The sequence below is a fragment of the Achromobacter sp. LC458 genome (genome assembly GCF_001005835.2).
Classification (GTDB): domain Bacteria; phylum Pseudomonadota; class Gammaproteobacteria; order Burkholderiales; family Burkholderiaceae_B; genus Achromobacter; species Achromobacter spanius_B.
This window is the reverse complement of record NZ_LBHW02000007.1, coordinates 169,734-218,180: the sequence shown is the minus strand read 5'-3', so window position 1 is coordinate 218,180 and position 48,447 is coordinate 169,734. Positions and strand designations below refer to the sequence as shown.

Genomic DNA, 48,447 nt, shown 5'->3' with positions numbered 1-48,447 from the left:
TACCGCAGGAAGGAATGTTTGATCCGACAGCCCTGACGGCGCAGTTTTATTTCCATAGCGCTAGTCTGGCGCTGATTGGTTGGATTAGTCTTGCGTTCGGTGGCCGGCACTATTCTGCCGCACTTGATGCGGTTGAAGACCTTCGTCGCCTTGGATTACTAGCGGCAATATGGGCTTACCGGTTGAGCGAGCGGCGGCCTGTCAACCAATTGCGACAGGAGGCCCCGTTTCTGGCTATGCGACCTCCTGCAAGCCTGTCTAGCAGGCTATCCGATCTCGTCGTCATTCAGAGTGAATCATTTTTCGATGTTCGTCGACTTTATCCAGCGGAGGTGCGCCAAGATGTTCTAGCCAACTTTGACCTCCTCAAGGCCGAGGCAGCGCAGTACGGTCGCCTACAGGTCGAGGCATTTGGCGCCAACACGGTGCGAACGGAATTTGGATTTCTAACGGGCGTGCCGGTCCAAAAATTAGGAATTCATCGCTACAACCCCTATCGCAAGCTTGCTATGGAGACGTTTCCGTCCCTTGCCTCTTACCTTAAGAGCATCGGATATCGGACCATTTGCGTACACCCGTATCACCGTAGCTTTTATCGCCGGCACAAAGTGCTGCCCAACTTGGGTTTTGACGAGTTCATAGATATTGATGCCTTCCATGGAGCTCAACGCGAGGGGGCTTATGTTGGGGATCAAGCGCTCGGTGAAATGGTTAGAAATTTACTTGAACGATCAACGGATGCTCCCCTTTTTATTCACGTCATCACGATGGAGAATCACGGTCCTCTCCATTGGGAGAGTGTGGGAGCGGAAGACGTGGAAAATGCCCTATTGTGCAAGTCGCCACCGGACTGCAACGACCTCGTTGCATATGTTAGGCACCTGCGCAATGCAGACGCGATGTTCGGTTCAATGCGCAGATTTTTGCTTGATGGGGAGCGGGCAACCACCCTATGCGTATTCGGCGACCATGTGCCCATCATGCCCAAGGTCTATCAGCAGCTTGGGGAGTCGGACGGGACAACCGACTATGTGATCTGGCGTTCTACGGGCGAAGGTGCCAGCGTTCAGCACGATCAGGGCGTGACAGAACTCGCACTGGCGGTGTTAGGAGTCTTAGATCTGCATGGCGGGAAGTACCAATGAGCCAGTGGAGGAGCCAACGTGCTCCGCAAGTCACAGTCAATACATTTTGGAACAAAGGGCACGATTTAAAATATGTTTTGGCGCATGAGTTACGGAGTCCGTTTCAATTGCCGGTACAATCGCGCCCCAAGCTTTCCAGGCTGGGCGCAGTTAGGATGACGGCGTAAATGCTCGCAAAGATTGCAGCATTTTGTAGATTTGCACACATTAAATGACAAATTTTGAAAAATTAAAGTCCAAACGCCTCATGCTTTGGCTTGTGGGTATGCCAATGCTCGTTGCATCGATCTACTACGGCTTTTTTGCGCTCGATCGTTTCGTCAGCTCAGCTCAAGTAGCGGTTCGTCAAGTGGGTAACAATGAAGCCCCGCAAATGCCCGGCCTGGCTGTCATGCTAAGCGGACTAAATCCCACTTCGCGGGAAGAAACACTTTACTTGCGTGAATATCTGACGTCGCAGGATATGCTCAATGTTCTTGAGGAAAAATTAGCTTGGTCGAAGCACTATGCCGGCCGTTGGCGCGATCCGATATATTTCCTGAGTGAACGCTCAGCCCGCGAAGATATGCTCGATTATTACCGTCGCGTAGTCTCGGCGCACTTTGATGAACAAACGGGCCTGTTGCGCATCAGTGTCGAAGCATTTGACTCGGAATTTGCTGAAGAAATATTAAAAGTGATGCAAGGGCAAAGCGAGAGATTCGTGAACGAGTTGTCTCACCGAATGGCCCGAGAACAAATGGCGTTTGCTCAAAGCGAACTCGCGAAGGCACGTCTCGCGTATGAAGATAAGCGAGAGGCACTCCTAAGCTTTCAAGGTAAAAATAATCTGCTGGATGCCGAAGCTACTGCGAAAGCGCGATCTGCCGTTATCAGCGAATTGGAAGGCAAATTGACAATGGAAAGAGCGACCCTAAAAGGTCTGCTCGCGACCCTTCAAGACGGGACGCCCCAGGTACGTCAACAGCGTGTGCGTATTAAAGCGTTGGAGCAACAATTGGTTTCTGAGAATCACAGGCTTGTTTCTCAGAAAGATGGAGATCAGTTAAATGTGGTGGCTTCGCGTTATCGCAATCTGATGATTGATGCATCTATCGCGGAAGAAACATATAAGCTTGCGGTAGGATCGGTGGAATCGGCTCGAATTGAAGCGAGTAAGAAAATTCGCAGTCTGGTGACAGTGGTTTCTCCCAATATGCCAGACAAGGCCATTTATCCTGAGCGGATCTACAACCTAATTACGCTTTTTATAGGTTTGCTGATTTTTTACGGTATCGCCCGATTCGTCATTGCCACTATCGAAGATCATCGAGACTAGCGGATATAGAACCATGAGCTTTTTGAAGTCTTCATCGGTACTTCGTACCGTCGTCCTTGCTATTCCACTGGTTTTGACTGGATGCGGTAGTTTGTTATCCGGTGCTGGCCCCTCCCGTTACGCGGTCGAGCACAGCACAGAAACTCAAAATTACAAGATTATCGACCTTTCCGCCGACACTATCGCGCCATATATGCGACCTGCGGACGCTGAGGCGCTGAGCACGGTCGCTTTACCCTCCGTGCCGGAGGTTCGTCTCGTGCCCGGAGATGTTTTGCGCGTCATGATCGCCGATAGTGCCTCGGAAGGTTCCCTGTTCGCGCCGTTGGCGGCAGGTGGGACCGTTTTTGACCATGTGCGCGTTGATAGCCGAGGCATGTTGTCTTTACCGTACGTTGGCCGTCAATCGGTCAAAGGAAAGACCTTGCCGGAAGTTGAGGACGTTATTAAGAGCAAACTTAAGGGCATCGTGAGCGATGTGCAAGTGCAGGTTGACGTTACTGGTGACTTGTCCGGTTCAGTGCTGGTTGCTGGCGCAGTCAAATCGCCGGGACGATTTTCAGCGCTTGAAGGGCCTTTGACTCTTTTGGACGCGATCAACAGGGCGGGCGGCACCCAATTGGAGCCCCACCTGAGTAAGGTGGTGGTAAGAACCGGCCAGCAATCTTACGCATATAACTATGAAGATCTGCTATCGGGAAAGAATCAGATTGTCCCGCCGGGCGCAGAAATTGTTGTGGAGCGTGCGCGCAAGCGTTTCGTTGCCATGGGCGCCGTAGGGGATCCCGGGCTGCATGACCTGCCTTCCAGCAATCCGAGCCTTTTGGAAGTCCTTGGCAGCGTGAAGGGCTTGAATGAAATGAAGGCGGATGCGAGCGGAGTTTTCATTTTTCGGTTGATTGACCGCAAGGATCCTGAAACTGGTGAGGTTGAGTCTAAGGCTGAGGTTTTTCGCTTGAATATGAAAGAGCCAGCTGCAATGTTTCTTGCGCGCCAGTTTTTGGTGCAGCCCGAAGATGCCGTGTATGTGACGAACGCAGCAATATACGAGTGGCAGAAGATCATTACTCCTATAGTTCAAGTACTCGTGTTGGGACGTGTGGTCGATGCAATGTAAGAGGGACGCATGAAACTACGTACTCCATGGCAGATCTCACGCTCAGTCATCTTCGCTCTAGTGCTGCGGGAGATGCAGACTCGCTTTGGTGCGCGAAGGATGGGTGCGTTTTGGATGTTGTTCGAACCGATTTCTCATGTGGCAGTGATGGTTCTCATCATTGCCGTGATTCGAGGTAGACACGCAGCCGGATTCGACTACCCGGTATTTTTGTTAGCAGGAATGGTTCCATTTTTTTTGATGAGAAATATCTCCTTAAAAATGATGGATTCCGTGTCTGCAAACAAGTCCTTATTCGCCTATCCAAATATCAAGCCCTTTGACACGTTTGTGGCTCGAGCAATAATAGAATGCGCTCTTTCCTTTTCTTTGTACGTAATTTTGATGGCGGCATTAGGATTTTGGGCGAACTATGATGTAGGTATTGCGAGCCCGCTAAGATGGATTTTCGCATTGGGAACGGGTGTGATTTTTGCCTTTGGGCTTGGATTGATTTTGTGCGTAGTGGCAGAAATAATGCCAAATTCGCGTACGTTCATTCGTATTCTGTTCATGCCCCTTTACTTGCTTGCCGGTATTATTTTTCCCATATGGACAATACCTTCTAAGTACCTTGAGTGGTTGCTATGGAATCCTTATCTTCATATTGTCGATAATTTGCGGTACTCAGTGTTTGACAATTATCCACGAGTGGAAGGCGTCAGCTTTAGATACCCCTTTGAATGTGCGCTTGTGGTCCTGTTTGTCGGTATGGCGCTATATCGTGCGAAACGTCGGGAGCTGCTGGCCATATGATTGAGCTAAAAAACGTCACAAAGTCATATTTGCACCACCGAGGAGGGAGAAAGTTTGTATTTAAGGATCTTTCTTTTGTCATTCCCTCGGGTAAAAGCGTGGCTTTAATCGGTAAAAACGGTGTGGGGAAGTCGACGCTTATGCGGCTCTTGGGAGGCTTAGACGTACCTGACTCAGGGTCTATCCACTGCGATCGGAGCATTTCTTGGCCTGTTGGTCTAGCAGGTGGGTTCCAAGGCAGTCTCACTGGGCGGGAAAACGTCAAATTTGTTTGCCGTGTGCAGGGGGATAGAGGCGAGGATCTCCGCAAGCGAGTCGCTTATGTTGAGGAGTTTGCCGAGATTGGAGAGTATTTTGACCTTCCCGTCAAAACATATTCGTCGGGAATGCGGGGAAGGGTTGCATTTGGCTTGAGCCTAGCATTTGATTTTGGCTATTACTTGGTTGACGAGGCGATGTCAGTTGGTGACGCGCATTTTCGGGAAAAGGCGAGTCTTGAATTCAAGAGTCGCGTAGGGAAGGCCAACTTGATCCTAGTCACACACGGCATGGGGCAGGTCCGAAAGATGTGCGATTGTGTGGTGCTCCTGAAAGCCGGTTCCATACAGTTGTATGACGACGTGGAAGAGGGGATCTCGGAGTATCAAAAAGATTGATCGCTTCTATTCAGTCGAGAATATTCGTGGTGATTGATCATGGCTAAAGTGGCTGAAAATAAATGGGTTTTGGTTTGAAAGTTATTTATAACCACATTAAGGTCAAAGCGAATGAGCTGATCTACGGGCTTGGAGACGTTTTTCCGGGTCGGCGGTCGGATGTTCGACGGACGCTAAACGAGACTTTTGCTCGTCGCGATCGTATTTTCTTTCGAAAAAAGAAAGTTCAAGCGAAAGATTATCCATTCGTGGTGCATGACCCCTATGAAATTTTCGGCCCTGACGTTAAGTTTGGCGATTTTTCTTTAGTAGGGGATAACTGGGTAAACGGAACTGGGAAGCCAGTAGCGCTGCTGTGGGGGTTTAATAATTGGAAGTGGGGGTTCGTTGCTGAGTATTTGAGCGAGTATCGTGTGGGCTTTGCTCCGAGGAAGATGAGCACTATCACATCGTTGCTCTCCACTCGACGATTTCCCCTGCCAGTACAGTGCTTTATTTTTTGGGGTTTTACAGAAACGAAAGGCGTAAGGAATTTTGCTCAGAAAAGGAAAATTCCTATTCTGCGGATGGAAGATGGCTTCCTACGCTCGTCAACGTTGGGAGCATCTCATTCCACACCATACTCCCTGGTACTTGACGCGACCGGGTTGCACTACGACCCATCTGCTCCGTCGGATCTCGAAAATATTCTGAATACGCATCAGTTCTCGGCACTGCAGCTTGCCGAGGCTACGCGCTGCATGGCGCTTATGCGTTCATTGTCATTGTCCAAATATAATCCTCCTGCCGTTACTAAGACGGGGGGGAGAGCGCTTGCTCTGCGTAGGCGGGTTGCCGTCGTGGGCCAAGTGGATAATGATATGGCCATGCGTCTTGGAAATCCCGATCGTTGGACGATGATCGAATTAATCCGTCTAGCGAAGTTCGAGAATCCCGATGCGGACATCGTCTACCGACCGCATCCCGATGTATATCAAGGGTTTCAACGAAGCCGATTTCGTAGCCGGCCGGTAGCTATGATCTGTGAGATACAGTCACCAGACGTGCCAATGGCCGAGTTTCTGGACGGCGTCGACCATGTTTACACGGTTACTTCTCTGGCCGGGTTAGAGGCGCTCTTACGAGGTAAAAGGGTAACAGTTGTAGGTGCCGCATTTTATGCTGGATGGGGCTTAACTGATGACCGCGTATTATTTCCGCGTAGGCAAGCCAAGCGAACTGTAGAAGAGCTATTTCACGCCGTATATCTGACGTATCCACGCTATCTCGCTTCCATCGACTGTGCCGACATCGCGTTCCATGCAACGTGCCTCAGAATCAAAGCCGACATGTCGGTGGTGGGTTTTGACGATGCGAAGAAGACGGACGCGACAAGGCTCGAGGACGCACTTAAGCTAGCAAGAACGGACTTTTGGCCGAGCATCCTGTTCCGGGCAGACGCAGTGCCTCTGGATTCGGTCCTATCCGCAATCGATTTTTCGTCATTTCTTGCACACGATACCGGTAGGATTTACCAGAAGCTTTTTGTCCACCTGATATTAGGGAAGTTGTGCAGTTTGGCGGGGCGGGATGCATTTTTGACGCAGGTCCGAAGATTTATCGATGTGGATGTTCTTGGCGAGGTTCTTTTAAAGCTCCGCCGATATTCGCCGGGGACTTACGTAACGCGGCATATGGCTTGGTTGCTCGCAGAAGCGCGAGAAGATGCAATTGCACATGAAGTTTTGGTCGCGCGTATTCAGAAATACGTGGAATTTCAGAACAGGACCATGACTTCTGGCGCAGTGACAGCGGACGGGGACGAGGGAAGTTCACCCTTAATGGAGCCAGCCGAGTATGTGTCGGACGAGCAGAGAGTGCTGTTGCAAGAAATGCTCGATCTGCATATTGGTAATAAGGAGTTCGTGAAAGCAGTCGATGTTATCTGCTTGTTGGCGGTGACAGGACACGGCACGATGAGCATCGCGCTGAAGGCGGCCCGCATTGCTACCGCAATTTTCGACGTGCATTCTGCCAGGGATATTGCCGTATTTTGTCAGAAGGGTGATCTTTATGCGGAGAACCGGAGAGCATTGTCGTTATTCTTAGCAAACCTTCCGACCGATCCCACTGCATACCCTTCGCTCCAATTACAGCAGAATCTTGCGCTGGAGCTAAAACTGAATCCTGAGCGTATTAATAACTGCTTCACATTAAGTCGCCAATTCATGGAAGACCGTGCTCGGATAGATCAAGTCGTCGTGTCTTGGTTGGGCATGGATAACGAGCAGACCATTCAAAAAGCGATGGCATATTTAGAAGTCGGCCAGCCGGCGCGCGCGCGCTCCATTGTTGAAAGCGTTTTACGCTCGGAAGGGGAAAGCGATAGGACTCGCGTCGCTTATGCGAAAGTTTTGGTCGCATGTGGTCAGCATGAGGGCGCGCTGAAGGTTCTTGCCGTCGCTCGAAACCTGCAGCCTACTGAAGCTAATTACAAGGAATCCTTAAGATTAATGAGTTTCTTGGGCCACTTTTCAGAAGCAAAAGTCCTCATAAAGGACGCTCAACTCAAGCGTATTGATGTGGGTGAGGCCTTTATTATGCCCTCTCATCTAGGTTTGAAAGAGATCGAGGCGGGATATAAGTGTTATTTAAATGTTCCATTCCGCGAGCAGGTCATCAAGTATTATGGTGAGAAGTACTATTCAGAAGAGAGCATCGAGAATATTGATGATGGATTGGTCATCATGGCTGTTTATGGGCCGGGCGATGAGGTCAGATTCGCTTCTCTGTATGAAGACTTTATTCGAAAATTTGGGGCTGGTAAGTTCCGATTGACTTGCGATTATCGGTTTGAATCATTATTTTCTCGATCCTTTCCTGATATTAGCTTCATTCCTGTGAGACGTTCTCGAGGTTTTTCGCAAAGTTATCCCAGAGAAATTTATAATAATCTCCCTGGCGCGGAATTGTGTGTGATGCTTGACAACGAGACAATCACTCCAATAGAAAACGCCAGCAGTATCGTGATGGTGACTGATCTAATTTGGCAGTTTCGGAAGACATATGACTGCTTCCCGGGACGTCCATATTTGAAGTGCGATGAAGCTCTCGTGGACGTTCATAGAACACGTCTGGCGGGCGGGCCGGTTTATGTTGGCCTTTGCTGGAGGAGCAGCTTGGCGACATATGCGCGCAGTATTCATTATTTAACCGTTGAAGAGATTGCACCGATTTTTTCGATTCCAAATATCATTTATGTGAATATGCAGTATGACGATTGTGCCGAAGAGTTGGCTTGGGTTGAGGAGAGATTCCCGGGCAAGATCGTCGATTTCTCAGATATTGACCAATACAATGATTTTGATGCTGTGGCCGCATTGATGAAATGTGTTGATCTTGTGGTGTCTCCCGCGACGTCGGTTGTGGAGCTTGCGGGCGCAGTTGGTTGTGAAGCGTGGTTACTTTCGAATTCTGCGGAATTGCATTGGCGGAAGTTGGACGATCAGGGTTCCGATGTGTGGCATAACACAACCCGGCATGTTGAGGGGAGCGTTTTGGGTGACAAGAATACGCTTGTAGAGAATCTTCGCAATCAGTTGATGATGTTTTCTGAAAATCGAGCCAGAGTATGCGTCGACGTTGCTGACGGGCCTATGCAATTTCAGTGATTCGGTGGAATGAAAACGGCTATGAATTTGATCGAACAAGTTGGACAGACAGCGGGGACGAGAGATCTGATATTGACGACATTCCCGGAACATCGTTCGGGAAACGTCGGTGATCATTTGATCACGCATTCTCTGGTCAAGTTGCTAGCTCGCCGCATTCCGGATTTTGCTCCGAAAGTGTTATTTCGCGAGGAGAGTTTGGATGGCTTTGCGGATGGCACCTTGCGGAGCATCATCGCTCCGGGATTTTCTGTGCTTGACGAAACATACCCCAAACTTTTTGGCCTCTATTCAGACATCGAGAGACTGAGAGATTTCTACCCAATCGGTTGCTCGTTTCAACACACACTGCCGGCGCACTCCGCATTCCACGAGCATAGGTACGGGGAGGCAACTCTAGCTTTCTTGAAAATGGTGGTAGGTCGTTCAGGGCCTTTGCCGTGTAGAGACCAACTTATCGTAGATATGCTGATGAAAAATGGCATCGACGCTTTATATAGCGGCGACCTGGCTATCTATGATGAGGATCGGATCGGCACCCAGTTTTCCGCTCCTCGGAGCATCAAGTCGATAGTGGTTTCTGTACAGCATCATGATCGCTATGACGATCAATCGTTCGAGCTACTGAGGCAAGTAAAGGCAAGATTCGACTCGGCCCGGCTGTTCATTGCGATGCACAGCAAGCCTAATAAGCGTTCACTGAAGGTCGTTGCCTTTGCGGCAGGCCTGGGGTTCGAGACATTGTCTTTGAGTGGTGACGTCGAGAATCTGCGCGCTTATGATGCAATAGATTTGCATATTGGCTATAGATTGCATGGTCATATCGCATTTTTGCGCCAGCGGAAGCCGTCCGTGCTTTTGATCGAAGATGCACGTTCTTTTGGCTTGGCCAACACTCCGGGTACGGCGGTAGGTTGCTTCGATGCTTTGTCTATGGACACAATGGCGGGCGATATTGAAGTTCCTGGTCGTGTGCTTGAGTACGTCGAAGCACAGATAAAAAACGGGTTTTCTGATTACAATTCTGTTTTTGAGTTTGTAGACGCTACTTACGCGACGGTTATAAAGCCATATTTTGACAAATTGGCTAAAAAGATTGCGCAGTAGTTAATTTTTGAATTTCTTTTGGATTTATAAATAAATGCTCAGCGATAAAACTATCCTCGTGACCGGCGGAACGGGTTCCTTCGGCAATACTTTTGTGCCGATGACGCTGGCCAAGTACAACCCGAAGAAGATCATCATCCTGTCCCGCGATGAAATGAAGCAATGGGATATGGCTAAGAAGTTCCATAACGATCCCCGCGTTCGTTTCTTCATCGGCGATGTGCGCGATCGTGAGCGCCTCTATCGTGCGCTGGATGGCGTTGACTTCGTGGTCCACGCCGCGGCGACCAAGATCGTGCCGACCGCTGAGTACAACCCTTTTGAATGCGTGAAGACCAACGTTGATGGCGCGATGAACCTGATTGACGCGTGCATCGACAAAGGCGTGAAGCGCGTGGTTGCGCTGTCGACCGACAAGGCTAGCAGCCCGATCAATTTGTACGGTGCCACGAAGTTGGCGTCCGACAAATTGTTCGTGGCGGGCAATGCTTATTCCGGCGAGCACGGTACGCGATTTGCGGTGGTGCGCTATGGCAACGTCATGGGTTCGCGCGGTTCGGTTATTCCGTTCTTCATGTCGATCAAAGACAAGGGCGTCCTGCCGGTGACCGATGAACGCATGACGCGCTTCATGATCTCGCTGGAGCAGGGCGTTGAGCTCGTGTGGCACGCTTTCGAGGATATGATCGGCGGCGAAATCTACGTCAAGAAAATCCCGTCGATGAAGGTCACGGATCTTGCCCGCGTGGTCGCGCCGGAAGCCCGCCAGGAAATCGTCGGAATTCGTCCGGGCGAAAAACTGCATGAACAGATGATTGGTGCGGAAGATTCATTCCACACGTTTGAGTACCCCGAGCACTACAAGATTCTGCCCGCCATCAATGGTTGGTCGGATTCGCCTGAGCGTATCAAGGATGGCAAGCGCGTGCCGGAAGGTTTTGTTTATGCCAGCGACAATAACCGCGAGTGGATGTCGGACGCCGATCTGCAACATTGGATCGACGTGAATCGCGAGAAGATCGGGAGCATCTGATCATGATTCCGTACGGTCGTCAGGATATTTCGCAGGCTGATATCGACATTGTCGTCAACGTGTTGAAGTCGGATTTTCTTACGCAGGGACCGATGGTCCCGCGCTTTGAAAAGGCGGTTGCCGACCATGTCGGCGCCAAGCACGCCTTTGCCGTAAACAGCGCAACTTCCGCATTGCATATCGCCTGCCTGGCCCTGGGGCTAGGGCCGGGGGACCGTTTGTGGACGACGCCCATTACTTTCGTGGCGTCGGCGAACTGCGCGCTGTATTGCAGAGCGGAAGTCGACTTCGTCGATATCGATCCTAAGACATACAACCTGTGCCCGGTAGCGTTGAAGTCCAAGCTCGAACAAGCCAAGCTGAACGGCACGTTGCCGAAGGTTGTGGTGCCGGTTCATCTTTGCGGTCAGCCCTGCGATATGGCGGCCATCCATGCGCTCGCGAAGGAGTACGGTTTCAAGGTCATTGAGGATGCTTCCCACGCAATCGGTGGCAAGTATCGTGGCAACTTCATTGGCAATTGCGAATACAGCGACATCACGGTGTTCAGCTTCCATCCCGTGAAGATCATCACCACCGCCGAAGGCGGCATGGCGATGACAAATGACGACTCGCTTGCCAAGGCGATGGCGTTGTTCCGCAGTCATGGAATTACGCGCGATCCTTCCCAGATGACGCATGAGTCAGACGGTGGTTGGTACTACCAGCAAATCGAGCTGGGGTTTAACTATCGCATGACGGAATTGCAAGCCGCACTGGGCGTTAGCCAGATGACCCGCCTGGATGCATTTATCGAACGGCGCCATGCCTTGGCACGCCGCTACGACCGTTTGCTCGCCGAATTGCCAGTGGTTACGCCGTGGCAACACGAGGATAGCTATTCAGGGCTTCATCTATACGTCATTCGTCTAGAGTTGGACAAGATCAATCGCAGCCATCGTCAGGTTTTTGATGCGCTGCGCGAACTGGGCATCGGTGTCAATCTGCACTATATCCCCGTCCATACGCAGCCCTACTATGCACGCATGGGTTTTCGGGCAGGCGATTTCCCGCATGCCGAACGTTATTACGCGGAAGCCATCAGCTTGCCGATGTTCCAGACTATGACGGACGCGCAGCAGGACGAAGTTGTCGCGGCAGTACGCAAGGCGGTATTGGCGTGAGGCTCGCGGTCATTCCTGCGCGTGGCGGTAGCAAGCGTATTCCTCGCAAGAACGTGAAGGAATTTTGCGGCAAGCCCATGCTTGGCTGGTCGATTGACGCCGCTATGGCAAGCGGCTGCTTTGATGAGGTTGTCGTTTCCACCGATGACCCGCAAATCGCGGATGTGGCGCGGGTTTTCGGCGCCTCGATTCCGTTCATCCGACCTGCCGATCTATCGGATGACCATACGGGAACCATTCCCGTCGTGCGGCATGCCACCCAGTGGTTTTGTGACGAGGGTAGGGCGCCGGAAAGCGTGTGCTGCCTATATGCGACTGCGCCTTTTGTACGGTCCGCCGACCTACGCCGCGGTTTGGAGTTGCTTGATACGACGGGAAGCGATTACGCGTTTTCCGTGACGAGCTATGCGTTTCCTATCCAACGGGCGCTGCGCTTGACCAGCGGCAATCGCGTGCAAATGTTCAATCCTGAGCATTTCACCACCCGTTCGCAGGATCTCGAGGAAGCATTCCACGACGCTGGTCAGTTTTATTGGGGTACGGCACAGGCATGGCTGGAGGGGCGCACGATTTTTACGCCCGCGTCGACTCCGGTCATGCTGCCTCGGCATCGTGTGCAGGACATCGACACATTGGAAGACTGGGAACGCGCTGAATGGCTCTTTAAAGCCATGCAAGACGAGGAAGGGGCATAGCGTGAAAGTTGCATTTCGCGCTGACGCTTCGCTCCAGATCGGCACTGGCCATGTGATGCGATGTCTGACGTTGGCCAGGGCATTAGTCGCGCGGGGCCATGAGTGCGCCTTTCTTAGCCGCTTGCACGACGGGAATTTGGCGTCGTATGTGCGCAAGGAAGGGTTCGAGGTCCATGAAATGCCGGCCTTGGGTTCGACGCTAGCGTGGTCTGCGACAGAGCTCGCGCATGCGTCATGGCTTGGAGTGTCGCAAGACGTCGACGCGGCGCAGTCCGCAGTCTTCCTTCGCGAGTGGAAGCCGGATTGGTTGGTCGTCGATCACTACGCCCTTGACCAAACCTGGGAGGATCTGACTCGCGGCTTGCGCGCACGCCTCTTCGTGATTGACGACCTGGCGGACAGAAAGCATCAGTGTGATGCATTGCTGGATCAGACCTTAGGGCGGCTGGCGGCGGACTACGAAGCTTTCGTGCCGGCGGGCTGCAGTATGTTCGTGGGGACAAGCTATGCATTGTTGCGGCCTGAGTTCTCACAATTGCGGCCGTACAGTTTGGAACGCCGCACTTCGCACAAGCTTGAGCAAATTTTGATCAGTATGGGCGGCGTCGATCAGCAGAACGCCACCGCGGCTGTGCTCGAGGCCTTGCGCGTAAGCACGCTGGAACCTAGCTGCCGAATCGAGGTGGTGCTGGGTCCTACCGCGCCGTGGTTGCAACAGGTGCGTGAGCTTGCCACGACGATGCCCTTTGCCACGCAGGTGCTGGCGGGGGTGCGAGACATGGCTGATCGCATGGCCAACAGCGATCTGGCCATTGGCGCAGCCGGTAGTACATCTTGGGAGCGCTGCTGCTTGGGGGTGCCGACGCTTATGGTGGTTCTGGCTGAAAATCAACGGCCAAGCGCGCTGGCATTAAGTCAGCATGGCGCCGCCATGTTGGTCGGAAACCCTGCAGACGTTCCGAGCGAGTTGCCCAAGGCGCTAGATGCTGTCATGGGAACTAGCAGGTTGGGTGAAATGGCTAGCTTGGCGGCGAACGTATGTGATGGGCTTGGCGCGGCCCGCATAGTGGATTATTTGGAGACGACGTCGTGATGCAGAAGGATGAATCGGTGGGGCGCCTACGAGTGATGGCGCGAACCGATCTGGAGCAGGTGTTGGCGTGGCGGAATCATCCCGAAATTCGCCGGTACATGTATACCACTCATGAGATCAGCTTGAATGAGCATCAGACGTGGTTTGAGCGCGCATCGCAGGATTCGAGCAAACACCTGCTGGTGTTTGAGCTTGAAGGCGAGCCTCTGGGCTTTGTGAATTTGACCGAACTGCGCGCCCGTGGGATTGCGGATTGGGGATTTTACGTCGCGCCTGATGCCGAGAAGGGCACTGGCCTCAAGCTTGGGCATGCAGCATTGGAATATGCCTTTCAGACGATTGGAATGCACAAGGTTTGCGGCCAAGCGCTCGACTTTAATGAGCGCTCGATCAAATTTCACGGCCGGCTAGGTTTCCAGCAAGAAGGGACTCTGCGTGACCAGCATTTCGATGGTGAACGCTATTGCTCGATAGTGGCCTTTGGCATATTGAGTCACGAGTGGAAGGCACTTAGAAAGGTAGGATGAATATGAGTATTCCCCGTATTACGATTGCTGGCCGAGATATCTCGGCAGCACATAGCCCGTACGTCATTGCCGAAGTCTCAGCCAACCATAATGGCAAGCTGGACATCGCTCTGCGCCTCATCGAAGAGGCCAAGAAGGCTGGCGCTGATGCAGTCAAGCTGCAGACTTATACGGCAGACACAATAACCCTGAACGCCGACACCGAAGATTTCCAGATTCATGGCGGTCTCTGGGATGGCAAGACCCTGTACGAACTGTACAAAGGGGCGCACATGCCGTGGGAATGGCATGCTCCGCTGTTCGAGCATGCACGCAAGGTCGGCATCCCGATCTTCAGTTCACCGTTTGATAGAACCGCCGTCGACTTGCTGGAAGATTTGAACGCGCCGGCATACAAAATTGCCTCGTTCGAGGCGGTCGACTTGCCGCTGATCAACTACGTTGCCAGCACCGGCAAGCCAATGATCATTTCCACTGGCATGGCTGACGCCGAGGAAATTCAAGAAGCGATTGATGCTGCGCGGGCAGGCGGCTGCAAGGAGTTGGCCATCCTGCATTGCGTCAGTGGCTATCCCGCTCCGGCAGCGGATTACAACCTGCGCACCCTGCCTGACATGATGCAACGCTTTGGTTTGGTGACTGGTTTGTCGGATCACACACTGGACAACACTACCGCAGTCACCAGTGTCGCGCTGGGCGCCTCCATTATCGAGAAGCATTTTACGCTGGACCGTAGCGGTGGCGGTCCTGACGACAGTTTTTCGCTTGAGCCGCGCGAGTTGCAAGCTCTGTGCCGCGATAGCAAAACGGCTTGGGAGGCCTTGGGTCAGGTCGACTACGGTCGTAAATCGAGTGAACAGGGCAATGCCCAGTTCCGGCGATCGCTGTACTACGTCAAGCCGCTAAAGGCTGGTGATGTGATCACTGCCGATGTCATTCGTAGCGTTCGTCCAGGCTTTGGCCTGCCGCCCAAAGAGACCGAAGCGATTATTGGCCGTAAGGTTGTGCGCGATATCGCGATCAATACGCCAGTAAGTTTTGATGATGTAGGCGGCCGTTGACATTGGCTAACCCCTGGTCCACGCCTGAATCATGATTGGCGTGTTTTCCCGTCGCATGTTTCGCCAGCCCGCTGTCAGTATTCTGGCGCGGGCTGGCGTACGTCGGATGCATTTTTGGCATTGGTTTGCGCTTCCGAGAGACGTCAGCGCCATTGCTGGCTGGGGGTTGCGCAAGACAACGCGAGGTCCGCGTGCTTATGCCGCCCGGCACAAACTGCCGTTCGTCGCGCTCGAGGACGGTTTTTTGCGTTCTTTCGGAGCAGGTCAGAAGTCGCCCACTTTGTCGTTGGTGTCGGATGAACTAGGCATTTACTACGCAGCAGATCGCGCCTCCGACCTAGAGCGTCTTCTGGGCTCCGACGATGATCTGTTGGATGGTATTGGCGCGACTTGCCGCCGTGCGATGGATCAGATCCTGGAGTGCGGCCTAAGTAAATACAATTCGGCTCCGGATTTGGAGCTCGCCTCGCTGGGCTGCCCCTCGGGCGGCCGCGTTCTTGTTGTAGACCAGACCGTCGGGGACGCTGGGGTCATTTTTGGTAATGCCTCGGCTGAGACGTTCGCGCGCATGCTAGCCGCCGCCCGAGCCGAAAATCCAGGAGCGACGGTCTTTATCAAGACGCACCCCGAGGTAAGTTCTGGTGCGAAGCGCGGCTATTACGCAGATGTGCCGGCCGATTCGCGGACGGTACTACTCCGAGACGCCGTGAATCCCTTGAGCCTGGTTGCCCATATGGATCGGGTATACGTAGCGACTTCACACTTTGGATTCGAAGCGCTGCTGGCCGGCAGACCTGTCACCTGTTTTGGAATGCCTTGGTATGCAGGCTGGGGAGCCACGGACGACCGGCAAAAATGTGCGAGGCGGCATCGGAAACGTAGCGTTTCCGAACTGTTTGCAGCGGCGTACTTGCATTACACGCGTTATCTGAATCCTGTGACGTACCAGCGCGGTGAGATTTTCGACGCAATCGCGTGGCTAAGGCGGCAACGCGACATGGCGCAAGCGTGTACCGGGCGCACCATTGCGGTGGGCTATCGGCGGTGGAAGGCAAGGAATGTTCAGCCGTTTCTCGGTTTGAACATGGGGCGTGTGCATTTCGTGCGTAACGCTGCGGCGGCCGCGCGGATGAGGCCGGGTCCAAACGACCGGCTGGTGTTGTGGGGCGGCGATCCCGCAGATGATGTGTCTGAGCTGGCGCAGCATACAGGCGCTGCTTTGGTTCGCATGGAGGATGGCTTTGTGCGCTCCGTGGGGCTGGGGTCTGATTTCGTTCCGCCCATGTCTCTTGTGTTGGATAGATCGGGCATTTACTTCGATCCCCGCCAACCCAGCGATTTGGAATGCCTGTTGAATACGATGCCCTTCAGCATTGAAGACCGCCTGCGTGCGGCCAGTGTCCGGCATGACATCATTAAATACGGGATCACCAAATACAACGTCGAACCGAGACAAGCTCCATCTTGGCAAACTGGCGGACGCCCTGTAGTGCTTGTCCCGGGGCAGGTCGAGGACGACGCTTCAGTCCGATATGGATGTGAAGACGTTTGTACGAATTTGGGATTGCTTGAGTCGGTCAGGCAACACTGCCCGGATGCGTTTATTGTGTATAAGCCCCATCCCGACGTTTTTGCTCGCAATCGGAAGGGGCGCGTTCATCTAAAGTTCGCTTCGCTTTATGCGGATACGATCGAAACGCAATGTTCGATAGTCAGTTGCGTGGAGGCTTGCGATGAAGTCCATACCATGACCTCACTGGCGGGCTTCGACGCATTGCTACGTGGCAAGCCAGTGACGGTATATGGCAGACCCTTTTATGCGGGTTGGGGGTTGACCCGGGACCGACTTTCTTTACTTCGTCGAGATCGTTCTCTCAGCCTGGATGAGCTGGTGGCCGGCGTTTTGCTCTATTACCCGATTTATTGGGACGCCACTCTCAAGGGCTTTACAACGTGCGAGGCGGTTATCGCGCAACTGGTGCGACAGCGAGACGCGCTGACTGCCCGGTACGGCAAAGATGGAACAAAAATGGGGAGCTTGCGCCGGAGTTGGCGCAAGATAAAGCTTTGGCTCCAAGCGGGGTTTATTCTTAAATCGTGAAGGCCGTGGGCGGTATACATTCCGGGGCGCGGCCATCCATAACAATAGCCAAGGCCCACTGGCGCGTTCGCGCTGAAATGGGTTGCATTGGTAACTCCTAGACATGACACAGCAGTTTCTATTTTTGCAGGGCGTATGCTCGCCATTCTTTCCGCGCCTGGCGCAGACCCTGCGTGGGGCTGGCCATTCTGTACGAAAAGTGAATTTTACGGTGGGCGACCGGGCATATTGGAATCAGGGGCAAGCGACCGCATATCGTGGAGACATGGCGCATCTGCATGGCTTCTACGAACATCAGTACAACCTGCATGGCACTACGGATATTGTGTTGTTCGGCGATTGCCGTCCCGTGCACCAACCAGCCATCCAACTGGCTAAGCAACGCGACATTCGTGTACATGTTTTCGAAGAGGGGTACTTTCGCCCATATTGGATAACTCTGGAGCGAGATGGCGTCAATGGCAATTCCCTTCTCCCTCGCGACCCAGCGTGGTACCGGGAACAGGCTCGAAGCACGCCGGCTTATGGCAATGGGGAGTCCTTCATTGCTCCCTTTTGGCGCCGCGCGGCGTATGACGTTGGTTATAACTTCTGGGCTGGCTTGAATCCGATTTTGCACCGGGGCGTCAAGAGCCATGTGCCCTACAACCCTGCAGTGGAATATCTGTCATACGTCCGACGAGCACTTGCGGTCAAGAAGCGCACGACGGGTGATGATCAGTTAATCAACCGAGTACTGCAGGAGGCCGGGGAGACCCCGTTTTATCTTTTCCCGCTGCAAATCAATACGGATGCGCAAATCCGTTATCACTCGCCGTTTCCCAACATGATTGAGGCTGTGCAGACGGTCTTGAGGTCATTTTCCGAACATGCGCCAACGTTCAGCCGGTTGCTCATCAAGGCGCATCCGTTGGACCCAGGCCTTATCAACTACGAGAAACTCATTAGAAGGTGGGCTCGCGAGTATGACGTTTCAGGCAGGGTGTTTTTTGTAGAAAGCGGCAACCTGCCGTCCTTGTTGGACGGCGCCAGCGGCGTCGTGACTGTCAACAGTACCGCCGGAGCTTCTGCCTTGCTCCACGGCTGCAAGACGATTTCCTTGGGCAAGGCGATTTATGCGCTGGATGGATTGACGTTTCAGGGAAGCCTGCAGGATTTCTGGCATGCTCAGCATAGGCCGGACAAGAAATTGTTCACTGCATTCCGCAATGTGGTTATTCACCACACTCAGCTTAATGGTGGCTTTTATTCTAAGCCAGGTATCGACATGGCGATAGGCAATTCTCTGCCGAAGCTGATCGAACGGTAATCGGGCGAAATCCCGGCATTCACATAGCGCGGCGGAGGGCAGCAATCGTCTCCGCGATCTGCCCCTCCGTATGCATACAAGAAATAAAAAACCTCAACCTGGCCGACTTCTCCGGCACCGCCGGATACAGAATCGGCTGCACATTAATCCCTTGCTTAAACAACGCCGCTGACACCCGAGTCGCCTTCAACGAGCTCCCCATAATCGCCGGCACTACCGCCAGCCCGGTGCTCGTCCCCGTATCAATCCCAGCAGCCTTCGCCTGCTCCAAAAAGAACTTGCCCCGCGCCTGCAGCGCAGCCACGCGTTCCGGCACTTCCTTCATCCTTCGCAGCGCCGCCAATGACGCGGCCGCCACACTAGGCGGCATCCCGACGCTATACAGAAACCCCGGCGCCAGGAACTTCAAATGTTCCACCAGCGCCGTCTCCCCCGCGATATACCCACCGCAGCCCGCCAGCGTCTTGCTCAGCGTGCCCATCCAGATATCCACGGCCTTTCCATCCACGCCGAAGTGCTCGCGGATGCCATACCCGCGCGCGCCCATCACGCCCAGCGAATGCGCTTCGTCCACCATCAAGAACGCCCGATGGCGTTGTTTGATTTCAATGAAACGAGGTAGATCAGGAAAGTCCCCGTCCATGCTGTAGATACCTTCCAGCACGATCAAGACACGTTCAAACTGATGGCGCTGTTCCTTCAGGATGGCGTCCAGTGCTTCCCAATCGTTGTGTGGGAAGGGCAGGCGGCGCGCGCCGGATAGCTGGATGCCTTGCAGGACGCTGTTGTGGATCAGTTCGTCGTGCAGCACCAGGTCGCGCGGGCCGAACAGGTAGCCGATGGTGGATACGTTGGTTGCGTGGCCGCTGACGAATGAAATGGCGTCGTCCACGCCATACAGGGCGGCGATTTCCATTTCCAGTTCGCGGTGTACAGGGCGTTCGCCCGATACCAGGCGGCTGGCGGAAACGGATGTGCCGTAGCGGTCAATAGCTGCCTTGGCGGCCTGGGCCACGACCGGGTCGCCTGACATGTTCAGGTAGTTGTAGCTGGCGTAGTTGATGTACTCGCGGCCACTGATCTGCGTGTCGGCGCCGGCTGTACCTTCGTGCAGTTTGAAGAACGGGTTCTTCACACCCAGGCGCTGCGCGCCGTCGTTAATGATGCGCAGTTGCTGGTAGCCGGGATGCAAATGGAAGCGGTAGTGCTCTTCGGGAATCTCGGCCTTCTTCTCGGCAGGGCGCGCGGGCGCCTGACCAGAAGGCGCGGCGGCCTGGCGTAGTTTGCGCTCCAGCGCTTGCTGGATGAGTCTGTCCTTAATGCCGGCGGCAAGCCCCGGCAGCTTTTTTACGGTGCTCAATTGCTTCTGGCCTACTGGATCATGCGCTGCATGGGAAGGCTGCCGTTCATCTTGATCTCGTCGACGAACTCGGACACAGCGTTGGATCCGACTTCCGCAGCATGGCTCGCCACCACTTGCTGGACGCTGGCTGTGACGGCATCACTGGCAACTTCGCCGTGCTCGTCGCGCAGCAGCAGAACCAGCCGTTCGGCCAGCTTGGTGGGTGTCGGGCTTTCATTAAGCGCCATCACCGGCAGGCGGATGCCAAATCGGTTCTCCAGTGCGACGACCAATTCAACGCCCATTAGCGAGTCCAGGCCCATGTCGTAAACGGAGCGAGAGGCATCGATCTTGTCCGGCGCGACGCGCAGGATTTCACCGATCTCAGTCTTGAGCATTTCGGTAAAGCGTTCGTGCAACGCGGCATCGTCCAGCGTCGCGATCAGATGCGCAATGTCGTCCGCGCCGCCGTCGTCGTCGCTTGAATCGCCGGCGTGTCGGGCGATGTCCGAGTATTTCGGCAAACTGGCGCCAGGCAGGAAGCGGCTAAGCGCCCGCCAATCTAATTCCAATACACCCACTCCCGAAACATCGGCAAGCAGCATGTCTTCCAGCGCATTCAAGGCAACTTGCGATGCCAGCGCGCCGCCGCCCATGCGTCCTTGCAGGGCGTCCTTGATCTTCTGATTGCGTGCCAGGAAACCGACGTCATCGATGGCGCCCCAGCGCACGCAGGTGGCGGGAAGGCCTTCAGCGCGGCGCTGGGCGGCCAAGCGCTCCAGCCAGGTGTTGGCAGCCACGTAATTGCTTTGTCCGGGGTTGCCGAACAAGGTGGTGGCCGACGAGTAGAAGATGAACAGGTCCAACGGCAGCTTGCGCGTCAGCTCGTGCAAGTGCTGGGCGCCCAGCACCTTAGCGGCAAGCGTGCGTTCAATTTGTTCGGGCGTGGCGCTGCGGGCCAGGCCGTCGTCGATGACGACGGCCGCGTGGACGACGCCCTTCAGGGGCGGCAACGTGCTTGCCGTGTCGTCCAGCAAGCGGGCCAGGGCCTTGCGGTCGGTGACGTCGCAGGCGGCGGCATGCACGCGCACGCCTTGGGCCTGTAGGGCCGCGATTGCGGCTTGCGCGGTGTCGGTAGTGGGGCCGCTGCGGCTGATCAAGATAAGGTTGCGGGCGCCCTTGTCGGCCAACCACTGCGCGGTGCGCAGGCCAAAGCCGCCCAAGCCGCCCGTGACAAGGTAAGTAGCGTCTGCGGGCAGTGTCAGTCCGGCGCGTTGCGGGGCGGCGGGCGTGTGGATGCCGCTGATGCCATTGCGATAGGTGACGACAATCTTGCCGATCTGGCGCGCCTGCTGCATATAGCGGAACGCATCGACGATGTCGTTGGCGTCAAACACGGTATAGGGCAGGGGGTGCAACGCGCCCTGGCGGAACAGCGCCATCATCTCCGCGAACAGGCGTTGCGTCAGGTCAGGCCGTTCGTTCATCAACTGATCGGCGTCGATCCCGAAGTAGCTGATGTTGTTGCGGAACGGGCGTAAGCCGATGCGGGTGTTTTCGTAGAAGTCGCGCTTGCCCAGTTCCAGGAAGCGGCCAAAGGGTTTCAGCACCCGCAGGTTGCGGTTGATGGCTTCGCCGGCAAGGGAATTCAATACGACGTCGACGCCCCGGCCGTCTGTGTCGGCCAGTATTTCGTCGGCATAGGACAACGAGCGCGAGTCATAGATGTGGCGCACGCCCAAAAGGCGCAGCAAGTCGCGCTTTTCATCTGAGCCGGCGGTGGCGTAGATTTCCGCGCCCAGCCATTGCGCAAACTGGATGGCGGCGATGCCGACGCCGCCTGCGGCCCCATGGATCAGGATCTTCTCGCCTTCTTCCAGCCGCGCAAGGTGGTGCAGCGCGTAGTAGACCGTGAAGAAGGTGCTGGGGATGGTGGCGGCCGCTTCGAACGAGAATCCGTCCGGGATATGGGAAATGGCGCTGGGCTTGGTCAGCACGCGGTCGCCGAAGCTGGCGGGTCCGAAGCCCACGACGGCGTCGCCAACGGCATAGCCGTCCACGTCGGCACCCACGCGGGTGACCGTGCCCGAGAATTCCAGGCCCAATGTGGGTCCGGCAAAGCCGTTTTCGATGGCCTCGTCCGATAACAGGCCCAGGGCGTACATGACGTCACGGAAGTTCAGGCCGGTGGCTTCGATGCGAACTTCGAGTTCGTCGGCCGCAGGGGCGGATGCGGGGCACGCCTCCCACCGCAGGTTGCGTAATTGGCCCGGGAATTCAAAGCCCAGGCGGATTGCCTGCGACGCCCGCGCGTCAGCCGATCCCAGAGCGGGACGTGCTGCTTGCTGCAAGCGGGGCGCATATCGCGCGCCGATGTCGTCAAGAATGATCTCGTCTTCGTCGTCGACATGGGTGACCTCGCGGACCAGAGCATCAGTCAGCTGCCCGGCGCGCGCCAGCGGCAGGTCGATCATTCGGATTCGGAAATTAGACGCCTCGTTGGCCAGCGTGCGGCCGTAGCCCCACAGCGCCGCGTCGTTCATGGCGTACATGCCGGTCGATGCCTGCGCCTGGGGACGCAAATACTGGGCAGCGTCCGCCGTAATGAGCCAAAGCGTCACGGTGGTTTGGGTGCGCTCGCATGCCTGGACGACTGCGGCTGCCATCGCGCAGCGGCGGGTTTGCTTCGCCAGCAGTTCCTGGGGAGTCTGATGCGCGTCGACCCAAGCGAGGCCGTCCAGATGCAAAACGTGGTTGATCGGGCCGACTGCGCCGTTGCGCAGCAGCTCGTCAAGCTCGTCGGCGTTGACGTCGGTGGCTACGTGAACGTGATGGCCTGCCGTCGTGAGCGCGGTTTGGAGCGATTGCGCCACGCCGGCGCCATGCTCCGGATTGCGGTCGGCCAGGATCAGCCAGTTGGCGGGTTCGATGGCGGCGGGCACCGCGGTTGCGGAGCTTGCCGAGTCATCCAGGCGCGCGGTCAACAGGTATGCACCGGTGGCGATGGATTCCAAGAATGCCAGCGAGCTGTCGCAAGCGAATCCAAGTGATTGCAGTTCGTCCAGCCAAAAATCAGCCGGTTGTTGGGTGGAAAGCTGTTCGCCTTTTTCGCTCGTTTGCCACCAGCTTTGGCGGCCGCCGAAGACGAAGTCGCCCCACGCAGCGGGGTGAGCCCCACAAAGCAGCAGGATGCCGCCGGGCCGCAGGCTGGCGCGAGCATGGCGCAGGGCGGCACGGGCGGCTTCAAGCGTGTCGAATTCGCAATGGAAGACCGCCAGGTCGCAACGGGGGGTTGCGCCGACGCCGCCTTCGCCGATCAGTTCGGTTTGTGCGTTGGGGTAACGCTCGGCCAACTGGTGCACGACGTGATCCAGGACGTCGGCCTGGTTCGATGCGTAGCAGTAGTCCGCCACATTGCAATCCAGCGCGTCGCAGCAGCTGGATGCAAGCAACGGTGCGGCTTGACCCACTTCAATGACGGTCAGGCGTTGGCCGGCCAGGCGGCTGGCTTGTGCCTGTTGCAGCACGCCATGCAGGGCGCTGCCCAAGCGCTGGCTGCTTGCGGCACCCATGGCGCTACGGTAGATCGCGGCAGGGGTGCTGGCACGCGGGCATACGTCGTCAAGCAAGGCTTCGCCGCGCAGCAGGGCGGGCAAATGCAGGCCGACACGGCCAACGGCGTGGACGATCTGTGCGTAGTCCGGATACTCGCGTAGCAAGGTGTTCCAGATGTCCGTCGTGCCGCTGTCTGCGTCGTCTTGTGCTGGCAGATGCACGCCGGCAGAGCTGGGCTCGGCATATCCTGCCGCGGTCAGGCGGGTAATGGTGTGGTCGAGCAGCAGCGCGGTGTCCGGAGCATGGCGGCGCAGTTCGACGATCAAGGGCTGCGGCAGCAGCAGACCGTCGGGAGCAATCTGGCGCATGGCGTCAAGCGCGAAGCCATGGCAAAGGCTATCGAGCAGCGGGTCGACCTCTTGCGCATAGCGATCATGTCCGCCATCCGCGACGCAGGCCGCGATGGCGTCGGACAGGGCATTGCGCAACATCGCATGGTCGACGGGATTAGGGCCGAATGGCGCATGCGGACGCGGGGTAGCCACGACGTCAAGAAAGCTAAGGTGGTCGGCCGCGGGCTTGCGCAGGCGGATACTGCGAAAGCGCGCCTGCTCGACGGCGGCGATTTGCTCACCCGCCGCGTTATAGAGTTCGAAGCTGGCCGTCAGCGAATGCGGTGCCCGTCGTTCCAGGCGGACACGCGCGGCGGCGGGCTGACCGGCGTTGGCGCGTAGCGTCAGGCGGCCAATCTTGGCGGGCACAAACGCAATGCCTTGCCCCATCGCGGAATCGTTGCGCAACAGCTGAATGATCAGCTGGAAAGCGCAGTCGAGCAGGGCGGGGTGCAGGTGCGTGAACGGCAGTTCGCCGGCCACGCTGGCGTCAGCTTGCAGCACGGCCAGGACGCTTGCGTCGGATTCGATCCAGCCATGAGCTACCGCGCAAAAGGCGGGGCCGTAATCCAGACCCACCGATTGCGTCAGCATGTTGTGCGTTTGCCCGGTGAAGTCGGGCGCGCGCTCCGGCAAAGACAACGTGTCTTGTGTGAGACGGCCGATTCCCGGCTCGCGAAGCAGGCGACCGCTGGCGTGCTTGACCCACGGCTCGGCACTGCCGACATCTTTGGCGGTGATGCGGAATCGCCCATCGGTATCGTCAAGCAGCAGGCGAGTCAGCTTGCTGGGCGACGTATTAAGCAGCAGCGGGGCGTGGATTTCCAGCTCTTCCAGTTCCGCGAATTCGCCAGCATGCCATTGCAGCGCGGCCGCCAGGGCAATTTCGGCAAAACCCGTACCCGGGAAGACAACGGCATCGCCGACCACGTGGTCGCCAAGCGTTGGGTGAGACTGCGTATCCAGCTGGTTTTCCCACGTATGTTCGTGCTGCTGCATGGGGTAGCCCAGCAGTGGATGCACCAGGCGGCGCGACAGCAGGCCAAGTGATTCAGGCGTGGTGGGATGCCAGTGGCGCTCGCGCTGCCACGGATACGAGGGCAGTTCCACTGCCGGCCCTTCCCACGGGAAGAGCGATTGCAGATCAATTTGTGCGCCGCTGATGATGACCTGGCCGGCTGCGTTCCAGATTTTTTCAGGGTCGTCACCACCGCGTGTGGACGTGCTGAGCGCGCGGCCTTGGATGTCAGCGCTCTTGAAGGTGTCGTTCAGGTAAGAACGCAGCACCGGGTGCGGGCCGACCTCGACAAAAACGTTATTGCCCTGGGCGGCCAGTTGATTGGCGGCTTGTTCGAAGCGAACCGGCTCGCGCACGTTGCGCCACCAGTAGTCGGCGGTGAGTTCAGCGCCGTCAAGGGGGGCTCCAGTAACCGTGGAGTAGAACGGGACGTCGGACGAGCGGGGCTGAATCTGCGCCAGGGCATCGCGGATGCCGGCTTCGATGGGATCCATCGCGGGGCTGTGGAAGGCGTAGTCCAAGTCCAGGCGGCGGAAGAACAGCGCTTGTTCAGCCAGGACGGCTTCCAGCACGCTCAGGGCATCAGGCGCACCCGCCACGGTCGAGCCTCGGCCGCTGTTGAAGCCCGCCACGCACAACTGGTCGCCCAGGTTGTGCAGGGCGATCAATGCTCGCGCTTCTTCGCCGCTGATGCCAAGCGCGGTCATCCTGCCGTGACCCTTCGTCTGGCCTTGAAACCGGCTGCGCTGGAAAATGACGCAGACCGCGTCGGGCAACGTCAGGGCGCCGCAAGCCCAGGCGGCAGCTACTTCGCCAACGCTGTGTCCGATAACTGCTGAAGGCACGACGCCGCGTTGCGCCAGCATGCGCGTGATGCCAACTTGCAGCGCAAACAATGCCGGCTGGGCGATTTCAGTGCGGGCGTAACGGTTGTCGCCATTCTCGCCGGCCAGTTCTTTATGCAAAGAGAAATCGGCGTATTGCGAGAACAGGGCGTCCACTTCGTCGATTGCCGTGGCGAAGACGGGGTCGGTCAGCAGGCGGCGGCCCATGTTCGCCCATTGGGAACCGTTGCCCGAATAGACCATGACCGGGCCGCTGGCGCGGTCAAGGGCCGTGCCGGCCACGACACGGTGATGGGTGTCGGCGCCGCTGGCAAATTGTTCCAGCAGGTCGGCGACGGTATTGCATTGGGTGCCAAAGACGACTGCCCGCTCGCCATGCCAGTCGCGCCGCATGGCGGCGTGGTAGGCGGCGTTGTAGAGGAAACGGGCGGGCTGGCCACGTAACACCTCCGCCATTTGCCGCGCCGCAGCTTTCAGCGCTTGCGACGACTTACCCGTAACGATGACGGGAATCGGCGCGGTCTTGGCCATTTTGCCTTCGGTGGCCGGATTGCGCGGCGGCGCGCTTTCCAGGATGACGTGCGCGTTTGCCCCGCCAAACCCGAATGAATTCACGCCGACCACAAGCTTGCCGGTCTGGCGCAGCTTGCGGTTTTGGGTGACCACATCCAGATTCCACTCGCGGAATTGAATTTTCGGATTCAGCGTTTTAATGCCGATCGTGGCTGGCACGACGCGGTGACGCAATACGTATAGCGCCTTGACCAGACCGGCAACGCCCGATGCCGCTTCCAGATGCCCCAGGTTGCTTTTGACCGAGCCGATTGGCAGGGGGGCGTCTTTGGCACGTTGTTGGGCCAACGCGGCGCCAATGGCCCGGGTTTCAATGGGATCGCCGACAGCAGTGCCGGTGCCGTGCGCCTCCAGGTAGTCGATGTCGTCGGCTGAGATGCCGGCCTGCTCATAGGCCTGACGCATCAACGTGGCCTGCGCGTCCGCGCTCGGTACGGTCAACCCGGATTTGCGGCCATCGGTATTCACGGCAGACCCGGCGACGACTGCCAGAATGTTGTCGCCGTCGGCCACGGCCGCGTCATAGTCCTTAAGCAGGAAGACGCCGCCGCCTTCTGACCTGACATAGCCGTCGCCGTTGGCGTCAAACACGTTGCAGCGCCCACGGGGCGACAGCATCGACGCCTTCGAGAATGTAATGAAACCGTAGGGATGCAAGTGCAAACTGACGCCGCCAGCGAGCGCTTGGCTGCATTCGCCAGAAACAATCGCGCGGCAAGCTTGATGGAAGGCCACCAGCGACGACGAACACGCGGTGTCCATGGCAATGCTGGGGCCGCGCAGGTCAAAAAAGTAAGACAGGCGGTTGGCGGCGATGCTGGCGGTGTTGCCCGTTGCCATTGATGCGTCGACGGCGCTCAGGTCTTCGGCAATGCGATAGGCGTAATCAGAACTGGCTATACCTATATAGACGCCGCAGTTGGTGCCACGCAGCGACGAAGGGCGAACCCCGGCCTGTTCCATGGCTTCCCAGCTCATCTCCAGCAACAAGCGCTGCTGCGGGTCCATCAAGGCGGCTTCGCGCGGCGAAATACCGAAGAACCCGGCGTCGAACCCGGAGACGTCGCCGATTGAACCAGCCGCGAACGTATAGGCGGAGCCCGGGTGGTCTTTTGCGGGATGCAGGTAAGCGTCGGCGGACCAGCGGTCTTTGGCTACCTGCGTGACCAGGTTGCGGCCATCAAGCAGGTCAGGCCAGTAGGTGTCCGTGGTAGTGCTGGGGAATCGGAACGAAAGTCCGATGACGGCAACGCGCTTAGCCATGCAGTGTCCTTCTTACCGCGCCGGACTGCGACGAGGAATTTGAAATTGCGGTCAGGCCGCAGGGGGGGCGTAGGCCAGAAGTGGCCAGGGCGCCGAAACCAGCTGGCGCCTTGCGTAACGAAAGCCAATAGGCTGTGGACGCTGAAGTCAGGCCGAGCCCGCGCGATCCGGCGGACTGGTTCGTTGCGCGGCCATTGCAAGAATGGCCCCCTTGGGATGGACACTGCATTGGCGCTGCTGCCGGCGCGCCACCAAATAGCTGTAATTCGTCATTGTTCAGTGTGATTTGGCCGAACCAATGCCTTCTCGACCGCTCGCTTTGGCAAGGGCGGGGCATAGTTGCGGTTCGGCCGCAGAAACATTTGGATTGGAACGAAATGATTTTACTGTATGCCCGCGCAACGCCCGACCGTGGCGCGGGTTTGATACACCGCAGCCCCCCTAAAGCGCAATCCGCCAATTCGCTTCCATTTGGCTGACCCGACGCTTAACGGGCGCTAGCATATCAAGCACATGTAACTAGCCTTGGGCAAGATTAATCAAAACGATTCAGGCTTGTACAAACGTCCGAGCAGTTTTGTCATTAATCGCATAATTTGCAATAGTGACTGCACAATTGCCGATCTTCGGTCAAATGCTTGAAAGGCTGCGGCAGTGTAACGGATGCCGAAAGGAGCCGCTTGGCTCGACGTAAATAAACGTAACGGCATAAATCAAAATATCCCACACGCCGGCACCGGCGGGATTCTCTTCGCCGGCGTCGGGATCCTCCAGGACGCCCGGCGTCTCAGCGCCCCAAAAATCTTCAACCCCTGCGGCCATTCCTCCAGCCCGCTTTCCGCGTTGATATGCCCCGCACCCGAAAGCACCACGACCCGGCTGCCCCAATCCTCGGCAAACTTGCGCGCGCGTTCCAATCGGCAGTACGGGTCGTCGTCGCTGGCCACAACCACGCTTTGAAAGGGCAGGGGTTGGCGGGGGATAGGTGCGAAGGCGCGCAGGCAGGCGGGGGCGTCGGGGCGTTCGACGTCGGCCGGGGCGACCAGCAGCGCGCCGGCGACTTTGGCGCGCAGGGGGATGGGCAGGGAGGCGCTGATCAGGCAGCCCAGGCTGTGCGCGACCAGCAGGACGGGGCTGCGCGCGCGGTCGACTTCGGCGGCCAGCGTGGACACCCATTCGGCGGGCAACGGGTTTTCCCAGTCGCGTTGTTCGATGCGCACGGCGTGGGGCAGCGTGGCTGCCCAGCGGGATTGCCAGTGCTCGGGTCCGGAGTTTTTCCATCCGGGGACGATGATCGGTTGGAGTCTCATGGCGGCCATCTTGCCGCGCGGCGCTTGTAACTCAAACGAATAAATCGTCTTTTGCATATACCGCACCGGGTATAAGGCCAGGCCAGCCCGGAATGCGGCCTGCCTGTCCGACGTCGCCCTACCGGAAGGCAGCCCTTCCTATCAAACGTAGCCCGGGCTGAAGCCGGCGCCGCGTATCGAAGAAGGCTTTGCACGATGCGGCACCACCGCGCCCGGACCCCGCCGGAAGTCGGGCCGGATGGGCATAAAAGCCGCATTTTTTCGGTGTATGCTTGCCGTGCAAAAGCACCGTGGCGGGGCGTGAACTTATTGGTATCCGGCGTCCGCCCGCTACGAAAACCAATGATTAAAGCGATTAAAGGAGTCCACTCATGAAGCCAGTATTTCGTCTGACCCCGGTCATCGCGGCGCTGGGAGTCGCCGCTGGCCTGACGTTTGCCGCGGGAGCGCACGCGCAAACCATCAAGATCGGCGTGGTCGGCCCCACCACGGGCGCCGTTACGCAATATGGCGACATGGTCCGCGAAGGGGTGGATACCGCCATTGAACGCATCAACGCCGCAGGCGGCGTCAACGGCAAGAAGCTGGAAGCCGTGGTGATCGACGACGGCTGCGAGCCCAAGCAAGGCCCGGTTGCCGCGAACCGCGTCGTGAACAGCAAGATCGGTTTCGTGGTGGGCCACGTGTGCTCGGGCGCGACCATCGCTGCCGCTGATATCTATAACAACGAAGGCGTGGTCATGGTGACGCCGTCGGCCACGGCGCCCGCGGTCACTGACGGCAAGAACTACGAGTTCATCTTCCGCACCATCGGCCGCGATGACCAGCAAGGTCCCGCCGCCGCCAAGTTCGTGCTGGAAAAGATCAAACCGAAGAAGGCCGCCGTGCTGCACGACAAGCAGTCGTATGGCCAGGGCATCGCCACCGCCGTCAAGAACGACCTGGAAAAGGGCGGCGTGCCCGTCGCGATTTTCGAAGGCGTCAATGCCGGCGACAGCGACTACTCGGCTGTCATCACCAAGCTCAAGGCCCAAGGCGTGGACTTCGTCTACTACGGCGGCTACCACCCCGAAATGGGGCTGTTGCTGCGCCAGGCCGCCGAGCAAGGCGTGAAGGCCAAGTGGATGGGGCCGGAAGGCGCGGGCAACCCGGACATCAACGCCATTGCCGGCGATGCCGTCGAAGGCATGTTGCTGACCCTGCCGGCCGACTTCACCCAGAACGCCGCCAACGCAGACATCGTCAAGGCGTTTGAAGCCAAGAAGCGCAACGCGGGTGGCGCGTTCCAGATGACGGCTTACACGGCCACCCAGGTCATTGCCGACGGCATCAAGGGCGCCGGTAGCGACGACCCGACCAAGGTTGCCAAGTACCTGCACGCCAATTCCTTCGACACGCCGATCGGCAAGGTGTCGTGGAACAAGCAGGGCGACCTGACGAACTTCCAGTTCGAGGTCTTCACCTGGCACAAGGACGGTTCCAAGACCGTCTATAAGTAATGCCCGGCAAGTAATACCGGGAAGTCATGCGCCGGCGGGCGCAAGCCCGCCGCTGCATAAGAAAACGGACCGCAAGCCATAAGGTGTGCGGTCCGTTTTTTTATTGCTGGGCAGGCGGGGGAACGCGGCGGCCGAATGGCCGGCCGGGGGCGCGCCCGCCGATAGGCTTACAGCCCCTGTACGCGGCGACCGGTGTCGGCTTCGAACCAGTGCAGCGGGTGGCGGCCGTCCGGGCCGACGTTGACGCGGTTGCCCACCTTGGCGGACGACTCCGACAATTGGCGCGTCGTGCAGCGCACGACCAGCGTGGTCTTGCCGCAGCGGCAGTGCACCAGCTGTTCCGAACCCAGCGTCTCGACCATTTCAACTTCGGCCGGCACGCCTTGCGTGTTCAGCAGCATGTGCTCCGGACGCATGCCCATGATGATCTTGCGGCCGCGCACTTGCGAGGGCACTTGCAGCGGCGAGATTTCCAGCGGCGTGCCGTCGGCCGTCTGCACGGTACCGTCGCCTGCCACCTGTACTTCCATCAAGTTCATCGGGGGCGAGCCGATGAAGCCGGCCACGAACGTCGAGGCGGGCTTTTCGAACACTTCCATCGGCGTGCCGATCTGCTCGGGCACGCCTTGGTACATGACGATCATGCGGTGCGCCAAGGTCATGGCTTCGACCTGATCGTGCGTCACGTACAGGCTGGTCGTGCCCAGGCGGCGGTGCAGCTTCATGATTTCAAGGCGCATCGCCACGCGCAGCTTGGCATCCAGGTTCGACAACGGTTCGTCAAACAGGAAGACCTTGGGCTCACGCACGATGGCGCGGCCCATGGCCACGCGTTGGCGCTGGCCGCCGGACAGCGCGCGCGGGCGGCGGTCCAGCAGGTGGCCCAGTTCAAGAATCTGCGCGGCGATGTCAACGCGCTTCTTGATCTCGTCCTTGGAGAACTTGCGGATCTTCAAGCCATAGGCCATGTTTTCAAACACGGTCATGTGCGGGTAGAGCGCGTAGTTCTGGAACACCATCGCGATGTCGCGTTCGGCGGGTTCCAGGTTGTTGACGACCTTGTCGTCGATGACGATGTCGCCGCTGGTCACGGTTTCCAGGCCGGCCACCATGCGCATCAGCGTGGATTTGCCGCAGCCGGACGGGCCGACGATGACGATGAATTCGCCGTCTTTGACATCCATGTCGATGCCATGGATGACCGGCACATTACCGGCATAGGTTTTCTTGACGTTACGGAAGCTGAGAGTAGCCATGTTTATTCGTGTTCGGAGTCGTGTTCGGGTAGGCGAGGGCGGGCAAGCGTCACTTTTCAGTGTCGACCAGACCCTTAACGAACCATTTCTGCATCAGGATGACGACGAGCGCCGGCGGAATCATGGCCAGCATGGCGGTGGCCATGGTGATGTTCCATTCGGTCACGCTGTCGCCGCCGCTGATCATCCGCTTGATGCCGATGACGACGGGGTACATGTCTTCCTGCGTGGTGATGAGCAGCGGCCACAGGTATTGGTTCCAGCCGTAGATGAACTGGATCACGAAGAGGGCGGCGATGCTGGTCTTGGACAGCGGCAGCAGGACGTCGAAGAAGAACCGCACGGGGCCCGCGCCGTCGATGCGCGCGGCTTCGATGAGCTCGTCCGGCACCGTCAGGAAGAACTGGCGGAACAGGAAAGTGGCGGTGGCCGAGGCGATCAGCGGCAACGTCAGACCGGCGTAGCTATTGAGCAGCCCCAGGTCTGCCACCACTTTGTAGGTGGGCGCGATCCGGACTTCGACGGGCAGCATCAGCGTGACGAAGATCATCCAGAAAAAGAACATGCGGCCGGGGAAGCGGAAGTACACGACCGCGAAAGCCGACAGCAGCGAGATCGCGATCTTGCCGATGGAAATCGACAACGCCATGATCAGGCTGACGTACATCATGCGGCCGACGGGCGCACCCGACGAACCGCCGGACGAGCCGCCGAACAGCGCCTGCATGTAGTTATCGACAAAGTGCGGGCCGGGAATCAGCGACATCGGCGCTTGCGCCACTTCCTGAGCAGTCTGCGTGGACGCGACGAAAGTGATGTAAAGCGGAAATGCCACCATCGCCACGCCGCAGAGCAGAATGAAGTGGGCCAGAATATCCAGCCAGGGACGGCGTTCAACCATTGTTATTAGCCTCGAACAAAATCAATACTGCACTTTGCGATCGACGTAGCGGAACTGTACGACCGTCAAGGCAACCACAATGAACATCAAGATGACCGACTGGGCAGCGGACGAACCCAGGTCCAGGCCACGGAAACCGTCGCTGTACACCTTGTAGACCAGGATCGAGGTCGACGTGCCGGGACCGCCCTGCGTCGTGGTGTCCACAACGGCGAAGGTGTCGAAGAAGGCATAGATGATGTTGACCACCAGCAGGAAGAACGTGGTGGGCGACAGCAGCGGGAACACGATGCTCCAGAAGCGGCGCGCCGGGCTGGCGCCGTCGATCGCGGCGGCTTCGATGAGCGAGCGCGGAATCGATTGCAGGCCTGCCAGGAAGAACAGGAAGTTGTACGAGATCTGCTTCCAGACGGCGGCGACAAGCACCAGCATCATGGCCTGGTTGCCGTCCAGGCGCGGGTTCCAGTCCACGCCGGACTTGCGCAGCGCGACAGCCAGAATGCCCACGGAAGGCGAAAACATGAACAGCCACAGCACGCCGACCACGGCGGGCGCCACGGCGTAAGGCCAGATCAGAAGGGTCTTGTAGAGCCCCGCGCCGCGGATCACGCGGTCGGCCATGACGGCCAGCAGCAAGGACACGCCCAGACCGACAACGGCCACCAGCACCGAGAACACGGCGGTGACACGGAAGGAATCAAGGTAGGCCTGTTGCGAGAACAGTTCCATGAAGTTGTCGAGGCCGACGAACTCGGACGACAAACCGAAGGCGTCTTCCAACCGCATGGACTGCCACATGGCTTGTCCGGCGGGCAGGAAAAAGAAGACCACGGTAATGATCAGCTGCGGCAGAAGCAGCAGATAGGGCAGGGTCTTATGCCCGAATACAACGCGTTTTTCCATAGGGGGTACCCAAGGTACAGAAAAGCGGCGGTTGGATTAACCGCCGCTTGAAACCGCTTTCATAAAAATACGATAGGCTTAAAGCCCTAAAAAAACCAGGGCTTTAAGCCTTGCGCTCGTATCCGGATTGGCCGTTAAGTCATTGTCACGCTTGAGAAATGCGCGAAGGCAATCGACTGACGGAATCCCGGAAAGGGCGCTACTTTACACTCTTCTCGAACTTTTCCAGCAACTCGTTGCCGCGCTTGACGATGTTCTCGGCACCGTCCTTGGCCGCAACCTTGCCGGACACGATGCGTTCGATTTCAGCGTCTTCGATTTCGCGGATCTGCGGCAGGAAGCCCAGGCGCAAACCACGCGATTGCGCGGTGGTTTCAACGTTCAGCTGCTTGACGCCAACTTCGGTACCCGGGTTCTTTTCATAGAAACCGTCTTTCTTGGTCAGTTCGTAGGCGGCCTTGGTGACCGGCACGTAGCCGGTCTGCTGGTGCCAGCGAGCGGCGATTTCCGGGCTGGCCAGGAACTTGAAGAACGCGGTCACGCCCTTGTAGGTTTCCGGCTTCTTGTTGGCGAAGACCCACAGCGAAGCGCCGCCGATGATGGTGTTCTGCGGGGCGCCTTGCACGTCGGCGTAGTAGGGCACGGTGGAGGTGCCGAATTCGAACTTGGCGTTCTTGGCGATGTTGGCGCGCAGGCCCGACGAACCGGTGATCATGGCGCACTTGCCGCTGATGAACAGCGAGTTCGGCTCGTCGCCGCGACCGCCATACATGAAGATGCCTTCCTTGCCCAGCTTGGCCAGGTTTTCCAGATGGCGCACGTGCAGCGGGGTGTTGATCGCGATGCGGGCGTCCAGGCCACCGAAACCGTTGTCCTTGGTGGCGTACGGCACGTTATGCCAGGCCGAGAACGTTTCCAGCTGAACCCACGACGGCCACGACGTGGTGTAGCCACATTCCTGGCCGGCGGCCTTGAGCTTCTGACCGGCGGCGGCCAGCTCTTCCCAGGTCTTGGGCGGCTTGTCGGCGTCCAGGCCGGCCTTCTTGAAGGCGTCCTTGTTGTAGTAGAAGACAACGGTCGAGCTGTTGAAGGGCATCGACACCAGCTTGCCGTCGGCCGACGAGTAGTAGCCGGCCACGGCGCCGATGAATTCCTTCGGATCGATCGGGTTGCCGACTTCTTCCGACATCTGTTGGACCGGCTTGATGGCGCCCTTGGCGTACATCATCGTGGCGGTGCCGACTTCGAACACTTGGAGGATGTCCGGCGCATTGCCGGCGCGGAACGCGGCGATGCCGGCATTCATGGATTCGCCGTAGTTGCCCTTGTAGATCGCCTTGACCTGGTAGTCAGGGTTCTTCTTGTTGAACTCGTCAACCAGACCGTTGACGCGGTCGCCCAGGGCGCCTTCCATCGAGTGCCAGAACTGGATCTCGGTGGCGGCATGCGCGGACGCGCCCGCGAACGCAGCCATGACGGCGGCGAAGGTTAAAGCAATACGGTGTGATCGCATGGTGAAGTTCCTCCTGATGGGCGTGTTGTGACCGGGTAGTCCGGACACGGAAAACACGACACCTTATGAATTGTTTGTGACAAAACCGTGACTTTCACATCACTCCAAACGCCTGTCAAATTGCGCGTTTCAGGCGCGAACGAACATTTTCTTTTTTTTCCCCAACGTAGTTGACCGATTACAATGCTGCGCTATGAAAAACGAACTTTCGATTGCGTTCATTGGCGGCGGCAATATGGCGGCCGCTTTGGCCTCCGGTCTGGCCGGCAAAGTATGCCCCGCCGGGAACATCCATGTCATTGACATTAATAAGGATAGCCACGCAGCGTGGCAGGCGCGCGGCATGACCACCTCGGTGGCTCCCGACGAGGCCCTGGCGCGGTGCCGCGTTTGGGTGTTCGCGGTCAAGCCACAGAACATGAAAGATGTTGTGGCTTCCACACGTCAGTGGCTTCGGGACGACACCTTGGTGGTAAGCGTTGCCGCCGGCATTCGCGCCGACACCCTGGCCGGCTGGCTCGGCACGCCCGACGCGCCGTTCAAGCGGCTGGTGCGCTGCATGCCCAATACGCCCGCGCTGGTGGGCGCCGGCATGACGGGCCTGGCCGCGCTGGACGGCGTGGGTGAGGCCGACCGCGAACTGGCTGCGCAGTTGCTGTCCAGCGTGGGGCATGTGGTGTGGGTGGCCGACGACGCCGCGCTGGACGGCGTGACCGCGTTGTCGGGCAGCGGGCCGGCCTATGTGTTCCTGTTCCTGGAAGCGCTGGTGTCCGGCGGGTTGAAGGTCGGTCTGACCGAAGCCCAAGCCAAGCAGTTGGCCTTGGGCACGCTGGCCGGCGCTACCAAGCTCGCGGCGGAATCTGACGAACCCTTATCCGTGCTGCGCGAGCGCGTCACGTCCAAGGGCGGTACCACGGCGGCGGCGCTGGCGGCATTCGGCGCGGCCGGGTTTACCGGCATCGTTGAAGACGCCATGGCCGCCGCGGCCCGCCGGTCGGGCGAGCTGGCAGAGGAATTTGGGAAATGATCAAGGCAAGCCGGGGCTTTCCCGCCATGAGCCGCACGCAATTCGGCATCGCCGTGTTGTGCATGCTGCTGGTGGTGGTGGGCTCCAACATTCTGGTGCAGGTGCCGCTTAACGATTGGTTGACGTGGGGCGGGCTGTCGTACCCCATCGCCTTCCTGGTGACCGACGTACTGAACCGCCGTTTTGGCCCGGGCGCCGCGCGGCGCGTGGTCTGGTTCGGCTTTGCGGCCGCATTGGTGGTGTCGTTCTGGGTGGCGTCGCCGCGCATTGCGCTGGCGTCCGGCCTGGCTTACATCTGCGCGCAGCTGGTTGACATCCAGGTGTTTGACCGCCTGCGCGACCAACGCTGGTGGCGTGCGCCGCTGGTGTCGGGCGTGTTGGGCGCCATTCTGGATACGGTGGTGTTCTTCAGCGTGGCGTTCGCCGCCACGGGTGCGCCCTGGACGACCTGGCTGATGGGCGATCTGGCCATCAAGCTCGTGGTCAATATCAGCATGTTGGCGCCGTTCCGTGCACTGATGTGGAACCTGGCCAGGCCCGCCAACGCCTGAAGGTAACGGGTCCGGACCGCAACGTCGGTTCGCCGTGCCAAAAAAAGCGCGTATGGACAGCGGTTTCTCCGCTTGCCATACGCGCTTTTTTATTAACCGGATAATCATTATTCGTAAGTCCGGCGTAAGCAGTGTATTTAAATGCGAGACCGCCCGTAATTCGAACGCTGTATTAATGATTATTCATATATCCGCGGGTGGCAGCGGTGGCGCGAAGCAGCCCCCATCCCGCCTGTAAATTCCGCGATTTTCCCAGCGATTTCATGGGCTTGCAAAACTGATCCGTCACGATTAAACGTTTGGCGCTAAATATTGGGGATTACACGCAGTGACAGTATGGCGGCTTGCTTCCAGAATACCGCCCACACCGTGTTTTTGCCCAAGAAGCCGGCGACGCGCGATACGGATTGCGGGGTATCCACCCGACTAACCGTTTCGATCAGAGCCGCTCAAAACCTCGCTGGAGAACTCCGCATGAAGTTTCTGAATCGCCTTACCCCGGTTGCCATGGCGCTTGGGGCACTTGCCTTGGCTGGCGCCGCGCACGCCGCCGACACGATCAAGATTGGCATTCCCCAGCCTATGACCGGCCCCAACACCCAATACGGTGACCAGATCCAGGCCGGCGCCCTGACCGCCATTGAAACCATCAACGCCAAGGGCGGGGTCAAGGGCAAGAAGCTTGAACCCATCCTGATCGACGACGGTTGCGAACCCAAGCAGGCCGTTCCGGCCGCCAACCGCGTGGTCAACTCCGGCGCCAAGTTCGCCGTGGCCCACGCTTGCTCGGGCGTGACCGTGGCCGCCGTGAAGGTCTACGAGGAAGAGGGCATTGTCGGCATCACCCCGGGCGCCACGTCGCCGCTGGTTACCGACACCATCAAGCCGCATTTCTTCTTCCGCACGATCGGCCGCGACGACCAGCAAGGCCCGTACGCCGCCGCGTACATCGCCAAGACGCTGAAGCCGCAAAAGGTTGCCGTGCTGCACGACAAGCAGACGTACGGCTCGGGCGTGGCCACGCAAGTGAAGGACGCGCTGGCCAAGCAGAACGTCAACGTGGCGATGTTCGAAGGCATCAACGTTGGCGACAGCGATTACTCGGCCATCATCACCAAACTGAAGTCGGCGGGGGTGGACCTGGTCTACTTCGGCGGCTACCACCCCGAACTGGGCCTGCTGCTGCGCCAATCGCGGGAACAGGGCCTGAAGGTTCAGTTCATGGGTCCGGAAGGCACCGCCAACCAGGATCTGGTGGCCATTGCCGGCCCGGCCATCGAGGGCCTCTTGGTCACGCTGCCGGCTGACTTCACCAAGCTGCCCGGCAACGAAAGCATCGTCAAGGCCTTCAAGGACGCCAAGCGCGATCCGGACGGCGCCTTCCAGATGCCCGCGTACGCCGCCGTGCAGATCCTGGCCGACAGCATCAACGCCGTGGGCGAAGATCCCGCCAAGGTCGCGGACTACATGCACAAGACCACGTTCAATACCGGCATCGGCAAGGTCGAATACGACGCCAAGGGCGATTTGAAGAACTTCGAATTCGCCGTCTACAAGTGGGACAAGGACGGAAAGAAGACCCAGCTGTAAACTCGCGATCCCGCCGGCACGGTGCCGGCGTGTAGGGCCTGTCGTCTTCGTTGTGCCGTAATCCGCGTAGCGATGCGCCAAAAGCGCTGTGCGGCCGGCAAGCGGTGACCACAGGCCCTTATGAAATACGCCCAGGTTTCCGGCTCCGGGTCTTCTCACCGGGGCCGGAACCATTTGGAGCAAGAGAATAATGTCTGACCTCATACCCCAACTTACCCAGCAATTCTTCAACGGATTGTCTCTGGGCGCGATCTACGCGTTGATCGCCATCGGCTACACAATGGTCTACGGCATCATCGGTATGATCAACTTCGCCCACGGCGAAATCTATATGATCGGCGCCTATGTCGGCCTGGTCACCTTGACGTCCATCGGCACCAATAGCGGGCTGCCGGTGCCGTTCATCATTGCCGCCATGCTGCTTGTGGCCATTACCGTGACCGGCATCTACGGCTTCTCGGTCGAACGCGTGGCGTACCGCCCCGTACGAGGCAGCCCCCGCCTGGTGGCGCTGATCTCGGCAATCGGGATGTCGATCTTCCTGCAGAACTGGGTGGCCCTGGGCCAAGGCGCGCGCGACATGGCCGTGCCCTCGCTGGTATCCGGCGCCGTGCAGTTCCACATGGGATCCGACTTCGACGTGACGGTGCCGTATTCGCGCATCATGATCATCGTCGTGACGGTGGTGCTGATGGTCGGCCTGACGCTGTTCATCAAGTATTCGCGCATGGGCCGCGCTTCGCGCGCCTGCTCGCAAGACATGCACATGGCCAACCTGCTGGGCATCGACACCAACCGCGTGATCTCGTTCACGTTCGTGATGGGCGCGATCCTGGCGGCGGTGGGTGGTGTGCTGATCGCCATCACCATCGGCAAGCTCAACCCGTTCATCGGCTTTCTGGCCGGCATCAAGGCCTTTACGGCGGCCGTGCTGGGCGGCATCGGCAGCATCCCCGGCGCGATGCTGGGCGGCGTGCTGCTGGGCCTGGCCGAGACCTTCGCGGCTGCCTATATCTCGTCACAGTACAAGGACATCGTGGCGTTTTCGCTGCTGGTCCTGATTCTGTTGTTCCGTCCCACCGGGCTGTTGGGCAAACCTGAGGTGGAAAAAGTCTGATGTCCAAAAACAATATTAAAAACGCCACGATGGCGGCCGTGCTGACGGCGGTCATCGTGACTCCGGTGTTTGGCCTGCAACTGATTCGTCAGGGTGCGCGCACGTCGATGGAATCGCACTGGGGCCTGGTGGCCCTTGCCGCGGCCGTGGTGTTTGTGTTCCAGATGCTGCGCCCGTGGATCGCCATTCCGTTCCAGAAGCTCAAGACGGGCCTGCCGACACTGCCGTCGGCGCCCGCCAAGAGCCACAAGGGGCTGGCGCTGTTGCTGCTTGCCATCGCGGTCATCTGGCCATTCTTCGCGGGACGCAGCTCGGTCGACATCGCGACCCTGGTGCTGATCTACGTGATGTTGGGCCTGGGCCTGAACATCGTGGTGGGCTTTGCGGGGCTGCTGGATCTGGGCTTCGTGGGCTTTTATGCCGTGGGCGCGTACACCTACGCCTTGCTGTATCACTGGGGCGGCTGGAGCTTCTGGGAAGCGCTGCCGTTCTCGGGCGCGATGGCGGCCTTGTTCGGCTTCGTGCTGGGCTTTCCGGTGCTGCGGTTGCGGGGCGATTACCTGGCCATCGTGACGCTGGGTTTCGGTGAAATGATCCGCCTGCTGCTCATCAACCTGAACACGCTGACCGGCGGCCCGGACGGCATTTCCGGCATTCCGAAGCCCACGGTGTTCGGCCTGGAAATGACGCGTCGCGCCAGCACCGAAGGCGGCACCACGTTCCACGACTTTTTCGGCCTGACGTTCCAGAACCAGCACATGGTCATCTATCTGTACATGATGGCGTTGCTGCTGGCCCTGGTTACGTTGTTCGTTTCCACGCGTTTGATCCGCATGCCGGTCGGACGCGCCTGGGAAGCGCTGCGCGAAGACGAGATCGCGTGCCGCTCGCTGGGGCTCAACCCCACGCGCATCAAGCTGTCTGCCTTCACGCTGGGCGCGACGTTCGCCGGTTTTGGCGGGGCGTTTTTCGCCGCTCGCCAGGGCATGGTGAACCCCGAATCCTTCACCTTCATCGAATCCGCGTTGATCCTGGCCATTGTGGTGCTGGGCGGCATGGGCTCGCAGGTGGGTGTGATTCTGGCGGCCATCCTGCTGACCGTGCTGCCCGAGCTGGCGCGCGAGTTCGCCGAGTACCGGATGCTGATGTTCGGCTTGGTGATGGTGTTGATGATGATGTGGCGTCCGCAGGGGTTGTTGCCCATGAAGCGTCCCCACGTGGAGCTGTCTAAATGAGCGAGGCATTGCTGAAAGTATCCGGGCTCACCATGCGGTTCGGCGGCCTGTTGGCCGTGGACAGCGTGGGGTTCGAAGTCCAATCCGACGAGGTCTTCGCCATCATCGGCCCCAACGGGGCCGGCAAGACCACCGTGTTCAACTGCGTGGGCGGCTTCTATGCGCCCACGGCCGGCGACATCATCATGGACGGCAAGCCAATCACCGGTTTGCCCAGCCACAAGGTGGCGCGCCATGGCCTGGTGCGCACGTTTCAGAACGTGCGCCTGTTCAAGCAGCTGACCGTGCTGGAAAACCTGCTGGTGGCGCAGCACACGCAGGTGGAATCGCGGCTGCTGCCGGGCTTGTTGAAGCTCAAGGGCTATCGACAGTCGGAAGCCGAAGCGCTGTCGCGCGCGGCGCAGTGGCTGGATTTCATGGGTTTGCGCGAATTCGCCAACCGCGAAGCGGGCAACCTGGCCTATGGCCACCAGCGCCGTCTGGAAATCGCGCGCTGCATGATCACCAAGCCGCGTTTGCTGATGCTGGACGAACCGGCAGCCGGCCTGAACCCGCAGGAAAAGCGCGATCTGCAATCGCTGATCGACCAGCTGCGCCGCGAGTTCGGCGTGGCGGTGCTGCTGATCGAGCACGACATGAGCCTGATCATGGGCATTTCCGACCGTATCCTGGTCATGGAACACGGCAAGCCGATCACCACCGGCACCCCCGAGCAGGTGCGCAACGACGAGCGCGTCATCAAAGCGTACCTGGGGGAGGAATGATGCTTAAGCTGGAAAACATACACACCTTTTACGGGGCCATCCAGGCGTTGAACGGCGTGTCGGTAGAGGTCAACAAGGGCGAAATCGTCACCTTGATCGGCGCTAACGGTGCCGGCAAGACGACGCTGTTGATGACGGTCTGCGGCAACCCGCGCGCGCGTGAAGGCAAGATCACGTTCGAAGGAGAGGACATCACCCACAAGGACACGCACCACATCATGCGCAATGGCATCGCCATTTCGCCTGAAGGCCGACGCGTGTTCAAGGACCTGACCGTTGCTGAAAACCTGATGATGGGCGGCTTTTTTTCCAAGCGCGCTGAAATCGAAGAGGGCATCGATCACGTCTACGGCCTGTTCCCGCGTTTGAAAGAGCGTTCGGCCCAGCGCGCGGGGCTGATGTCGGGCGGCGAGCAGCAGATGCTGGCGATCGGCCGCGCCTTGATGACGCGCCCGCGCCTGCTGCTGCTGGACGAGCCCACGCTGGGGCTCGCGCCGCTGGTGATTGCGCAGATTTTCGACATCATCCGCGAAATCCGCGAGCAGGGCGTGACGGTATTCCTGGTGGAGCAGAACGCGAACAAGGCGCTGGGCGTGGCCGATCGCGGTTATGTGCTTGAAAACGGCCGCGTCGTGTTGCAAGACACGGGCGCCAATTTGCTGGTCAACGATCAAGTCCGCAAGGCGTACCTGGGCGGATAAGAACCGCGTTGACACATTCCCCGCGAAGGGAAATTCGGGCGCATCGAAAGATGCGCTTTTTTTCCGCCCGTTTCGGTCAGGCCGCGATCAGCTGCTTGGCCAGATCCGCTTCGTAGTGCGCGATGGCGGCGCGCGCCAAGGCGTCGATGGAGTCCGTCAGCGTCACGCCCAGACTGGCGCGCAGCGCGTGCGGCACGGCCAGCGGCAGTTCAGTGCACCCCAGCACCACGGCGTCGGTGCCGCGCGCTTTCAGGCGGGCAATGCATTCCGCGGCGGGCGCGAACGCGTCTTCCAGGCGGTTGCCTTTGACGGCGCGAATCGAACCCATGCAATAGCGTTCGACCTCGTCGTCATCCGGCACGATGCACTCGTAGCCTTGCGCCAGCAGGTGCTTCTGGTACAAGCCCAGCTTCAACGTAGCAGCCGTGCCCATCAGGCCGATACGCCCGCCCGGCAAGCCCAGGCGGCGCAGGTCGTCAATGACGGCCTGGATGATGTGCAGCACCGGTACGCCGGTGGCGGCCGCGATGTCGTGGTACCAGAGATGCGCCGTGTTGCAGGGGATGGCGATCAGTTGCGCGCCCGCCTGTTCCAGAAAGCGCACGCCTTCGACCATATGGGGCAGGGGGCTTTCGCCGCCGGCCATGTAGGCGCTGGACCGGTCGGGAATGCGGGGATCGTTGCGCAGCAGCGTGGGGATGTGCTGCTGGTCAATCGCGGCGGGCGTCAGCGCCGCCAGGCGTAGGGCAAAGGCCGCGCCGGCCATGGGACCCATACCGCCCAATACACCCAGGTAGCATCCCTGGGAAAACGTCTTCACTTTATACACTCCGGGCTAAGGCATCACCGGGCATCAAAACCTGTCCCGGGCGTTGCGTGGTGGTCCGTTCCCCATCCCACACCTGGCGGCCATTGACCCACACCGCGTGGATGCCCTGGCTTGCCTGAATGGGAGCTGAAAAAGTGGCCACATCCGTTACCGTGGCAGGATCGAACAGCACCAGGTCAGCATGATACCCCTGGCGCAGCAGACCGCGTTCGGCGATGCCATATTGGTCAGCCGCCAGACCGGTCATCTTGTGGATGGCGGCTTCCAGCGACAGTAGCTGCTGTTCGCGCACCATCGTGCGCAGCACATTGGTAAAGGTGCCCCATTGGCGAGGGTGCGGGTGCGGATCGAACGGCAGGCCGTCCGAACCGACCATCGTCAGCGGATGCGCAAAAATGCGGTTGACGTCGGCTGGGTCCATCAAAAAGTAGATGGCGCCAGCGGGAGCCAGGCGCGCCACGGCGGCCTCATCGTCCAGGCCCAGCTCTTGCATGACGTCGCTGAAGTCGCGGCCCGTGGCGTCGGGGTAGCCTTTGGACCACGTGATCATCGTACGGCTGGCCAGCCGCGCGCGGTCCAGGCGCAGCATCGTGGACGTGGCGGGGTAGGGATGGCAGTCCAGGCAAACGGGCTGAATGGCGGCGGCGCGGTTGATCAGGTCCAGCGTTTCGCGCGTGCGGCCATGGTTGCGTTCGCCGGCCAGCTTGTGGTGCGAGAAGACCACGCGGCAGTCCAGTTCACGGCCGATCAGCAGCGCCTCTTGCATGGCGGGCACGATATGGTCGGCCTCGTCGCGCAGGTGGGTGGCGTACAGGCCGCGCCGGCCCGCGTTTTGCGCGGGAAGCAAAGGCCGGCACACGTCGATGATTTCGTCGGTGGGCGCGGCGCTGGCGGGCGGGTAGAACGTTCCCGTCGACACGCCGAAGGCGCCCGCGTCCAGCGCTTCTTGCAGCAGCGCCCGCATGGCGGCGCGCTCAGCGTCGTCGGCGGGGCGCGAGGTGTCGTCCATGACGGCCACGCGCAAGGTGGTGTGGCCCACCAGCGCAATGACGTTCACGGCGGCGGGCGTGTCGCGCAAGGCGTCCATCCACGCGCGAAACGTACCAAAGCGGAACAGCTCGGGCGGCCCCAGCAGGTCCAGCGGTTGGGGAATGCTGTCGCATTCCAACGGCGCCAGGCTGATGCCGCAGTTGCCGGTCACCACCGTGGTGATGCCCTGCGACACCTTGGGCAGCATGTCGGGGTGCGCCAGCAGGTAGCCGTCATCGTGGGTGTGGGAATCGATGAAGCCGGGCGCCAGCACCTGGCCCCGGCCATCGATGACCGGCACCCCCGCAGGGTGGGCAAAACTGCCCACGGCCACGATGCGTTTGCCCAGCACGGCCACGTCGCCCTGGCGGGCGGGCGCGCCCGAACCGTCGATAAGCGTGGCGCCGGCCACGATGAAGTCTGCCTGCAAGGTGTGCTGCGTCATGAAGGCTTAGTCCAGTTTCTCGATGCCGGCAGTGTCGATGATCTTCTGCCACTTGGCGGTTTCACGGTCGATCAACTGCTTGAACTCTTCCGGCGAGCCCGTGGCCGGTTCGGCGCCCAGCGTGGCCAGGCCGGTGCGCACGTCGGGTGCGGCCAGGGCTTTCTGGATGGCGGCGTTCAGCTTGGTAACGACGTCGGCCGGCGTGCCCTTGGGCGCGACCACGCCGCCCCAGGCCACCGTTTCATAGCCCTTCAGGCCGGATTCGTCCAGCGTGGGCACATCAGGCATCAGCGCCAGGCGCTTCAGGCTGCTGACGCCGATGGCTCGCACCTTGCCGCTCTTGACCAGCGGTGCGGCTTCGGACGTGTTGACGAACAGGTAGTCCAGGCGACCGCCCAGCAAGTCCTGAATGGCGGCGGGGCCGCCGTTGTACGGGATGAACATGACGTCCAGCTTGGCCATGCTCTTGAACAGTTCGCCGCCCATGTGGCCGGTGGTGCCCACGCCCGACGCGCCATACGACAAGCGGCCCGGTTCCTTGCGCGCGCGGTCGATCAGGTCTTGCACGCTTTTGACGGGCGATTCGGCTGGCACGATCAGCGCGTTGTACAGGTCGAACATATGCGCGACCGGCGTCAGGTCCTGGTCGACGTCGTAGGGCAGGCGCTTGAACAGCGAGCGGTTAACCGCCAGCGTGTTGATGTTGCCGTAGCCCACCGTGTAGCCGTCCGGGGCGGCGCGCTTGACCAGCGCAATGCCGATGTTGCCGGCCGCGCCAGGACGGTTTTCGATCACCATCGTGGCGCCGGTGTCCTTGGCGATCTGGGTGGTGATCAGGCGCGACAGCACATCGGGCGAACCGCCGGCGGCGGACGGCACGACGAACGTGATGGGCTTGTCGGGATAGCCGTTGGCGGCCGATGCGGTGGCCACCAGTGTGGCGCTGACGGCCAGCGCGGACAGGCTGCGGATAAATTGACGATGCATGGTGGTATTCCCCTTGTTTTGTTGTGGTGACGGGCGCAGATTACACCCGCGTTGCGGCGCTGCATCATCGAAAAATGTGGCAATCCTATAATCCGCCGTTATCGATAAGGGGAAGAAAAAATGGATGCGGACGGCTATGCGGACGAGGTCGGACCCAGCGCGGGACGGCCGTTGAACCTGCGTCAGATCGAGGTCTTCCGGGCGATCATGATGGCCGGCTCGATCAGCGGCGCGGGCCGCATGCTGCATGTGTCGCAGCCGGCCGTCAGCCGCGTGCTGGCGCTGACGGAAAGCCGGCTGGGCTATCGCTTGTTTGAACGCGTCAAAAGCCGCCTGTCGCCCACGGCTGAAGCGCGCCGGCTGTATGCGGAAGTAGAGCAGGTGTATGGCGGCATCCAGCGCGTGAACGACCTTGCCGCCAGCCTGGGCCAATCCGGCGCTGGCATGTTGAAGATCGTGGCCAGCGCCAGCTTTGGGCAGCGGCTGATTCCGATGGCGCTTGAGCGCTTTCGCGGCCGGAATGCGGACGCCCGGGTGGACTACCGCAGCGTGACGTTCGACGAACTGGCGGCGTACTTTTTGTCGGGCCAGGCGGACATCGGCATTTCCATGCAGCCGCCCGATCATCCCAATTTGACGTCGGTCCGGCTGGCGCGTGTTCCCGTGGTGTGCGTGATGCCCGCCGCGCATCCGCTGGCCAGCCACAACGTGGTGCATCCCGAGGATTTTTCATCCGCCGCGTGGATCGGCTATCCGCGCGACACGCCGCTGGGCCGTGCGCTGGTCACTTTTTTTGGCGCAGGGCCACGCCATGCCGCCGCCATAGAAGTGCATTCGCCGGTGACGGCGTGTTCGTTCGTACAGCAGGGGTTGGGGCCGGCGCTGGTGGACGCGTGGTGCGTATCGCCGGAGCAGTCCGCGCACATGGTGCTGCGGCCGATCGCACCCGAGGCCAGCGTTGAAATCTGGGCCACGCATTCGAACCTGAGCGCGCCGCCGCTGCTGGCGCGCAGGTTTTTGGCGGCGGTGAAAAAGACGCTGGAGCTGGAAAGCGCCGCCGACACGCAGTGAATGCGTCCGTTGTCGGCGGGTTCAGAGCAAGCGCGGAGTGTTTCCGGCGCGGTGCGGGGCTCGCAGGGCGCGGTACGCAGGACGCCGGACGCAAGACCGCGGACTTGGGATTACGCCAGCCCTTCGGCCTTCAATGCGGCCTGGACGCCCTTGTCGGCTTCCATGCGCTTTTCAAACGCCGCCAGATTGTCCTGGCCGGCCAGGTCGATTTCCTTGGCGCGCGCCCAGCGCAGCACCACGTACAGATAGGCATCGGCGATGGAAGGCGCGTCGCCCGCCAGATACGGCTTGCCGGCCAATTGTGCGTCCAGCTGCGCGAACAGCTTGGTCAGCAGCTTGGACGCCGAACTCGCCAGCTCTTTCTGCGCGGCTTCATCGCCCAAGAAGCGAGACGCGCCAAAGATCATCGAGAAGGTCTTGTGGATGTCGGAATTGATGAAGCCCAGCCAACGGCGGACATCGGCGCGCGAGCGCGCGCTGCCGTCGCCCAGCAACTTGGCCTGCGGGGCCTGCTCGGCGATGTATTCCAGGATGGCTACGTTCTGCGTAAGGGTCCAGTCACCGTCGCTCAATGCGGGCACGGCGCCAAGCGGATTCACCTTCAGAAAGTCGGGCCCCTTGAGCGCTTCGCGGCTCAATTGATGCGTTTCATAGGGCTTGCCCACCCACTCCAGAACAATATGGGAAGCGAGCGAACACGCGCCGGGCATGTAGTAAAGTTTCATGTGATCGGGTCTCCTGAACGAAAGAACGGGCGGGCCCCCGTCCTTGGGCGCTATGGTACGCCACCCCCGGCGCGCTTGGCGCCAACTTGTCATGCCACCCGCGCCCGCATTCCCACTCGTTGCCGCCGGAGATGTCCATGCAGTCACGCACCGCCGCAAGCTCGCGCGCGATTCCCCGTTTTGCTTTCTCCACGTTGATACTGACCGGCGCCATCTGGGCCGCAACGCCGGCTCGCGCCGCGCAGGAGCCACCGTCGGTGCCGGCGAACGTGACGGCGGTTGTCGGTGGGCTGGATCATCCTTGGGCATTGGCTTTCCTGCCCGATGGCGGCGGTGTGCTGATCACCGAACGACCCGGCAATCTGCGTCTGTTGCGCACGCCGGGCGGGTTGTCCAAGCCGCTGGCGGGCGTGCCCAACGTGGCGGCGCGCGGGCAGGGTGGTTTGCTGGACGTGGCGCTGTCGCCCGACTTCGCTAAGGATCGCTACGTGTACTTGTCGTATGCCGAGTCCGACGGTGATAAAAGCGGCACCGCCGTCGGCCGTGGCCGGCTATCCGACGATGCGACCGCGCTGGAAGACTTCAAAGTGCTGTTCCGGCAGGCGCCCAAGCTATCCTCGGGTCTGCATTTTGGGTCGCGCCTGGTGTTTGACGGCAAAGGCCACCTGTTCATCTCGCTGGGCGAGAACAACCAGCGCCCCACGGCGCAGGACCTGGACAAGCTGCAAGGCAAGATCGTGCGCCTGAAGCTGGATGGTTCGGTGCCCGACGACAACCCCTTCGTGGGCAAGACCGGTGCGCGGCCGGAAATCTGGTCGTATGGGCATCGCAACCCGCAGGGCATGGCGATGAATCCCTGGACCGGCGAGCTTTGGGAAAACGAACACGGCCCGCGCGGCGGCGATGAAATCAATGTGGTGCAGCCGGGCAAGAACTATGGCTGGCCGCTGGCGACTTACGGCATCAACTATTCGGGCCAGCCCATCCCCGAGGCCAAGGGCGAGACCGCGCCGGGCACCGAGCCGCCGCTGTTCTGGTGGGCCAAGTCACCCGCTATCAGCGGCATGGCGTTCTACAACGCCGACCGCTTTCCGGCCTGGAAGCATTCCGTCTTTATCGGCGCGCTGGGCAATCAGAATTTGATCCGCCTGACGCTGGACGGCAACCGCGTCGTGGGCCAGGAATGGCTGCTGGTGGATCGCAAGAGCCGCATACGTGACGTGCGGCAAGGGCCGG

The 48,447-nt window shown here is 59.2% G+C and carries 36 protein-coding genes (1 of these 36 cut by a window edge); 25 read left to right on the top strand and 11 right to left on the bottom strand.

Annotated elements, in window-relative coordinates:
* The 15 genes from YH64_RS08750 to YH64_RS08680 form a co-directional block, all read left to right on the top strand.
* A partial coding sequence (locus tag YH64_RS08750; protein ID WP_221935895.1) for an LTA synthase family protein occupies positions 1-1,145 on the top strand: 1,145 nt, incomplete at its 5' end.
* 211 nt (positions 1,146-1,356) lie between these two features.
* Entirely contained in the window at positions 1,357-2,463 is a 1,107-nt protein-coding gene (locus YH64_RS08745) for an ABC transporter permease (RefSeq protein WP_046806320.1), read from the top strand.
* A 13-nt stretch (positions 2,464-2,476) separates the two neighbouring features.
* Positions 2,477-3,580 carry a polysaccharide biosynthesis/export family protein gene (locus YH64_RS08740; RefSeq protein WP_046806319.1) on the top strand — a complete coding sequence of 368 codons (1,104 nt, stop codon included), beginning with the start codon at positions 2,477-2,479 and terminating at the stop codon, positions 3,578-3,580.
* A gap of 9 nt (positions 3,581-3,589) precedes the next feature.
* Complete coding sequence (locus YH64_RS08735) at positions 3,590-4,375, top strand: ABC transporter permease (RefSeq protein WP_082134576.1); 786 nt, start codon at positions 3,590-3,592, stop codon at positions 4,373-4,375.
* On the top strand, positions 4,372-5,031 hold the full coding sequence (locus tag YH64_RS08730; protein WP_046806318.1) for an ABC transporter ATP-binding protein: 660 nt from the start codon (positions 4,372-4,374) through the stop codon (positions 5,029-5,031). The genes YH64_RS08735 and YH64_RS08730 overlap by 4 nt, the downstream gene beginning before the upstream one ends.
* A 62-nt stretch (positions 5,032-5,093) precedes the next feature.
* Positions 5,094-8,681, top strand: a complete 3,588-nt coding sequence (locus YH64_RS08725) for a tetratricopeptide repeat protein (protein WP_082134575.1) — start codon at positions 5,094-5,096, stop codon at positions 8,679-8,681.
* A gap of 21 nt (positions 8,682-8,702) precedes the next feature.
* Positions 8,703-9,788: a polysaccharide pyruvyl transferase family protein gene (locus YH64_RS08720; protein ID WP_185975347.1), complete on the top strand. Its 1,086-nt coding sequence runs from the start codon at positions 8,703-8,705 to the stop codon at positions 9,786-9,788.
* Positions 9,789-9,822: 34 nt separating this feature from the next.
* Positions 9,823-10,821, top strand: coding sequence for a UDP-N-acetylglucosamine 4,6-dehydratase (inverting) (gene pseB / locus YH64_RS08715; RefSeq protein ID WP_046806315.1), 999 nt, complete (start codon positions 9,823-9,825; stop codon positions 10,819-10,821).
* 2 nt (positions 10,822-10,823) lie between these two features.
* Positions 10,824-11,984 carry a UDP-4-amino-4,6-dideoxy-N-acetyl-beta-L-altrosamine transaminase gene (gene pseC, locus YH64_RS08710; protein WP_046806314.1) on the top strand — a complete coding sequence of 387 codons (1,161 nt, stop codon included), beginning with the start codon at positions 10,824-10,826 and terminating at the stop codon, positions 11,982-11,984.
* Positions 11,981-12,679 (top strand): pseudaminic acid cytidylyltransferase, encoded by a 699-nt coding sequence (gene pseF, locus YH64_RS08705; RefSeq protein WP_046806313.1) that lies wholly within the window; start codon positions 11,981-11,983, stop codon positions 12,677-12,679. The genes pseC and pseF overlap by 4 nt, the downstream gene beginning before the upstream one ends.
* Position 12,680: 1 nt before the next feature.
* The gene (gene pseG, locus YH64_RS08700; RefSeq protein ID WP_046806312.1) at positions 12,681-13,772 is read left to right on the top strand and encodes a UDP-2,4-diacetamido-2,4,6-trideoxy-beta-L-altropyranose hydrolase; all 1,092 of its coding nucleotides are present in this window, start codon (positions 12,681-12,683) and stop codon (positions 13,770-13,772) included.
* On the top strand, positions 13,772-14,299 hold the full coding sequence (gene pseH, locus YH64_RS08695) for a UDP-4-amino-4,6-dideoxy-N-acetyl-beta-L-altrosamine N-acetyltransferase (protein WP_255444232.1): 528 nt from the start codon (positions 13,772-13,774) through the stop codon (positions 14,297-14,299). Before pseG ends, pseH begins: the two co-directional genes overlap by 1 nt.
* A gap of 2 nt (positions 14,300-14,301) precedes the next feature.
* On the top strand, positions 14,302-15,360 hold the full coding sequence (gene pseI, locus YH64_RS08690) for a pseudaminic acid synthase (protein WP_046806311.1): 1,059 nt from the start codon (positions 14,302-14,304) through the stop codon (positions 15,358-15,360).
* 31 nt (positions 15,361-15,391) lie between these two features.
* Positions 15,392-17,461, top strand: coding sequence for a capsular polysaccharide biosynthesis protein (locus YH64_RS08685; RefSeq protein ID WP_052946077.1), 2,070 nt, complete (start codon positions 15,392-15,394; stop codon positions 17,459-17,461).
* A 103-nt stretch (positions 17,462-17,564) separates the two neighbouring features.
* Positions 17,565-18,770, top strand: coding sequence for a capsule biosynthesis protein (locus tag YH64_RS08680; protein WP_046806310.1), 1,206 nt, complete (start codon positions 17,565-17,567; stop codon positions 18,768-18,770).
* A gap of 19 nt (positions 18,771-18,789) precedes the next feature.
* On the opposite strand, the gene YH64_RS08675 is transcribed toward YH64_RS08680, so the two are convergent.
* The 3 genes from YH64_RS08675 to YH64_RS08665 form a co-directional block, all read right to left on the bottom strand.
* Positions 18,790-20,130, bottom strand: a complete 1,341-nt coding sequence (locus YH64_RS08675; RefSeq protein ID WP_046806309.1) for an aminotransferase class I/II-fold pyridoxal phosphate-dependent enzyme — start codon at positions 20,128-20,130, stop codon at positions 18,790-18,792.
* 11 nt (positions 20,131-20,141) lie between these two features.
* On the bottom strand, positions 20,142-27,758 hold the full coding sequence (locus YH64_RS08670) for a type I polyketide synthase (RefSeq protein WP_046806308.1): 7,617 nt from the start codon (positions 27,756-27,758) through the stop codon (positions 20,142-20,144).
* A 713-nt stretch (positions 27,759-28,471) separates the two neighbouring features.
* Positions 28,472-29,068, bottom strand: a complete 597-nt coding sequence (locus YH64_RS08665) for an alpha/beta hydrolase (RefSeq protein WP_046806325.1) — start codon at positions 29,066-29,068, stop codon at positions 28,472-28,474.
* A 371-nt stretch (positions 29,069-29,439) separates the two neighbouring features.
* On the opposite strand from YH64_RS08665, the gene YH64_RS08660 reads away from it, so the two are divergent.
* Positions 29,440-30,567, top strand: coding sequence for a branched-chain amino acid ABC transporter substrate-binding protein (locus YH64_RS08660; RefSeq protein WP_046806307.1), 1,128 nt, complete (start codon positions 29,440-29,442; stop codon positions 30,565-30,567).
* Between the two features lie 167 nt (positions 30,568-30,734).
* Here YH64_RS08660 and YH64_RS08655 read toward each other — a convergent pair whose 3' ends face one another.
* From YH64_RS08655 to ugpB, 4 genes are all read right to left on the bottom strand, one after another.
* Positions 30,735-31,823, bottom strand: a complete 1,089-nt coding sequence (locus YH64_RS08655) for a sn-glycerol-3-phosphate import ATP-binding protein UgpC (RefSeq protein WP_046806306.1) — start codon at positions 31,821-31,823, stop codon at positions 30,735-30,737.
* A 49-nt stretch (positions 31,824-31,872) separates the two neighbouring features.
* Positions 31,873-32,724, bottom strand: a complete 852-nt coding sequence (ugpE, locus tag YH64_RS08650) for a sn-glycerol-3-phosphate ABC transporter permease UgpE (protein ID WP_046806305.1) — start codon at positions 32,722-32,724, stop codon at positions 31,873-31,875.
* 21 nt (positions 32,725-32,745) lie between these two features.
* A complete protein-coding gene (gene ugpA / locus YH64_RS08645) occupies positions 32,746-33,627 on the bottom strand; it encodes a sn-glycerol-3-phosphate ABC transporter permease UgpA (protein ID WP_046806304.1) in 882 nt (293 codons plus the stop codon).
* Between the two features lie 199 nt (positions 33,628-33,826).
* A complete protein-coding gene (gene ugpB / locus YH64_RS08640; protein WP_046806303.1) occupies positions 33,827-35,140 on the bottom strand; it encodes a sn-glycerol-3-phosphate ABC transporter substrate-binding protein UgpB in 1,314 nt (437 codons plus the stop codon).
* Positions 35,141-35,333: 193 nt separating this feature from the next.
* On the opposite strand from ugpB, the gene proC reads away from it, so the two are divergent.
* From proC to YH64_RS08605, 7 genes are all read left to right on the top strand, one after another.
* Entirely contained in the window at positions 35,334-36,167 is an 834-nt protein-coding gene (proC, locus tag YH64_RS08635) for a pyrroline-5-carboxylate reductase (protein WP_046806302.1), read from the top strand.
* Entirely contained in the window at positions 36,164-36,718 is a 555-nt protein-coding gene (locus tag YH64_RS08630) for a queuosine precursor transporter (protein WP_046806301.1), read from the top strand. The genes proC and YH64_RS08630 overlap by 4 nt, the downstream gene beginning before the upstream one ends.
* A gap of 474 nt (positions 36,719-37,192) precedes the next feature.
* Positions 37,193-38,308 carry a high-affinity branched-chain amino acid ABC transporter substrate-binding protein gene (locus YH64_RS08625; protein WP_046806300.1) on the top strand — a complete coding sequence of 372 codons (1,116 nt, stop codon included), beginning with the start codon at positions 37,193-37,195 and terminating at the stop codon, positions 38,306-38,308.
* 190 nt (positions 38,309-38,498) lie between these two features.
* Positions 38,499-39,425: a high-affinity branched-chain amino acid ABC transporter permease LivH gene (gene livH, locus YH64_RS08620; protein WP_006222168.1), complete on the top strand. Its 927-nt coding sequence runs from the start codon at positions 38,499-38,501 to the stop codon at positions 39,423-39,425.
* On the top strand, positions 39,425-40,660 hold the full coding sequence (locus YH64_RS08615; RefSeq protein ID WP_046806299.1) for a high-affinity branched-chain amino acid ABC transporter permease LivM: 1,236 nt from the start codon (positions 39,425-39,427) through the stop codon (positions 40,658-40,660). The genes livH and YH64_RS08615 overlap by 1 nt, the downstream gene beginning before the upstream one ends.
* Positions 40,657-41,424 carry a high-affinity branched-chain amino acid ABC transporter ATP-binding protein LivG gene (livG, locus tag YH64_RS08610; protein ID WP_046806298.1) on the top strand — a complete coding sequence of 256 codons (768 nt, stop codon included), beginning with the start codon at positions 40,657-40,659 and terminating at the stop codon, positions 41,422-41,424. The genes YH64_RS08615 and livG overlap by 4 nt, the downstream gene beginning before the upstream one ends.
* Positions 41,424-42,125 (top strand): ABC transporter ATP-binding protein, encoded by a 702-nt coding sequence (locus YH64_RS08605; RefSeq protein ID WP_046806297.1) that lies wholly within the window; start codon positions 41,424-41,426, stop codon positions 42,123-42,125. The genes livG and YH64_RS08605 overlap by 1 nt, the downstream gene beginning before the upstream one ends.
* 76 nt (positions 42,126-42,201) lie before the next feature.
* Here the strand turns inward: YH64_RS08605 and YH64_RS08600 are convergent, their stop codons facing one another.
* Genes YH64_RS08600 through YH64_RS08590 form a run of 3 tightly spaced genes read right to left on the bottom strand, consistent with a single transcriptional unit; the run spans position 42,202 to position 45,415 of the window.
* Positions 42,202-42,945 carry an aspartate/glutamate racemase family protein gene (locus YH64_RS08600; RefSeq protein WP_046806296.1) on the bottom strand — a complete coding sequence of 248 codons (744 nt, stop codon included), beginning with the start codon at positions 42,943-42,945 and terminating at the stop codon, positions 42,202-42,204.
* Between the two features lies 1 nt (position 42,946).
* Positions 42,947-44,428 carry an amidohydrolase family protein gene (locus YH64_RS08595; RefSeq protein WP_046806295.1) on the bottom strand — a complete coding sequence of 494 codons (1,482 nt, stop codon included), beginning with the start codon at positions 44,426-44,428 and terminating at the stop codon, positions 42,947-42,949.
* 6 nt (positions 44,429-44,434) lie between these two features.
* Positions 44,435-45,415 carry a tripartite tricarboxylate transporter substrate binding protein gene (locus YH64_RS08590; RefSeq protein ID WP_046806294.1) on the bottom strand — a complete coding sequence of 327 codons (981 nt, stop codon included), beginning with the start codon at positions 45,413-45,415 and terminating at the stop codon, positions 44,435-44,437.
* Positions 45,416-45,535: 120 nt separating this feature from the next.
* Here YH64_RS08590 and YH64_RS08585 point away from each other — a divergent pair, with 120 nt between their 5' ends.
* A complete protein-coding gene (locus YH64_RS08585; RefSeq protein WP_046806293.1) occupies positions 45,536-46,486 on the top strand; it encodes a LysR family transcriptional regulator in 951 nt (316 codons plus the stop codon).
* Between the two features lie 110 nt (positions 46,487-46,596).
* On the opposite strand, the gene YH64_RS08580 is transcribed toward YH64_RS08585, so the two are convergent.
* A complete protein-coding gene (locus YH64_RS08580) occupies positions 46,597-47,211 on the bottom strand; it encodes a glutathione S-transferase family protein (RefSeq protein ID WP_046806292.1) in 615 nt (204 codons plus the stop codon).
* Positions 47,212-47,348: 137 nt separating this feature from the next.
* Between YH64_RS08580 and YH64_RS08575 the strand changes: the two genes are divergently transcribed.
* On the top strand, positions 47,349-48,447 hold the 5' portion of the coding sequence (locus YH64_RS08575; RefSeq protein ID WP_046806291.1) for a PQQ-dependent sugar dehydrogenase. The gene runs 77 nt beyond the window's last position; only the first 1,099 of its 1,176 coding nucleotides appear in the window; the start codon lies at positions 47,349-47,351; the stop codon falls past the right edge of the window.

Excerpts from the sequence above, each read along its gene's own strand:
- YH64_RS08725 (WP_082134575.1), top strand. The coding sequence starts at position 5,094 with ATGGGTTTTGGTTTGAAAGTTATTTATAACCACATTAAGGTCAAAGCG.
- YH64_RS08720 (WP_185975347.1), top strand. The coding sequence starts at position 8,703 with ATGAATTTGATCGAACAAGTTGGACAGACAGCGGGGACGAGAGATCTG.
- livG (WP_046806298.1), top strand. The coding sequence starts at position 40,657 with ATGAGCGAGGCATTGCTGAAAGTATCCGGGCTCACCATGCGGTTCGGC.
- YH64_RS08745 (WP_046806320.1), top strand. The coding sequence starts at position 1,357 with ATGACAAATTTTGAAAAATTAAAGTCCAAACGCCTCATGCTTTGGCTT.
- YH64_RS08595 (WP_046806295.1), bottom strand. The coding sequence starts at position 44,428 with ATGACGCAGCACACCTTGCAGGCAGACTTCATCGTGGCCGGCGCCACG.
- YH64_RS08680 (WP_046806310.1), top strand. The coding sequence starts at position 17,565 with ATGACACAGCAGTTTCTATTTTTGCAGGGCGTATGCTCGCCATTCTTT.
- ugpB (WP_046806303.1), bottom strand. The coding sequence starts at position 35,140 with ATGCGATCACACCGTATTGCTTTAACCTTCGCCGCCGTCATGGCTGCG.
- YH64_RS08740 (WP_046806319.1), top strand. The coding sequence starts at position 2,477 with ATGAGCTTTTTGAAGTCTTCATCGGTACTTCGTACCGTCGTCCTTGCT.
- pseB (WP_046806315.1), top strand. The coding sequence starts at position 9,823 with ATGCTCAGCGATAAAACTATCCTCGTGACCGGCGGAACGGGTTCCTTC.
- YH64_RS08735 (WP_082134576.1), top strand. The coding sequence starts at position 3,590 with ATGAAACTACGTACTCCATGGCAGATCTCACGCTCAGTCATCTTCGCT.
- YH64_RS08665 (WP_046806325.1), bottom strand. The coding sequence starts at position 29,068 with ATGAGACTCCAACCGATCATCGTCCCCGGATGGAAAAACTCCGGACCC.
- YH64_RS08625 (WP_046806300.1), top strand. The coding sequence starts at position 37,193 with ATGAAGTTTCTGAATCGCCTTACCCCGGTTGCCATGGCGCTTGGGGCA.
- pseC (WP_046806314.1), top strand. The coding sequence starts at position 10,824 with ATGATTCCGTACGGTCGTCAGGATATTTCGCAGGCTGATATCGACATT.
- livH (WP_006222168.1), top strand. The coding sequence starts at position 38,499 with ATGTCTGACCTCATACCCCAACTTACCCAGCAATTCTTCAACGGATTG.
- ugpA (WP_046806304.1), bottom strand. The coding sequence starts at position 33,627 with ATGGAAAAACGCGTTGTATTCGGGCATAAGACCCTGCCCTATCTGCTG.
- YH64_RS08605 (WP_046806297.1), top strand. The coding sequence starts at position 41,424 with ATGCTTAAGCTGGAAAACATACACACCTTTTACGGGGCCATCCAGGCG.
- YH64_RS08685 (WP_052946077.1), top strand. The coding sequence starts at position 15,392 with ATGATTGGCGTGTTTTCCCGTCGCATGTTTCGCCAGCCCGCTGTCAGT.
- YH64_RS08655 (WP_046806306.1), bottom strand. The coding sequence starts at position 31,823 with ATGGCTACTCTCAGCTTCCGTAACGTCAAGAAAACCTATGCCGGTAAT.
- pseH (WP_255444232.1), top strand. The coding sequence starts at position 13,772 with ATGCAGAAGGATGAATCGGTGGGGCGCCTACGAGTGATGGCGCGAACC.
- YH64_RS08730 (WP_046806318.1), top strand. The coding sequence starts at position 4,372 with ATGATTGAGCTAAAAAACGTCACAAAGTCATATTTGCACCACCGAGGA.
- YH64_RS08630 (WP_046806301.1), top strand. The coding sequence starts at position 36,164 with ATGATCAAGGCAAGCCGGGGCTTTCCCGCCATGAGCCGCACGCAATTC.
- YH64_RS08660 (WP_046806307.1), top strand. The coding sequence starts at position 29,440 with ATGAAGCCAGTATTTCGTCTGACCCCGGTCATCGCGGCGCTGGGAGTC.
- YH64_RS08670 (WP_046806308.1), bottom strand. The coding sequence starts at position 27,758 with ATGGCTAAGCGCGTTGCCGTCATCGGACTTTCGTTCCGATTCCCCAGC.
- YH64_RS08580 (WP_046806292.1), bottom strand. The coding sequence starts at position 47,211 with ATGAAACTTTACTACATGCCCGGCGCGTGTTCGCTCGCTTCCCATATT.
- YH64_RS08585 (WP_046806293.1), top strand. The coding sequence starts at position 45,536 with ATGGATGCGGACGGCTATGCGGACGAGGTCGGACCCAGCGCGGGACGG.
- YH64_RS08590 (WP_046806294.1), bottom strand. The coding sequence starts at position 45,415 with ATGCATCGTCAATTTATCCGCAGCCTGTCCGCGCTGGCCGTCAGCGCC.
- YH64_RS08615 (WP_046806299.1), top strand. The coding sequence starts at position 39,425 with ATGTCCAAAAACAATATTAAAAACGCCACGATGGCGGCCGTGCTGACG.
- proC (WP_046806302.1), top strand. The coding sequence starts at position 35,334 with ATGAAAAACGAACTTTCGATTGCGTTCATTGGCGGCGGCAATATGGCG.
- ugpE (WP_046806305.1), bottom strand. The coding sequence starts at position 32,724 with ATGGTTGAACGCCGTCCCTGGCTGGATATTCTGGCCCACTTCATTCTG.
- pseI (WP_046806311.1), top strand. The coding sequence starts at position 14,302 with ATGAGTATTCCCCGTATTACGATTGCTGGCCGAGATATCTCGGCAGCA.